The 53,615-nt window shown below is 64.8% G+C and carries 61 protein-coding genes (2 of these 61 cut by a window edge); 32 read left to right on the top strand and 29 right to left on the bottom strand.

The window, feature by feature from the left end:
• Nucleotides 1-469, top strand: the 3' portion of a protein-coding gene (locus J3454_RS09720) for a hypothetical protein (protein WP_349513563.1). Its footprint begins 191 nt before the window's first position; the window shows 469 of its 660 coding nt (coding positions 192-660); the start codon falls outside the window, past its left edge; the stop codon is at nucleotides 467-469.
• Between the two features lie 42 nt (nucleotides 470-511).
• On the opposite strand, the gene J3454_RS09715 is transcribed toward J3454_RS09720, so the two are convergent.
• The 6 genes from J3454_RS09715 to J3454_RS09690 are packed head-to-tail and all read right to left on the bottom strand — an operon-like array spanning nucleotide 512 to nucleotide 7,270.
• Nucleotides 512-1,087, bottom strand: a complete 576-nt coding sequence (locus tag J3454_RS09715) for a gamma carbonic anhydrase family protein (protein WP_349513562.1) — start codon at nucleotides 1,085-1,087, stop codon at nucleotides 512-514.
• A gap of 21 nt (nucleotides 1,088-1,108) precedes the next feature.
• A complete protein-coding gene (locus tag J3454_RS09710; protein ID WP_349513561.1) occupies nucleotides 1,109-3,322 on the bottom strand; it encodes a fused MFS/spermidine synthase in 2,214 nt (737 codons plus the stop codon).
• Nucleotides 3,323-3,334: 12 nt separating this feature from the next.
• Nucleotides 3,335-3,889, bottom strand: coding sequence for a GNAT family N-acetyltransferase (locus tag J3454_RS09705; protein ID WP_349513560.1), 555 nt, complete (start codon nucleotides 3,887-3,889; stop codon nucleotides 3,335-3,337).
• Entirely contained in the window at nucleotides 3,882-4,469 is a 588-nt protein-coding gene (locus tag J3454_RS09700; RefSeq protein WP_349513559.1) for a GNAT family N-acetyltransferase, read from the bottom strand. The genes J3454_RS09705 and J3454_RS09700 overlap by 8 nt, the downstream gene beginning before the upstream one ends.
• 4 nt (nucleotides 4,470-4,473) lie before the next feature.
• Nucleotides 4,474-5,469 carry a porphobilinogen synthase gene (gene hemB / locus J3454_RS09695; RefSeq protein WP_349513558.1) on the bottom strand — a complete coding sequence of 332 codons (996 nt, stop codon included), beginning with the start codon at nucleotides 5,467-5,469 and terminating at the stop codon, nucleotides 4,474-4,476.
• A 43-nt stretch (nucleotides 5,470-5,512) separates the two neighbouring features.
• Nucleotides 5,513-7,270, bottom strand: a complete 1,758-nt coding sequence (locus J3454_RS09690; RefSeq protein ID WP_349513557.1) for a peptidoglycan DD-metalloendopeptidase family protein — start codon at nucleotides 7,268-7,270, stop codon at nucleotides 5,513-5,515.
• Nucleotides 7,271-7,590: 320 nt separating this feature from the next.
• Between J3454_RS09690 and J3454_RS09685 the strand changes: the two genes are divergently transcribed.
• The 7 genes from J3454_RS09685 to J3454_RS09655 all read left to right on the top strand — a co-directional run bounded on the left by J3454_RS09685 (nucleotide 7,591) and on the right by J3454_RS09655 (nucleotide 13,951).
• Entirely contained in the window at nucleotides 7,591-10,293 is a 2,703-nt protein-coding gene (locus J3454_RS09685) for a helicase-related protein (RefSeq protein WP_349513930.1), read from the top strand.
• Nucleotides 10,290-10,700, top strand: coding sequence for a hypothetical protein (locus tag J3454_RS09680; RefSeq protein ID WP_349513556.1), 411 nt, complete (start codon nucleotides 10,290-10,292; stop codon nucleotides 10,698-10,700). Before J3454_RS09685 ends, J3454_RS09680 begins: the two co-directional genes overlap by 4 nt.
• On the top strand, nucleotides 10,697-11,035 hold the full coding sequence (gene fdxA, locus J3454_RS09675) for a ferredoxin FdxA (protein WP_296721751.1): 339 nt from the start codon (nucleotides 10,697-10,699) through the stop codon (nucleotides 11,033-11,035). Before J3454_RS09680 ends, fdxA begins: the two co-directional genes overlap by 4 nt.
• Before the next feature lie 58 nt (nucleotides 11,036-11,093).
• A complete protein-coding gene (locus J3454_RS09670) occupies nucleotides 11,094-11,891 on the top strand; it encodes a YihY/virulence factor BrkB family protein (RefSeq protein WP_349513555.1) in 798 nt (265 codons plus the stop codon).
• Nucleotides 11,892-12,125: 234 nt separating this feature from the next.
• Nucleotides 12,126-12,659, top strand: a complete 534-nt coding sequence (locus J3454_RS09665) for a CarD family transcriptional regulator (protein ID WP_296721758.1) — start codon at nucleotides 12,126-12,128, stop codon at nucleotides 12,657-12,659.
• Nucleotides 12,660-12,805: 146 nt separating this feature from the next.
• Nucleotides 12,806-13,579 (top strand): head GIN domain-containing protein, encoded by a 774-nt coding sequence (locus J3454_RS09660; RefSeq protein ID WP_349513554.1) that lies wholly within the window; start codon nucleotides 12,806-12,808, stop codon nucleotides 13,577-13,579.
• A gap of 39 nt (nucleotides 13,580-13,618) precedes the next feature.
• A complete protein-coding gene (locus J3454_RS09655; RefSeq protein WP_349513553.1) occupies nucleotides 13,619-13,951 on the top strand; it encodes a hypothetical protein in 333 nt (110 codons plus the stop codon).
• Here the strand turns inward: J3454_RS09655 and J3454_RS09650 are convergent.
• On the bottom strand, nucleotides 13,948-14,922 hold the full coding sequence (locus J3454_RS09650; protein WP_349513552.1) for an L-threonylcarbamoyladenylate synthase: 975 nt from the start codon (nucleotides 14,920-14,922) through the stop codon (nucleotides 13,948-13,950). The genes J3454_RS09655 and J3454_RS09650 overlap by 4 nt on opposite strands.
• A gap of 88 nt (nucleotides 14,923-15,010) precedes the next feature.
• Here J3454_RS09650 and J3454_RS09645 point away from each other — a divergent pair, with 88 nt between their 5' ends.
• Nucleotides 15,011-16,753, top strand: coding sequence for an acyl-CoA dehydrogenase family protein (locus J3454_RS09645; RefSeq protein WP_349513551.1), 1,743 nt, complete (start codon nucleotides 15,011-15,013; stop codon nucleotides 16,751-16,753).
• Nucleotides 16,713-17,576, top strand: a complete 864-nt coding sequence (locus J3454_RS09640) for a DUF815 domain-containing protein (RefSeq protein ID WP_502878576.1) — start codon at nucleotides 16,713-16,715, stop codon at nucleotides 17,574-17,576. Before J3454_RS09645 ends, J3454_RS09640 begins: the two co-directional genes overlap by 41 nt.
• On the opposite strand, the gene J3454_RS09635 is transcribed toward J3454_RS09640, so the two are convergent.
• The gene (locus J3454_RS09635; RefSeq protein WP_349513550.1) at nucleotides 17,573-19,051 is read right to left on the bottom strand and encodes a PQQ-dependent sugar dehydrogenase; all 1,479 of its coding nucleotides are present in this window, start codon (nucleotides 19,049-19,051) and stop codon (nucleotides 17,573-17,575) included. The two genes, J3454_RS09640 and J3454_RS09635, sit on opposite strands and share 4 nt — an antisense overlap.
• A 66-nt stretch (nucleotides 19,052-19,117) precedes the next feature.
• On the opposite strand from J3454_RS09635, the gene msrC reads away from it, so the two are divergent.
• Both msrC and J3454_RS09625 read left to right on the top strand, forming a co-directional pair.
• Nucleotides 19,118-19,618 carry a free L-methionine (R)-S-oxide reductase MsrC gene (msrC, locus tag J3454_RS09630; protein WP_349513549.1) on the top strand — a complete coding sequence of 167 codons (501 nt, stop codon included), beginning with the start codon at nucleotides 19,118-19,120 and terminating at the stop codon, nucleotides 19,616-19,618.
• 142 nt (nucleotides 19,619-19,760) lie between these two features.
• On the top strand, nucleotides 19,761-20,654 hold the full coding sequence (locus J3454_RS09625) for a hypothetical protein (protein ID WP_349513548.1): 894 nt from the start codon (nucleotides 19,761-19,763) through the stop codon (nucleotides 20,652-20,654).
• 99 nt (nucleotides 20,655-20,753) lie between these two features.
• Here the strand turns inward: J3454_RS09625 and J3454_RS09620 are convergent, their stop codons facing one another.
• From J3454_RS09620 to J3454_RS09595, 6 genes are all read right to left on the bottom strand, one after another.
• Nucleotides 20,754-21,719 carry a ParB/RepB/Spo0J family partition protein gene (locus J3454_RS09620; RefSeq protein ID WP_349513547.1) on the bottom strand — a complete coding sequence of 322 codons (966 nt, stop codon included), beginning with the start codon at nucleotides 21,717-21,719 and terminating at the stop codon, nucleotides 20,754-20,756.
• On the bottom strand, nucleotides 21,716-22,492 hold the full coding sequence (locus J3454_RS09615) for a ParA family protein (protein WP_349513546.1): 777 nt from the start codon (nucleotides 22,490-22,492) through the stop codon (nucleotides 21,716-21,718). Before J3454_RS09615 ends, J3454_RS09620 begins: the two co-directional genes overlap by 4 nt.
• Before the next feature lie 65 nt (nucleotides 22,493-22,557).
• Nucleotides 22,558-23,184, bottom strand: a complete 627-nt coding sequence (gene rsmG, locus J3454_RS09610; protein WP_502878575.1) for a 16S rRNA (guanine(527)-N(7))-methyltransferase RsmG — start codon at nucleotides 23,182-23,184, stop codon at nucleotides 22,558-22,560.
• Nucleotides 23,181-25,046, bottom strand: coding sequence for a tRNA uridine-5-carboxymethylaminomethyl(34) synthesis enzyme MnmG (mnmG, locus tag J3454_RS09605; protein ID WP_349513544.1), 1,866 nt, complete (start codon nucleotides 25,044-25,046; stop codon nucleotides 23,181-23,183). The genes rsmG and mnmG overlap by 4 nt, the downstream gene beginning before the upstream one ends.
• A gap of 126 nt (nucleotides 25,047-25,172) precedes the next feature.
• The gene (gene mnmE / locus J3454_RS09600; protein ID WP_349513543.1) at nucleotides 25,173-26,459 is read right to left on the bottom strand and encodes a tRNA uridine-5-carboxymethylaminomethyl(34) synthesis GTPase MnmE; all 1,287 of its coding nucleotides are present in this window, start codon (nucleotides 26,457-26,459) and stop codon (nucleotides 25,173-25,175) included.
• 10 nt (nucleotides 26,460-26,469) lie between these two features.
• Nucleotides 26,470-26,745 (bottom strand): DUF6489 family protein, encoded by a 276-nt coding sequence (locus J3454_RS09595; RefSeq protein WP_349513542.1) that lies wholly within the window; start codon nucleotides 26,743-26,745, stop codon nucleotides 26,470-26,472.
• A 102-nt stretch (nucleotides 26,746-26,847) separates the two neighbouring features.
• Here J3454_RS09595 and J3454_RS09590 point away from each other — a divergent pair, with 102 nt between their 5' ends.
• On the top strand, nucleotides 26,848-27,561 hold the full coding sequence (locus tag J3454_RS09590) for a dienelactone hydrolase family protein (protein WP_349513541.1): 714 nt from the start codon (nucleotides 26,848-26,850) through the stop codon (nucleotides 27,559-27,561).
• Entirely contained in the window at nucleotides 27,558-27,992 is a 435-nt protein-coding gene (locus tag J3454_RS09585) for a nuclear transport factor 2 family protein (RefSeq protein ID WP_349513540.1), read from the top strand. The genes J3454_RS09590 and J3454_RS09585 overlap by 4 nt, the downstream gene beginning before the upstream one ends.
• Here J3454_RS09585 and J3454_RS09580 read toward each other — a convergent pair.
• The 5 genes from J3454_RS09580 to hemE all read right to left on the bottom strand — a co-directional run bounded on the left by J3454_RS09580 (nucleotide 27,966) and on the right by hemE (nucleotide 31,878).
• The gene (locus J3454_RS09580; RefSeq protein ID WP_349513539.1) at nucleotides 27,966-28,490 is read right to left on the bottom strand and encodes an AAA family ATPase; all 525 of its coding nucleotides are present in this window, start codon (nucleotides 28,488-28,490) and stop codon (nucleotides 27,966-27,968) included. The two genes, J3454_RS09585 and J3454_RS09580, sit on opposite strands and share 27 nt — an antisense overlap.
• Before the next feature lie 6 nt (nucleotides 28,491-28,496).
• Entirely contained in the window at nucleotides 28,497-28,889 is a 393-nt protein-coding gene (locus J3454_RS09575) for a BLUF domain-containing protein (protein ID WP_349513538.1), read from the bottom strand.
• A 55-nt stretch (nucleotides 28,890-28,944) separates the two neighbouring features.
• The gene (gene rho / locus J3454_RS09570) at nucleotides 28,945-30,210 is read right to left on the bottom strand and encodes a transcription termination factor Rho (RefSeq protein ID WP_349513537.1); all 1,266 of its coding nucleotides are present in this window, start codon (nucleotides 30,208-30,210) and stop codon (nucleotides 28,945-28,947) included.
• Between the two features lie 201 nt (nucleotides 30,211-30,411).
• Nucleotides 30,412-30,855 (bottom strand): CopD family protein, encoded by a 444-nt coding sequence (locus tag J3454_RS09565; protein WP_349513536.1) that lies wholly within the window; start codon nucleotides 30,853-30,855, stop codon nucleotides 30,412-30,414.
• Between the two features lie 6 nt (nucleotides 30,856-30,861).
• Nucleotides 30,862-31,878, bottom strand: a complete 1,017-nt coding sequence (gene hemE / locus J3454_RS09560) for a uroporphyrinogen decarboxylase (protein WP_349513535.1) — start codon at nucleotides 31,876-31,878, stop codon at nucleotides 30,862-30,864.
• A gap of 346 nt (nucleotides 31,879-32,224) precedes the next feature.
• Here hemE and J3454_RS09555 point away from each other — a divergent pair, with 346 nt between their 5' ends.
• From J3454_RS09555 to J3454_RS09510, 10 genes are all read left to right on the top strand, one after another.
• The gene (locus J3454_RS09555; RefSeq protein WP_349513534.1) at nucleotides 32,225-33,070 is read left to right on the top strand and encodes a pyruvate, water dikinase regulatory protein; all 846 of its coding nucleotides are present in this window, start codon (nucleotides 32,225-32,227) and stop codon (nucleotides 33,068-33,070) included.
• A complete protein-coding gene (locus tag J3454_RS09550; RefSeq protein ID WP_349513533.1) occupies nucleotides 33,067-33,672 on the top strand; it encodes a Maf family protein in 606 nt (201 codons plus the stop codon). Before J3454_RS09555 ends, J3454_RS09550 begins: the two co-directional genes overlap by 4 nt.
• Entirely contained in the window at nucleotides 33,669-34,529 is an 861-nt protein-coding gene (gene aroE, locus J3454_RS09545) for a shikimate dehydrogenase (protein WP_349513532.1), read from the top strand. Before J3454_RS09550 ends, aroE begins: the two co-directional genes overlap by 4 nt.
• Nucleotides 34,526-35,110, top strand: coding sequence for a dephospho-CoA kinase (gene coaE, locus J3454_RS09540; RefSeq protein WP_349513531.1), 585 nt, complete (start codon nucleotides 34,526-34,528; stop codon nucleotides 35,108-35,110). The genes aroE and coaE overlap by 4 nt, the downstream gene beginning before the upstream one ends.
• A gap of 49 nt (nucleotides 35,111-35,159) precedes the next feature.
• On the top strand, nucleotides 35,160-35,855 hold the full coding sequence (dnaQ, locus tag J3454_RS09535) for a DNA polymerase III subunit epsilon (RefSeq protein WP_349513530.1): 696 nt from the start codon (nucleotides 35,160-35,162) through the stop codon (nucleotides 35,853-35,855).
• A gap of 57 nt (nucleotides 35,856-35,912) precedes the next feature.
• Nucleotides 35,913-36,485 (top strand): ribosome hibernation-promoting factor, HPF/YfiA family, encoded by a 573-nt coding sequence (gene hpf / locus J3454_RS09530; RefSeq protein WP_349513529.1) that lies wholly within the window; start codon nucleotides 35,913-35,915, stop codon nucleotides 36,483-36,485.
• Nucleotides 36,486-36,638: 153 nt separating this feature from the next.
• The gene (locus J3454_RS09525) at nucleotides 36,639-37,100 is read left to right on the top strand and encodes a PTS sugar transporter subunit IIA (RefSeq protein ID WP_349513528.1); all 462 of its coding nucleotides are present in this window, start codon (nucleotides 36,639-36,641) and stop codon (nucleotides 37,098-37,100) included.
• Between the two features lie 18 nt (nucleotides 37,101-37,118).
• Nucleotides 37,119-37,595 carry a PaaI family thioesterase gene (locus tag J3454_RS09520; protein ID WP_349513527.1) on the top strand — a complete coding sequence of 159 codons (477 nt, stop codon included), beginning with the start codon at nucleotides 37,119-37,121 and terminating at the stop codon, nucleotides 37,593-37,595.
• Complete coding sequence (locus J3454_RS09515) at nucleotides 37,592-37,933, top strand: DUF1491 family protein (protein ID WP_349513526.1); 342 nt, start codon at nucleotides 37,592-37,594, stop codon at nucleotides 37,931-37,933. The genes J3454_RS09520 and J3454_RS09515 overlap by 4 nt, the downstream gene beginning before the upstream one ends.
• Before the next feature lie 192 nt (nucleotides 37,934-38,125).
• Nucleotides 38,126-38,782 carry a cell wall hydrolase gene (locus J3454_RS09510; protein ID WP_349513525.1) on the top strand — a complete coding sequence of 219 codons (657 nt, stop codon included), beginning with the start codon at nucleotides 38,126-38,128 and terminating at the stop codon, nucleotides 38,780-38,782.
• A 152-nt stretch (nucleotides 38,783-38,934) separates the two neighbouring features.
• Here the strand turns inward: J3454_RS09510 and xth are convergent, their stop codons facing one another.
• The 3 genes from xth to J3454_RS09495 all read right to left on the bottom strand — a co-directional run bounded on the left by xth (nucleotide 38,935) and on the right by J3454_RS09495 (nucleotide 40,648).
• Nucleotides 38,935-39,729, bottom strand: a complete 795-nt coding sequence (gene xth, locus J3454_RS09505; protein WP_349513524.1) for an exodeoxyribonuclease III — start codon at nucleotides 39,727-39,729, stop codon at nucleotides 38,935-38,937.
• A 114-nt stretch (nucleotides 39,730-39,843) separates the two neighbouring features.
• Nucleotides 39,844-40,161, bottom strand: a complete 318-nt coding sequence (locus J3454_RS09500; RefSeq protein ID WP_502878574.1) for a HesB/IscA family protein — start codon at nucleotides 40,159-40,161, stop codon at nucleotides 39,844-39,846.
• Between the two features lie 55 nt (nucleotides 40,162-40,216).
• Complete coding sequence (locus tag J3454_RS09495; RefSeq protein WP_349513522.1) at nucleotides 40,217-40,648, bottom strand: CBS domain-containing protein; 432 nt, start codon at nucleotides 40,646-40,648, stop codon at nucleotides 40,217-40,219.
• Nucleotides 40,649-40,793: 145 nt separating this feature from the next.
• On the opposite strand from J3454_RS09495, the gene J3454_RS09490 reads away from it, so the two are divergent.
• A complete protein-coding gene (locus J3454_RS09490; RefSeq protein WP_349513521.1) occupies nucleotides 40,794-41,105 on the top strand; it encodes a hypothetical protein in 312 nt (103 codons plus the stop codon).
• Between the two features lie 119 nt (nucleotides 41,106-41,224).
• Here J3454_RS09490 and J3454_RS09485 read toward each other — a convergent pair whose 3' ends face one another.
• From J3454_RS09485 to J3454_RS09465, 5 genes are read right to left on the bottom strand one after another with little or no spacing between them, the layout of a single operon-like run.
• Nucleotides 41,225-41,638: a (2Fe-2S) ferredoxin domain-containing protein gene (locus J3454_RS09485; RefSeq protein ID WP_349513520.1), complete on the bottom strand. Its 414-nt coding sequence runs from the start codon at nucleotides 41,636-41,638 to the stop codon at nucleotides 41,225-41,227.
• On the bottom strand, nucleotides 41,635-43,824 hold the full coding sequence (locus J3454_RS09480; RefSeq protein WP_349513519.1) for a S9 family peptidase: 2,190 nt from the start codon (nucleotides 43,822-43,824) through the stop codon (nucleotides 41,635-41,637). Before J3454_RS09480 ends, J3454_RS09485 begins: the two co-directional genes overlap by 4 nt.
• 39 nt (nucleotides 43,825-43,863) lie before the next feature.
• A complete protein-coding gene (locus J3454_RS09475) occupies nucleotides 43,864-44,391 on the bottom strand; it encodes a DUF2497 domain-containing protein (RefSeq protein WP_349513518.1) in 528 nt (175 codons plus the stop codon).
• 45 nt (nucleotides 44,392-44,436) lie between these two features.
• Nucleotides 44,437-45,882: a TolC family outer membrane protein gene (locus tag J3454_RS09470; protein WP_349513928.1), complete on the bottom strand. Its 1,446-nt coding sequence runs from the start codon at nucleotides 45,880-45,882 to the stop codon at nucleotides 44,437-44,439.
• Nucleotides 45,883-45,896: 14 nt separating this feature from the next.
• Nucleotides 45,897-46,508 carry a protein-L-isoaspartate O-methyltransferase family protein gene (locus J3454_RS09465; protein ID WP_349513517.1) on the bottom strand — a complete coding sequence of 204 codons (612 nt, stop codon included), beginning with the start codon at nucleotides 46,506-46,508 and terminating at the stop codon, nucleotides 45,897-45,899.
• A gap of 215 nt (nucleotides 46,509-46,723) precedes the next feature.
• Here J3454_RS09465 and fumC point away from each other — a divergent pair, with 215 nt between their 5' ends.
• The 3 genes from fumC to J3454_RS09450 all read left to right on the top strand — a co-directional run bounded on the left by fumC (nucleotide 46,724) and on the right by J3454_RS09450 (nucleotide 50,280).
• Entirely contained in the window at nucleotides 46,724-48,130 is a 1,407-nt protein-coding gene (gene fumC / locus J3454_RS09460; RefSeq protein ID WP_349513927.1) for a class II fumarate hydratase, read from the top strand.
• Between the two features lie 124 nt (nucleotides 48,131-48,254).
• A complete protein-coding gene (locus J3454_RS09455) occupies nucleotides 48,255-49,532 on the top strand; it encodes a histidine kinase (protein WP_349513516.1) in 1,278 nt (425 codons plus the stop codon).
• Nucleotides 49,525-50,280 (top strand): LytR/AlgR family response regulator transcription factor, encoded by a 756-nt coding sequence (locus tag J3454_RS09450; protein WP_349513515.1) that lies wholly within the window; start codon nucleotides 49,525-49,527, stop codon nucleotides 50,278-50,280. Before J3454_RS09455 ends, J3454_RS09450 begins: the two co-directional genes overlap by 8 nt.
• A 130-nt stretch (nucleotides 50,281-50,410) precedes the next feature.
• On the opposite strand, the gene J3454_RS09445 is transcribed toward J3454_RS09450, so the two are convergent.
• Nucleotides 50,411-50,725 (bottom strand): UrcA family protein, encoded by a 315-nt coding sequence (locus J3454_RS09445; protein ID WP_349513514.1) that lies wholly within the window; start codon nucleotides 50,723-50,725, stop codon nucleotides 50,411-50,413.
• A 174-nt stretch (nucleotides 50,726-50,899) separates the two neighbouring features.
• Here J3454_RS09445 and J3454_RS09440 point away from each other — a divergent pair, with 174 nt between their 5' ends.
• The 4 genes from J3454_RS09440 to J3454_RS09425 all read left to right on the top strand — a co-directional run bounded on the left by J3454_RS09440 (nucleotide 50,900) and on the right by J3454_RS09425 (nucleotide 53,338).
• A complete protein-coding gene (locus J3454_RS09440) occupies nucleotides 50,900-51,226 on the top strand; it encodes a hypothetical protein (RefSeq protein ID WP_349513513.1) in 327 nt (108 codons plus the stop codon).
• A gap of 33 nt (nucleotides 51,227-51,259) precedes the next feature.
• Nucleotides 51,260-52,120, top strand: coding sequence for a diacylglycerol/lipid kinase family protein (locus tag J3454_RS09435; RefSeq protein ID WP_349513512.1), 861 nt, complete (start codon nucleotides 51,260-51,262; stop codon nucleotides 52,118-52,120).
• Nucleotides 52,110-52,970, top strand: coding sequence for a metallophosphoesterase family protein (locus J3454_RS09430; RefSeq protein WP_349513511.1), 861 nt, complete (start codon nucleotides 52,110-52,112; stop codon nucleotides 52,968-52,970). Before J3454_RS09435 ends, J3454_RS09430 begins: the two co-directional genes overlap by 11 nt.
• Before the next feature lie 170 nt (nucleotides 52,971-53,140).
• Nucleotides 53,141-53,338, top strand: coding sequence for a hypothetical protein (locus J3454_RS09425; protein WP_349513510.1), 198 nt, complete (start codon nucleotides 53,141-53,143; stop codon nucleotides 53,336-53,338).
• A 123-nt stretch (nucleotides 53,339-53,461) separates the two neighbouring features.
• Here the strand turns inward: J3454_RS09425 and rpsI are convergent, their stop codons facing one another.
• A protein-coding gene (gene rpsI, locus J3454_RS09420) for a 30S ribosomal protein S9 (RefSeq protein ID WP_349513509.1) crosses the window boundary here: on the bottom strand, nucleotides 53,462-53,615 show its final stretch. The gene runs 374 nt beyond the window's last position; the window shows 154 of its 528 coding nt (coding positions 375-528); the start codon falls outside the window, past its right edge; it ends in the stop codon at nucleotides 53,462-53,464.

Here is a 53,615-nt window from a genome sequence, read left to right as displayed (position 1 = left end):
GGTCGATGACCTGATCCTGTCGCCCGATGGTCGGCAGGTGCAATATGTGCTGTTCGACCAGCGCGGGCTCTACTTCCCGCTCAACAGCGGCAACGGCTTTGTCGAATGGTCGAATGTCGATGTGAGGCCGGGCTTCGGGTTCGATCCCGAACTGGTTGTCAGCGATGTGGAGAGCGGGAAGGAGCCGCAGGAAATCGCGTTGACGCGGTCGCAGGCCAACCGCCGCATGGTTTCGAACCTGCTGGATTCGAGCCTGACCTTTACCGACGGGCGCACCTTGCCGGTCAGCGACATCCTGTTCCACCCCGACACCGGCATGCTGAGCGACTACGTCGTGCAGATGAACGCGGATTCGCTGTTTGACGATGACCAGCGCCGCGTTCCGGCCAGCATGGTCACGGTCGATGCGAACGGCGGATTGCGCGTCAACCAGCCGACGAATTATCGCTACGAAGTCTGGGTTCTATAAGCAACGCGAGCCGCCCGAAGCGCCGGTCGGGATCGATCGGCGCTAAAGGCCGCTTGCTGCCACCGCTTTGGCGTGATCCTTGGCGTTTTCGGCATAGTGGATCACGCCCGCCCGCATTCCGGCAATCGCGGCGTCGCTCAGGTCCTTCATGCGGGTCGCCGGGCGGCCCGCCCACAATTCGCGCGGTCCCATCGCCTTGCGCTCGGTCAGCATCGCACCGGCCGCCAGCATCGCGTCGGAACCGACCACCGCCTTGTTCATGACAATCGCACCGAGGCCCACGAAGCCGCGATCGTGAATGGTGCAGCCGTGCACCATCGCCATGTGACCGATCAGCACATCGTCGCCGATCACCAGCGGGCAGCCATCGGGATCGCCGGGCCGCGGCGGATCGCAGTGGAGGATGCTGCCGTCCTGCACATTGGTACGTTCGCCGATGCGGATGCTGAACACATCGGCGCGCAGAACGCAATTGTACCAGATCGACGAGCCCGCTCCGATCACGACATCGCCGATTATCGTGCTGCCGGGCGCGATGAAGGCGGTTTCGTGGATCTGCGGAGTCTTCCCATGGATCGGAATGATGTTGACGCCGGGGCGTGTCGGATGTGAGGTCATGGTCTGGCCTTGTCTTGCGTATCAACTACCTAAAGCATTCCACCGGAAATGCGGCAAAGTCGATGCATATTGATCGCTCCACACGGTTTGCGCAGGGGTGACAGGCTTGCGCCATGTCGCTGCTGGGCTGGCAGCGGTGATCGCCTGCAGGGTCGCCTCGCGCGGGCTCATCACCACCCAGATCGAAGGCGTAAGGCCCTGAACCGAATTCGGAAAATCGGCCCGCACAGCCGCAAACATACCCGCGTCGCGCACCAGCGCCGCTAACACCGGTTCAAGATCGATGAAGCGGTTGGAAATGTGAATCGCAATTGCCCCGTCTTTCCTGATCGAACGGCGATAGGTCTGCAAGGCCTCGCGCGTCAGCAGGTGCAGCGGGATTGAATCTGACGAGAAGGCGTCCACCACCAGCACATCATACTGAGCCCCGGTTTCCTGCTCCAGCGCGATCCGGGCGTCGCCAATCACGGTTTCGCTGTCGGGCGCACAGTCGGACAGGAAGGTGAACTTGCCGACGGTGGAGAATTCGAGAATCGCCGGGTCGATCTCGTAGAAGCGATAGGTCTGGTCCGGCTCGCGGTAGCAGGCGAGCGTACCTGCCCCCAGCCCGACAATGCCAATGTCGGCGCCCTTGCCCATCAGCCCGGATGCGCCGCCCAGTAGCAGGCCGACGCCGGCATTCGGCCCGTAATAGGCGGTCGGCTGACGCCGCTTTTCCGGCTTCAGGAACTGACGGCCATGATCGGTGGTGCCATGCGCCAGCATCCGGAAGCCCGCCTCGTCATTGTCGCTCACAGTGTAGACACCGAAATAGCTACGCACGCGCTCGCCATGGGCGTAAGCGCTGCCGTGACCTTCCAGACTGGTGCCGATCATCATGCAGGCAAACACCGCCAGCAGCGCCGCGCGGTTGAAGGTCAGTACCAGGGCGATCACGGCCAGCGCAACATAGATCGCCATCGCCAACCCATCAGCATCGCGCAGAGTCGCATTGACCAGCACTAACGCCAGCCCGAAAGCCAGCAGCAGCCCGCCGCCCAGCACGACGATGCGCTGCATGTCGCCGGTGACGAACCGCAGCTGCCACGTTGCAAACCGGCCGAGCGGGATCAGCGCGGCGGCGGCCAGCACCAGCAGCGGATGCTCCCACACCCAGTCGAACAGCAGGGGCGCGAACAGTGCGGTGAACAGCCCGCCCAGCACGCCGCCTGCCGACATAACAAGATAAAACAGCGTAAGGCGCGAAGGATCGGGCCGCAATTCGTACATCCGGCTGTGCAGCGCGACCGAGATCACGAATAACAGCGCCACCGAAGCGAACAGCAGCCACACCCCGCCTTCCGACTGCGAGATCATCGCCATCCCGCCTGCCAGCAGTAACACCACCGGTGCCGCGCGGGTTATGATCTGCGCCAGCGCGCGGTTTTCGGCGAAGGCGACGCTGAAGCTCAGCAGATACAACCCAAGCGGGATCACCCATAGGAGCGGCATAGCGACAATATCGGTCGTCAGGTGCGTCGTGGTCGACAGCATCAGGCCCGAAGGCACCGCCGCCAGCACCAGCCACAAGCCCATGCGCCGCCAGCCGATCGGATCGCGGCCGGCTGCGGCTGCCTGCGTGCTCCTGCCGTTATCGTCCGGCGCGATGGTCTGCCACCGGGCGCGCACGACAAACAGCAGCAGCACAATCAACGCGCAATAGCCAAAGCTCCAGATCAGGCTTTGCCGGCCCAGAGGCAGCATCGGCTCGATTAGGATCGGATAGCTGATCAGCCCTGCAAAGCTGCCGAAGTTCGATGCGGCATAAAGCGGATAGGGATCGCCGGCGGCCGGATCGGCGGAGTACCAGCGCTGGATCAGCGGCGCTTGCGCCGAAATCAGAAAGAACACCGGCCCGACCGATGCGAACAGCAATGCCGGCACCCAGAAGACCTCCAGGCCGGGGCCGAAATCGGGCAAATCCGCCAGTGTCAGCGGCAAGGTCAGCGCCGCCACCGCCAGCAGCCCGGTGTGTAGCACCAGCTGGCGCCGGAGTGTGAACCTGCCGATCACGTGGGCATAGGCATAACCGCCCAGCAGCAGCGCCTGATAAACCAGCATGGCGCTGTTCCAGACATTGGGCGCGCCGCCCAAACGAGGGAGCGCCAGCCGCGCCATCAAGGGCTGCACCAGAAATAGCAGAAAACTGCCGACCAGAATTGCCGTGACAAATAGTGGGCGGCGGGAGGATGTCATGATCGACCTGGTCTATTGTTGACGGGTGATCGCGAATACAATGTTATGGTTAAGATCCGGTCTCTCGCCTCGTTTCTCCGGCGAATCCGGAAAATCGAGATCACGCCGACGCTCCAATCCGAGCCGTTCCATCAGCCGCCAACTGCCGACATTCGCCTCGCAGGTTATCGCGACGATCCGCTGCGCGCCGATGACGGCAAAGCCCCAGCCCATCACCGCGCGCATGGCTTCGAGGGCATAGCCCCGCCGCCAGCGATCCTCGCGCACCAGCCACCCGATTTCGTGATCGGAGGGAACGGGATAAAGCGGGTGGGCGGCCCGTCGCAGCCCGCAATGACCGACGATTTCGCCTGTGGCTCGCTCCTCCATCATCATGAAGCCGAACCCTTCGGCCGCGAAACTGGCACGCGACGCGGCGTGCTTGGCGGCCATCACTGCGCGCGGTTGCACCCCGCCCAGATATTGCATTACCGCCGGAGTGTTGAGCAGCGCCATATGCGGATCGAGATCGTCTTCGCCGATCTGCCGCAGCACCAGCCGCGGCGTGGCGAGCACCGGTTCACTCACGCGTTCGCGCCCACACTTCTGCGGCGATCGAATAGACGATCTGGTTGCGCATTTCTCCGGTGAAGCGCTGGTCGGCATAGTCGCATTCCGCACGCCGCTCCATGCCCAGCCGCAGCATCAGCCCCCAACTGGCCGTATTGCCCGGAACGGTGATGGCGAACACCTCGCGCGCACCGAAATGATCGAACGCGAGATCCAGCGCCGCAGTGGCGGCTTCCTTTGCATAGCCGTGTCCCCACGCCTCCTCGCGCAGGCGCCAGCCGATCTCGAACTCTCCGGCAATCGTGCCGCCCGGCGCATCGGCTTTCTTCAGCCCGCAGAAACCCAGCATTTCGCCCGATAGGTGCCCGCTGTCGGTGCGGCGCTCCACCACCCAGAAACAATGGCCGTTGCGCGCCTGGCAATCGGTGACGCGCTGACGCTGGAGCATGCGCCCCTGCTCGCCGAGCGGGCCGTTCAGCCAGCGCATCACTGCGGGCGTATCGGTAATTCTGAAGAATTCGGGCCAATCCTCCGCGCGCCAGTCGCGCAGGATCAGGCGCGCGGTTTCGTGCCGGAAATCAGCCCCGGATCGGGCCATGCTGTCACCCATTCAGCAGGCGGGCGACATGCGCGGCGTGATAGGTCAGGATGCCGCTGCACCCAGCGCGCTTGAAGGCGATCAGCTTTTCCAGCACCAGCGCATCGCGGTCCCCGATACCAGCCGCCTGCGCGGCTTCGATCATCGCGTATTCGCCGCTCACCTGATAAGCGAACACCGGCACGTCGAACCGCTGGCGGACCCGGTAGATGATGTCGAGATAGGCGAGGCCCGGCTTCACCATCACGCTGTCCGCGCCCTCGGCAATGTCGAGCGCGACTTCGCGCAGCGCCTCGTCGCCGTTGGCCGGGTCCATCTGATAGGTTTTCTTGTCACCCTTCAGCAGCCCACCGCTGCCGACTGCGTCACGGAACGGGCCGTAGAAGGCGCTGGCATATTTGGCGGCGTAGCTCATGATCTGGACATTGGGATGCCCGTTCATCTCCAGCGCCACGCGGATCGCATGGATACGCCCGTCCATCATGTCGGACGGCGCAATGATGTCCGCCCCGGCATTGGCCTGGTTGACCGCCTGATCGACCAGCACCGCCACGGTAGCGTCGTTCACGACATAGCCCGCATCATCGATCAATCCATCCTGCCCGTGGGAGGTATAGGGATCGAGCGCCACATCGGTCAGCACGCCGATGGAATCGCCGCACGCATCCTTGATCGCGCGGATCGCCTGACACATCAGGTTGTCGGGATTGTGCGCCTCGGCCCCGTCTTCGCTCCGCAATCCGTGCGGAGTGTTGGGGAACAGCGCGATGACCGGGATGCCCAGCGCGACCGCCTCTTTGGCGCGCGCCGCGATTCCGTCGGCCGACCAGCGCGATACACCTGGCAGGGTGGCGACCGGTTCCTCCACGCCCTTTCCGGCGGTGACGAACAGCGGCCAGATCAGGTCGGCCGGGGTGAGGATGGTTTCGCGGTGGAGCGTCCGGCTCCACGCGGTAGCGCGGGTGCGGCGCAGGCGGGTGTTGGGAAAATGTCCGGTCATGGCTGCGGATTTGGCGCAATCGTACGCCCGCGACAAGCTCTCGTTACAGCGCGCGGGTCTGGCCGCCGCTTCTGGCGATGTCGATCTTCTCGATCTCGCGCAGCGGCTCCTGCACCTCGGTCGGCAACGGTTCGAGGTCCTTGAGCGCGGCTCCGGTCTCTACTTCCTTCAGGCGGATCAGCTGACGGCGGAAATCGATCAGTTCAGTGCCCGACAGTTCGGCGCGGGTGACAAAGGCGACGCTGGACGGATTGATCGCCCGTCCGCCGCGAAACATTTCGTAATGGAGGTGCGCGCCGGTCGAAAGTCCGGTGGAACCGACATAGCCGATCACCTGCCCGCGCCGCACCTGCTGGCCGCGGCTCACCGCCATCCGGCTCATGTGACAGTAACGCGTGGACAGCCCGCTGCCATGCTCCAGCCGCACCGCGATGCCGCAGCCGCCCGCGCGCCCGGCGGAACTCACCCGGCCATCGCTGACCGCGACGATCGGCGTGCCGTGACGCGCCCTGAAATCTATCCCCGCATGCAACCGGCGATAACCGAGGATCGGGTGCCGCCGCATTCCAAAGCCCGAGGTGATCCCGCCCGGCACCGGCGCCAGCAAACCATTGCGCTGTTCGCCCACGCCCGAAGCTTCGTAGAACCGCCCGTCGCTGCCCCAGCGCATCAGCTGCGTCTTCGGCTGCCCACCGCGCTCGATCCCGGCATAGAGCAATTGTCCGGCCTGCCGTTCGCCGGTGGCAGCGCGGCGATAGGAAAGGATGATGTCGAATTCGTCGCTGGAACGCAGTTCGCGGTCCATGTCGATCTGCGCATTCAGCGCCTTGAGATAGTCCTGCACCGCGCTGGCCGGAACACCCGCTTGTCGCATCGAGCGGTAGAGGCTGGAGCCGACCGTGCCGCGCACCCGCAGCGGTGTATCATCGACGCGGATGATGTTGCGTTTGAGCGCCAGCGGCCCGCTGGGAACCATCGGCGTTCCATCTTCGGCGATCTCGCCCACCCCCGGCCGGGTCAGTTCGAGCTCGAGATCGAAGCGCGCGCGAAACGCGAGGCTATCGAGCGGGCGCGGCTGCCCCGGCGCAGTCCGGCGGCCAAGCAGCACGTCGATCTGCGTGCCCGGCGCAATATCGGTCAGCGGTACCGTCTGCCCGATCAGCGCGGCGGCGCGATCGATATCGCCCGCCGAAAGCCCGGCGCGGCGCAGCATCGTCACGAAGCTGTCCCCCGGCGTCAGCGTGACAAGCATTTGAATCTGCGGGCGTTCGGGCGCGCTCTTCAGCGGGATCACCTGCCCCGTCGGTCCCATGCGGCGGCCCGAATCCGCGCCCAGCGCCAGCGGCAGTATCATCTGGCTGCGCAGTTCGCTGGTGACTTCCTCGTCCTGCGGCATGGCAGGGCGGGCTTCCAGCGGGGTCAGATCGGGCCAGAACGCCAGCGCCAGCGCACCTAGCGCGACCATCGTGCCCAGACCCCGAAACCAGCGGCGGCTGCCGACATTCTCGGCCAGATCGGGCGCCAGATCGAGTCCCTGGAACCAGCGCGAGGCGGCCAGCTTCCATTCGTCATGACGCTCGCTGAAGCCGTTGACCCGCGCGATAACCTTGCGCTTCGCCTTCTGCGCCGTGGTCGGCGGGGCGAGTTTCTTCGAATTGCGCAGGTACGGAAGCAGCTCGCGCGCGGTCTCCTTGTCGAGCGAGACCGGTGCGGCAACCGCCAGAGCGCGTGCGTCCTCATCGGCGCATGGTTCACCCTCTGCCTCGGGCAGATCGCTCAGATTGCGAACATGGTTCAACATCAATGCCCCGATAGCCGCACCCCTTGCGGGCATGACCGGCTGCAGCCTTGTCGCATTTCTCTGCCCGATCAAAGTAAAGACGGCATTAACCAGCGGCCAACTGCATCATGGGTGCGATGAGTTGCTTCGCATAAGCCCGTGCGTGCGTGGTGCGCGGTCTTGCTCCGCCGGGTCAAGCCTGCGACAACCGCCGCGTCGTGACCTTCCCCCCCAGTGACCGTGCCGTCGCCCTGCGCGACAAATCCTCCGCCCCGGACGAGCGTGTGCGCGCCGTGCTCGGCCCGACCAACACCGGCAAGACCCACCTCGCGATCGAACGGATGTGCGGCCATTCCAGCGGCATGATGGGCTTTCCGCTGCGGCTGCTGGCGCGCGAAGTCTATGACCGGGTGCGCAGCCTCAAGGGCGACAAGCAGGTGGCCCTCATCACCGGAGAGGAGCGGATCGAGCCGCCCGACGCCCGCTATTTCCTCTGCACCGCCGAAGCGATGCCCCGCACCATGGGCGAACACGCCTTTGTCGCCATCGACGAAGCGCAACTGGGCGCTGACCCCGAACGCGGGCATATCTTCACCGACCGGCTGCTGCACGCACGCGGGCGGGAGGAGACAATGATCCTCGGAAGCGCCACGCTGGAACCGATGGTCAAGGCGCTGATCCCCAAGGCGGAGATCACCACCCGACCCCGGTTCTCCACGCTCAGCCACGCGGGCATCTGCAAGCTGTCGCGCCTGCCCAAGCGTTCTGCGGTGGTCGCGTTCTCGGTCGAGCAGGTGTACGCCATGGCCGAGGCCTTGCGGCGGTTCAGGGGCGGCGCGGCGGTAGTGATGGGCGCGCTTTCGCCCGAAACCCGCAACAAACAGGTCGAATTGTTTCAGTCGGGCGAGGTCGATTACATCGTGGCCACCGATGCCATCGGCATGGGGCTCAACCTCGATCTCGATCACGTGGCATTCGCGGCGCTCAGCAAGTTCGACGGGCGGCGCAAGCGGCGGCTGACCCCTTCGGAAATGGCGCAGATCGCCGGGCGCGCCGGGCGGCACCAGCGCGATGGCACCTTCGGCACGCTGTCGGGAATGGGCGCAGTGCAGCAGGGCGAACCGCTCGCCTTCACCGATGAAGAAGTTTACGCGATCGAGGAACATCGGTTCGCGCCGTTGACCCACCTGTTCTGGCGTGAGGCGGAACCCCGCTTCGATACGCTGGGCACACTGATCGCCGATCTCGAATCCCGCCCCGACCACGCCGTGCTGCGCGGCGCGCCCGAAGCGATCGATCTCGCCGTGCTGAAACGGCTTGCGGACGATCCCGTTGCCACACGCGTGCGCGGCGCGGGCAGCGTGCGGCGGTTTTGGGAGGCGTGCTCGCTGCCCGATTTCCGCAATCTTGGGGTGGAGCAGCACGCGCGGTTCGTGGCGCGGCTGTGGCAGGACTTGGGCGAAGGCTATCTCGGTGCGGATTTCGTCGCCGCGCGCATCGCCGAGCTTGACCGGATGCAGGGCGACATCGACACGCTGCAAGGGCGAATCGCAGCGATTCGCAGCTGGGCTTACATCTGCCAGCGGCCCGATTGGGTGCTGGCTCGCGACGAAATGGCCGCGCGGGCACGCGCGGTAGAGGCAAAGCTTTCGGATGCGCTGCACGCGCGACTGACCGAGCGCTTCGTGAACCGGAGGACGACACTCTTGATGAAATCGCTGGGGCAGGATGCAAGCGCACTGCCCGTCACCCTCGAACCCGATGGCCACCTGACCGTGGAGGGCGAAAGCATCGGACGGCTCGAGGGCTTCCGCTTCACTGTCGACCCGTCTGCAGGCGTGGCCGACCGGCGGATGCTGCTGGCGGCGGGAGAGAAGGCGCTGCCCGCGCTGCTCGCAGGGCGCGCGGAATGGCTGCTAACCCAAGGGCTGGGGGAGCTGGAAATTTCCGGCGGCGCGATCCGCTGGCAGGGCCAAGGACAGGGACGTGCGCTGGCGGACATCACCTTCCCGGGCCATCCGGGCGCGGGCAATTTCGGTTCGCCCCGTCTCGCGCTGACCCGCGATTTGGCACTGTTGCCCGAAGCTGCGCGGGCGAGCCTTGAAGCGGGGCTGACCGCTTGGCTGGAGGCGCAGCTCGAACCGCTCGCCCCCTTGCGCAAGCTGGCCGATGCCGCGCGCGATCCCGAGGCCGGGTCGCAGGCGCGGGCGCTGGTCATCACCCTGATCGAAGCGCGCGGCGTGATTTCGCGCGAGGAAGCGGGGCTGGAACACCTGCCCAAGGAAATGCGCCCCTATCTGCGCAAGCTGGGGATCACCTTCGGCGCGCTCGACATCTTCGCCGCGCCCTTGCTCAAGCCTGCACCGCGCCGGTTGCTGCACGCGCTTGGGCTCGACCCGCGCCCGCTCAACGAAGCGATGCTGCCGGTGCTGGCCGAGGGTGCGTGGACCAAGGGGCGGCTGCCGGCCGGTTACCGTTACGCGGGCATGCAGGCGATCCGGGTCGATCTGGCGGAAAAAATCCTGCGCGCCGCGTTCGAGATGCGCGCCGTCGCAACCGCTGCCCATCCGAAGGAACGCAACCGCGCGTTCAGGCTCGATTTGGCGCTCAGCGTGTCGATCGGGCTGGAGGCGGAGAACGCTCGCCGCCTGCTGGGCAGCGCAGGTTTCCGCTGTGATCGTGCGCGCGCCTTGCCCGAAGGCGCGCAGGGTGCGCCCGCCCCCGACCGTTGGCACTGGCGCCCACGCCGCCCCGGAGAACAGGGGCGCGAACGTGACGAAAAGCGCAGCGAGCGGCAACGCCATCCGCGCGCCAAGCCCGCACAGGCGCGCCCGCCAAGAGACAAGGATCAGGCTGAAGGCACCGTACCTGCCAAGGGCAAGGCCCATTCTGATAATCGCCCAGACAACCGACCCGGCAAACGCCCGGAAAGAGGCGACCGCCGTCCCGACCGGCCACCTCGCCCTGCGCCGCCCAAGCCCGATACCGGCCCCGCCCGCGCCGGCGGCGCCTTCGACAAGCTGTCGGACCTGCTCAAGGGATGAAGTCTGCGGGCGCGGAGGCGGGCACATCGGGGTCGATCCGTATCGACCGCCTGCTGGTCTATCTGCGCTTCGCCCGCACGCGCTCTGCCGCGCAGGCGCTGATCGACAATCACGCTTTGCGCCGCAACAGAAAACATGTGCTGCGCGGGGCCGATCAGGCGCGTATCGGCGACGTGTTGACGATTGCGCTGGGCGACCGGGTGCGGGTGATCGAACTGGTCGCCCTGCCCGACCGGCGCGGCCCGCCCAGCCACGCGCGGTCGCATTACCGCGAGGTCGAGCTTTTTGGAGAGGTTGACCCAGACAGTCTTGACCCTCAAGGGCAAATCGCCATAGCAACCTCGCCTCGCACGGCGGCCCGTCCGCCCGATGATTCCGAAGATCCGCATCTGAAAGAGCCGCAATGACTTACGTCGTCACCGAAGACTGCATCAAGTGCAAGTACACAGACTGCGTGGAAGTGTGCCCGGTCGATTGCTTCTATGAAGGCGAGAACATGCTGGTGATCAATCCCAGCGAATGCATCGATTGCGGCGTGTGCGAACCCGAATGCCCGGCCGAGGCGATCCTGCCCGATACCGAGGACGGACTGGAAAAGTGGCTTGAGCTGAACACCAAGTTTTCAGCGCAGTGGCCCAATATCACCAGCCAGAAATCCCCGCCTGACGATGCCGACGAATTCAAGGGCGAGAAGGACAAGTTCGAGAAATATTTCAGCACCGAACCGGGCGAAGGCGACTGATCGCCCCCTGAACGGGACAAATCATGGAACGCGCCGGACGCCGTCCGGTTGATGGTTCATGCATCCGATTCTTCCCTCGCTTCGCGCAGGCTGGTCGCAAGCCAATGATGGCCATGTCGGCATCATCGCCGCCGGGGTCGCCTATTACGGTTTCCTCGCGCTGGTCCCGCTGCTGGCCGCTGCGATCCTCACCTACGGGTTGGTGGTCGACCCCTCCACTATCGCCGAACACGGCGAAGCGCTGGCGCGCGACCTGCCGGGTTCCGCAGGCGATCTGGTGGCCGAACAATTGCGCGATGTCGCCGATAGCCGCGGCGGGGCGCAGGGGCTGGGGCTGGTGCTTGCGCTCGTCCTGTCGCTGATCAGCGCGCGGGCGGCGGCAGGTGCACTGATCACCGCGCTCAACATCGCGTTCGAGGTCGAGGAGGAACGCGGATTTGTCGCGGCCAACCTGCTGGCGCTGGCGATCACGTTGGGCGCGGTGCTGGCGCTGGGCCTGATGGTGGGCGTTACAACGCTGGTCTCGACCGTGTTCACAGGCTTTGCCGGCGCTTTGGCGAGTTACGTCGTAGTCGGCCTTGCCGGGCTCGGCGGGGCCATGGTGGCCTACCGGGTGGTTCCGCATGACGCTACGGTCGGACGTGCCCCTGCCCTGCGCGGCGGCGCGCTGTTCGCGGTCGGCTGGCTCGCGGCGAGTGCGGGGTTCGGCTTTTATGCAAGCAATTTCGGCAATTACGGCACGACCTACGGATCGCTCGGCGCGGTGGTGGTGTTCCTGACCTGGCTGTGGCTCAGCGCCTGGCTGTTGCTGCTCGGCGCGCATTTTGCCGCCGCGAGTTCGGACGGGCATGGCTGACAGGTTGGACTCGCAATTTTGTTGCCAACGTGCTATATAATACGCGAGCGCGTTGGCCCTGATCGGTAATCGGGGCCTGCCGCACGCGTCGAAACCAGGAAGGCCACACACCAGCAACCCCCCCTCCGGACAATCCGCTCCCGGTGCTTTCCCTCTAACGGGGTGGGTCGCGCCGCCGGGATGATTCTCCCCCCCCCCCCCCTGTTGCCGGTTGGCCCACAGAAAGGAACTTGCATGGCAAGCACCGCAAACGCATTCACCGTTGGCGATTATGTTGTCTACCCCAAGCACGGCGTTGGCCGCGTGATCGAGTTGCAGAGCGAGGAAATCGCCGGAATGCAGCTCGAACTCTACGTGCTGCGCTTCGAAAAGGAGCGGATGACGCTCCGCGTACCGGTGGGCAAGGTCGAATCGATCGGGATGCGCAAGCTATCGTCCGACAAGACGCTGAAGCAGGCGATGGAAACCCTCAAGGGCAAGCCCAAGGTCAAGCGCACCATGTGGTCGCGCCGTGCGCAGGAATACGAAGCGAAGATCAACTCGGGCGACCTGGTGTCGATCGCCGAAGTGACCCGCGACTTGTTCCGGCCCGAAGACCAGCCCGAACAGTCCTATTCCGAACGCCAAATCTTCGAAGCAGCCTCCAGCCGCCTCGCCCGCGAACTCGCGGCGATGGAAGAAACGGATGAACCGACCGCGCTGAACAAGATTCTCGACGTACTGCGCGAACACGCGCCGCAATATTACGACAGCGCCGAGGAAGCCTAGGCTTTCAGGGCCAGTTGCCAGCATCAAGGGCTGCCCTTCGGGGTGGCCCTTTTTGTTTGTGCGGATCGCACAGGCACGTGCGCTTGCTTCCGGCGGCATGGTGTATTATGTCAGCAACACGCTAATCACGTCCCGGAGGGAAAAACATGATCAACCAGTTCTTCAGGCGCATGGCCCCGGTCGCCGCGCTCGCGCTCGGCACCGCGCTTTCGGGCTGCAACGGCGCGGATATCAGCATCAACGGCGAAAAGGGAGTACCGCTGGCCGAATTGGACATGAGCGGCCCGGCGCCCACCGAACTGGTGCTGTCCTCGGGCGACACCGTGATCCTGACCGAGGGCGAGACCTTCGATCTCACCGTCGAAGGCGAAGGCACCGACGCCCTGCGCTTCGTCCGCGACGACGAGGTGATCGGGATCACCCGTGAAAACGGCTGGGACGGCAACGGCAAGGCGACCATCCGGATCACCATGCCCCCGCCTGCCGAAGTGGTGATCGCGGGCAGCGGCACCGTAAAGGCGCAGTCGCTCGCCAGCGCCAGTTCCGTGAATATCGGCGGGTCGGGGGATGTCGAATTCACCACCGTCGCCGCCGAAACCTTCGAAGTGAATATCGGCGGTAGCGGCCGGATCAAGGGCGCCGGCACGGCCAGGCGGCTCGAAATCAATATCGGCGGGTCGGGGGATGTCGATCTCGCCGCGCTCAAGGCCGACCGCGCCGACGTGAATATCGGCGGATCGGGCGACGTCGCCTTCACTTCGGACGGCACGGTCGAGGCCACGATCGCCGGCGCAGGCGATGTCAGGGTGACGGGCAGCGCCAAGTGCACGGTGAAGGCGTTCGGTTCGGGCACGCTGACCTGCAACCCGGCAGCCGCGGATACCCCAACTGCGCTACCTGCGACAGAACCCGCAGAATAGGTTTGCTTTTCAGGCAGGAGCGCGCAAGATAACCCCATCATGCGCGCGCTTCAGCTTGTGGCTCTCGGCCTCGCTTCGCTTGCCCTGCAGGGCTGCCTCGCCCGTGCGGCGGTGGATGTCGTCACCCTGCCGGTCAGGGCGGTGAGCAAGGGCGTCGATCTCGCCACCACCAGCCAGTCCGAAGCCGACGAGAATCGCGGTCGCGAAATCCGCAAGCGCGAGGAACAGCTCGGCAAGCTCGAACGGGAATATGATCAGGCGATGGAACGCTGCGGCGACGGGGACGATGCCGCGTGCGACCGTGCGCAGGCGATCCGCGCCGAACAGCGCGCACTGATGCAGGGCGTGCCGGTGGAGCCGGAGGAAGATTAACTCGCGGGAGTGGCCGCCCGCCGCAGCCGATCGTTGATCGCCCGGCCCACGCCTGCTTCCGGCACCGGGGCAACCGCGATCCGGGGATGAGCCGCGCGGGCGGCTTCGTGAAGGCAGGCATAGAGCCGCGCCGCCGCTTCATCGACGTCACCACTCGCCGACAGCGTGCAGTCACCCTCAATCGCGCCGAAGCCGATCAGGAATTCGTCCGGCTCGGCCTCGCTCGCATCCAGCCGCACCGGCTTGCCCGGCGCATAGTGGCTGGCGAGCTGGCCGGGAGCTTCGATACCCCGCTCCTCTTTCGCGCGACGAATCTCGACGGGCTTGTGGGGATCGAAGTGAATATCGTTCAGGGCGGGAAGCCAGATCGGCCCGGGCCTGAGCTCGTACCATACGCCCGCAGTATCGATCAGCAGGATCGTCGATTCCACGCCGTCCTCGCACGGGCCGCCATCCAGCACGAGGTCGATCCGCCCGTCGAGCGAGGCAAGGACGTGCTCGGCGCAAGTGGGGCTGATGAAGCCGCTGCGGTTGGCCGAAGGCGCGGCAAGCGGGAAGTTCACCGCCTGAAGCAGGGCGCGCATCACCGGATGCTGTGGCGCGCGTATGGCGATGGTCGGCAAGCCTGCCGTGACGGCGGGGGCGAGCCCGGAGTCGCCGCGGCGCGGCACCACCAGGGTAAGCGGTCCCGGCCACTCGCGCTCCGCCAGCCGGCGCGCGGCTCCGGAAAATTCCCCGAACCGCTCCGCCTGCGCCGCATCCCGCACATGCACGATCAGCGGATTGACATCCGGACGTCCCTTTGCGGCGTAGATCTTCGCTACAGCGTCGGCGCTATCCGCCCGCGCAGCAAGGCCATAGACCGTCTCGGTCGGCACCGCGACCAGCCCGCCCGATTCGAGGATTCGGGCCGCGCGCGCTATCCCTGCGGCGTCTGCCAGCACCATGTCCGTAACGTTCTTGCCGCTCATGCCCCTCGCGCTATAGACTGGCGGCCGCCCTGCCAAGTGCGGGGCACTCATCGCCTCCCTCACGCCAGCTTCACAGGACACCCCCGAAGTGACCCCCTATACCCCGCCGACCGCCGACCAGCTGCTCGCCATCCGCGTTAATGCCGGAATCGAGGAACTGGCGCAAAGCGAACGCTTCGCCCATGCCGAGCCCGATCTGGTCGAAGCCATCGTCGAAGGCGTGGGGCAATTCGCGGCAGGCGAATTCGCTCCGCTCAACCGCGTCGGCGATCTCGAAGGCGCGAAGCTCGAAAACGGCGTGGTGCGCCTGCCGGACGGGTTCCGGGAAGCCTATAACGCCTATGTCGAGCAGGGCTGGAACGCGATTGCCTCGCCCGAAGCATTCGGCGGACAGGGCTTGCCCTTCACGCTGTCGTGCAACGTGCTGGAGAACCTCGGCGCGGCCAATATGGCGTTCACGCTGCTCCCCATGCTCTCGGTCGGCGCAATCGAGGCGCTGGAGCATCACGGGTCGAAGGATCAGCAGGCAAAGTACCTTCCCGATCTCGTCAGCGGGCGCTGGTCGGGAACGATGAACCTGACCGAGCCGGGTGCAGGCAGCGATGTCGGCGCGCTGCGGACCACGGCCGAACCGATCACGGAGGGGCCTTACGCGGGCCAGTACAAGATCACCGGGCAGAAGATCTACATCACCTGGGGCGAGCATGATCTCGCGGACAATATTATCCATCTGGTGCTGGCGCGGCTGCCCGGCGCGCCCGAGGGGTCGCGCGGGATCAGCCTGTTCGTCGTGCCCAAGTATCATGTGAACCACGACGGATCGCTCGGGCCGCATAATGACCTGCGCTGCGTCAGCATCGAACACAAGCTGGGCATCAACGCCTCGCCCACCTGCGTCATGAGCTACGGCGACAACGGAGACTGCATCGGCGAGCTGGTCGGCCACGAAAACAAGGGGCTGGCGGCGATGTTCACGATGATGAACAACGCCCGCATCAATGTCGGCAACCAGGGCGTGCAGATTGGCGAGCGCGCCACGCAGCAGGCGCTCGCCTATGCCCGCGACCGGGTGCAATCGGCGCGCGCCGGCGCGCCCGACAAGACCGCTGTGGCAATCATCGAGCATCCCGACGTGCGCCGCATGATCCTGCGGATGAAGGCGCTGACCGAGGGCAGCCGCGCGCTACTGTACTACTGCGCTGGCCAGGTCGATCGCGGCACTCTGGGTGATGCGGCGGCGAAGAACCGCGCCGAGATCGTCGTGCCGCTGATCAAGGCGTGGGGCACCGATATCGGCGTGGAGGTGGCGGGCATCGGCATCCAGATCCACGGCGGGATGGGCTTCGTCGAGGAAACCGGCGCAGCGCAACACTGGCGCGATTCGCGCATTGCTCCGATCTATGAAGGCACCAACGGAATCCAGGCCGCCGATCTCGTGACCCGCAAGCTGGGCCTCGACGGGGGCGAGGCAATGGTGACGCTGTTCGAAACCATCGCCCGCGAAGCCGTCGGGGAAGCGGCGCTAGCGTCCATCGCCAAGGATTGCGCCGCCATCGCGCGCTGGATGCAGAGCGAAGCGAGCCTCGACGATCGGCTTGCAGGCAGCGTGCCGTTCTGCACCATGGCCGCGGTTACGGTCGCAGGCTGGCAGCTGATGAAGCAGGCCGCAGCGGTGGCGGCAGGCGCAGCCCCGGCTCTGGCCGCGAGCAAGCCGGTTACGGTGCGGTTCTTCCTCGACCGGATCGTGCCCGAAGCGGCGGGTCTGAAGGCAGGCGCAACCGCAGGAGCCGATGGCCTTTACGCGCTCCCGGCCGAAGCGCTGGTGGGCTAAGGTGGCCGAAGGGGCCGAGGTTTGGGAACGGATCGCCGCTGCGCTGGAGCGCATGGCGCCCCCGCCTTTGCCACCGACCGACTGGCTCGCGCATCCCGCCTATGTGTGGGAAGGCGAGCGGGCGCGGGCCGTGCCGTCGATGGACGCGCTACCGTTGGAGGGACTGCACGGGATCGACGCGCAGAAAGTCGCGCTGCGCAACAATTGCGCCCGGCTCGCGAGGGGCGCGGCGGCGCATGACGTGCTGCTATGGCGCGCGCGCGGTATGGGCAAATCGGCACTCGTGCGCGCCGCTGTGGCCGATGTGCAGGCGGAGAGCCCGCAGGCGCTGGCACTGGTGCAGCTTGCCCCGAGCACGCTGGCCAGCTTTCCGGCGCTGATCGCCGAACTGGCGCAGCAACCCCGCGCCTTTCTGCTGTTCATCGACGATCTGGGCTTCGGCGACAATGACCGGGCCGAGATGCTGGCTCTGCGCAGCCTGCTCGACGGCGGCGTCGCCCCGCGTCCGGCGCATATCCGGATTGCGATAACCGCGAACCGCCGAGCGATCACCATGCGTGAGGATACATCCGCCGCGCTACACGAACGCGACGAGCGTGACGATGCGCTGGCGCTGGCCGACCGGTTCGGGCTGACGCTGGGCTTCCACCCGGCGGACAAGGACACCTATCTTGCGATCCTCGCAGGCTACACCACCCCGCTTGGCCTCAGCTTCGACGCGGAGGAGGCGATGGCCTTTGCGATTCAGCGCGGCAATCGATCCGGCCGCACGGCGCTGCAATTCGCCACCGAACTCGCGGGGCGGGCGGGGAAACGCCTCTAGTTAGGCTGCCCGGCCTGCTCGCGCAGGTAATCCTCCTCGAACACCGCGCGCGGATCGCGCAGCTCGCTCTGCGGACGCAGCGGATCGCTCTGCAACCGGGCAATCGCGGGCGCGGGCGAGGCCGAGGGTGAACGCACCCGCCAGATGACCCCGGCGGTATCGTCCGACACCAGCAGCGCGCCGTCTTCTGCCCATTCGACCCAGGTCGGCCGCCCTCGGGTGGTGCCCTCGCCTGTGAGGAACCCGGTCAACACCGGCTGCGGCTTACCCACCGGGTTGCCGCGCGCATCGAATTCCACATAAACCACGTCATAACCCGAAGGCGGCTTACGGTTCCAGGAACCATGCCGCGCCACGAATGCGCCGCTGGCGAAGTTTTCGCCCATCACGTGGCCTTCGCTGCTGAACACGAAGCCCAACGCCGCGACATGCGGCCCCAGCGCGTATTCGGGATTGCGGACATATTCCTGCAGAAATTGCGGCATCGGCGCTTCAACCCGGCGGTCGAAGTTGTTCTTGTAATAGATCCACGGCCAGCCGTATTGCGCGCCGACCGGGACATTGGTGAGGTAATCGGGCACCAGATCGGAACCGAGCATGTCGCGCTCGTTCACCGTGACCCACAGCTCGCCGGTCCAGGGGCTGAAATCCATCCCGTTGGGATTGCGCAGGCCGACGGCGAACTGGCGCTGGCGACCGGCCTCCAGATCATATTCCCAGATCATCGCGCGGCCCGCTTCGATGTCCATCCCCTGCTCGCCGATATTGCTGACCGATCCGACCGCGACGAACAGGCTGCTGGCGTCGGGCGAAAGCGCAAGATTGCGCATCCAGTGGCCGCCGCCGCCGGGCAGGTCCATCAACTTGCGCGGGGTGCTGGTGACCCGGTCGGTGCCGAGCGTGTAGGGAAACGCCAGCACGGCGTTGTGATTGGCAACATACAGCGTGCCGTCGTGGTAGGCCATCCCCGACGGCGAATCGAGACCTTCTTCGAGCAGCACCTGCTGCGTTTCGGCAGCGCCATCGCCGTCGGTGTCGCGCAGCAGCAGGATCTGGTTGGCAGATTCGCCCGCCGATCCGGCTTTGGCGAACAAAATGCCTTCGATCCAGCCACGGATCGTCGCCATAATGCCGCTGGCCTCGTTCTCCCTCGCCGGAGCGCGGGTCAGCGTAATCAGCACATCGCCATTGGGCAGGGTGTAGATCACGCGCGGATGATCCAGCCCCTCGGCAAAGCGCATGACCTCCAGCCCGGCGGCGGCTTCCGGCTTTTCGTCCGCGGCCCAGCCCACCGGCTCGGCGATCTTGACGGTGGGGAAGCTTTCGGCGGCAGGTTCCTGCAAAACCGGATCCGTCCCGGCGACTTCCTCGACCGAAAGATCGGCGGTATCGCCGCGGGACAGCCAAAACAGAGCAGCGCCGACCAGCAGGACGACGACGACGACAGCGATTGCGATTTTGCGGGAGAGTGCCATGTGGAGGGAGATAGAGCCGCCGTGCCCCGGCGGCAACTGGCAAGCGATGGAAAAGGCCCGCTGACGATGTATGATTTCAAGCCCGATGCTGCACTTGACCCGGCAGAGGTCCACCGCGAACTGCTCCGCGCGGCCGATGCGCTGACCGCGGGCGAGCCGGACGGGATCGCCAACATGGCCAATGTCGCCGCGCTGTTGTGGGAGTTTCTGCCCGATCTCAACTGGGCCGGGTTCTACCGCACCGCGCCAACCAAAGTCGGATCAGGCAGTGAGTTGGTGCTCGGCCCGTTCGTAGGCCGCCCCGCCTGCATCCGCATCCCGTTTGGCGCAGGGGTATGCGGCGCGGCGGCGGAAAGTCGCGCAACGCAACTTGTCGCGGATGTCCACGCCTTCCCCGGCCACATTGCCTGCGACGCGGCGAGCCGATCGGAACTGGTGGTGCCGGTGCTGCGCGACGGGGCGGTGATCGCGGTGATCGATCTCGACAGCCCCTCGCCTGCCCGCTTCGGCGCGATTGATGCCGAAGGGATCGAGGGACTGGCTGCGTTGCTTTCCGACCGTATCTGACAGAATTCCCGTAATTAACGGCCCGAAACGGGACAGCGCCCTCAGCACTGCTTGGGGACGGGCGCGAGTCGATGGTAAGGTTTTGCTAACCATCGGTTTGCGCGCCATGTCCGCGCGCGGCCGCTTCAGGGGGAATCTGCCAATGCCCACGCGCCTGCCCATCCGTCCGCTCACAATGCTTGGATTCATGCTGCCTGCGCTTGCCCTTTCGGGAACAGCAAATGCGCAGAATTACAGCGATTTGCCGCCGCTGGCACCAATGGATCAGGCTGAGGTTCAGGCGCTGCCGGCAGAATACCGTACCGCTCCGGTGATGACCGCCACCACTGAGACCGAAACCATCGTCGGAATTGACGGGGTGGAGACCATCACCCGCACCCGCCGGATCGATGCGCCGCGCGCGGCTCCGGCGGCGGCGCAGGCAGCAATGGCGCAGGGTTACGCGCAAACAGCGCCGGTGCATTATGCGCCCGCTGCTGCCTATACGCCCGCAGTGTTCGAACGCGATCAGTGGGTCGAGGAATGCCGCCGCCGCACCGCAGGGCACAACCGCGACGATACCGGCCGCATCATCGGCGGCCTTCTCGGCGCGGTGGCAGGCGGATTTGCCGGTTACGAGATCGCCGGTGCAGGCGACCGCGTTCTCGGGACGGTGCTCGGCGTTGGCGGCGGGGGCCTGCTCGGCGGATTGATCGGCAGCCTGTTCGGCGGGGATCGCGACAAGAACCGCTACGATTGCGAAGCCGCGCTCGACAGCTACCTGTCGCAATACGGCGCGCCGGGCCCGCGCATCGCCGCACGCGAGATCCCCTATGCGCCGGCGCCGGGCTATGCTTACAATTATGGCTACCCGGCCAGCTACGGCTATTCCTATGCCCCGCCGCAGCAGGTCGTGATGGTGCCGGTGCGCAGCGAACAGCAGCAGCAGGTGGTGGTGCGCGAGACGGTGCGATACGAGAACTACACTGTTCCCGGCACTGTCCGCGAGATCCCGGCAGCGCGCCCCTCGCCCAAACTGATCAAGGCCGACCGCTAACCTCTTTCCTCTGCCACGACGGCAGGCACAGGAAGCCCCGAAAGTCGCACCGTGCGACTTTCGGGGCTTTTGGCCATGCGGAAGGCGGCGTGGGCGTGCTTAGAACTCGCCGCCGGTGAGGCGCTGGCACACCAGATCGAGCTGATCGAGCGTGGTGTAGCGGATCGTGATCGTGCCCTTGCGCGGATCGACTTCGGGTTTGATCCGCACGCCAAGTCCTAGAAATTCCTCAAGATGATGCTGCACGGCGAGGATGTCGGCGTTTTCCGCCGGGTCGGCGCGGGGGCCGGCAGCGCGGGCAGCGGTGGCCTTGCCGGCCTTGCGGGTCAGGCCTTCCATGTCGCGCACGGACAGCCCCTCGGCCACTGCGATTTCCGCCAGATGCGCGGCATCGGGCCGCCCGATAAGCGCGCGGACATGGCCCGTGCTGAGCTTGCCCTGCTCGACCAGATCGAGCACCGGATCGGGCAGCGTCATCAGCCGCATCATGTTGGCGACATGGCTGCGCGATTTTTCGACCATTTTGGCGATGTCGACCTGGATCATTCCCTCATCCTCGGACAGACGATGATAGGCGCGCGCTTCCTCAACCGGGTTGAGATCCTCGCGTTGGAGGTTCTCGATCAGCGCCAGCGCCATCACCTCGCGGTCCGTCAGGGTGCGGACCAGCGCCGGAATCTCGTGCAGACGCGCCTTCTGCGCCGCACGCCAGCGGCGCTCGCCCGCCACCAGCTGGTAGCCGGTGCCTTGGGGATGGGGCCGCACGATGATCGGCTGAATCACCCCACGTGTTGCGATCGAAGCTGCCAGTTCATCCAGCGCGGTCTCGTCGAAATGCTTGCGCGGGTTGCCCGGCAGCGGCTTGATCGTGGCAAGCGCCAGCATCCGCAAGGCCGTAGTCCCCGGTGCGGCCGCATCGGCCGGTTCCTCGCGCCGGACCAGCGGCTCCTCGCGCCGGGTCTCGCCCAGCAGTGCACCGAGCCCCTTGCCAAGTCGCCTCGGCTTGTCCGCCGGAGCGCGCGATGTTGGGGCAATATCAACGGTTTGGTTGGTATCTTCGCTCATGCGGCTTGCCTTTCTGCGGGGAAGCGCCCGATCAATTCGCGCGCCAATGCCATATAGGCGCGGCTGCCGGTGCAATGCTGGTCATAGATCAGTGCGGGCAGCCCGTGGCTCGGCGCTTCGGACAGACGCACATTGCGGGGGATGACGGTTTCGAACACCAGCTTGCCGAGACAATCGCGCACATCGTCGGACACCTGATCGGTCAGCCGGTTGCGGCGATCGAACATTGTCAGGGCAATGCCAATAATACCCAGCCGCGGATTAAAACGCTGCTGCACCTGATCGACTGTCTGGAGCAGCTGGCTCAATCCCTCCAGCGCGAAAAATTCGCACTGCAGCGGCACCAGCAGCGTATCGGCGGCGCACAGCGCGTTGAGCGTCAGCAGGCCCAGCGAAGGCGGGCAGTCAATGAACGCGATATCATGGCCGGAGTGGTTTTCCAGCGCATGGCGCAGACGCGAAGTGCGATCCTCGACCGATACCAATTCCACTTCGGCCCCGCTGAGGTCCACTGTTGCGGGTACGATGTCGAGCCGCGGAATGCTGGTCGGGACGATGGCATCACATAGCGCGACCTCATCGACCAGCAGGTCATAACTCGAAACTTCACGCGAAGCGGCCTGCACGCCCAGCCCGGTCGAGGCGTTGCCCTGCGGATCGAGATCGATCAGCAGCGTGCGCCAGCCCGTAGCCGCCATGGCCGTGGCGATGTTGATCGCGGTGGTGGTCTTGCCCACGCCGCCCTTCTGATTGGCAATCGCGATAGTGAGCATGGCTATTCCATCCTTCCCGCAGCCGAAATCGCCTTGAATCGGGCGCTTCGGGCATGTGCAGCGTGTCAGACCTTCACAATGATTCCCGCATCGGGATCGGTCAAGGAATGTTTCACGTGAAACATTGCTCGAATCGAAGGTTTCAGCGCCTCCAACTCCTGCGCCGCAGAGCGCCCCTTGGGCAAGACATAAGCAGTCGTCGCAGTGGAGAAGGGTGCGGACAAGCTGAGGAGCTTCGGCAAGGGGGCGAATGCACGGGCGGAAATGGCGCGGGCGGCGAAGGGTGTTACCCGCTCCAGCCGTTGGCCCTCGACCCGGCATTTCCGCAGTTCGAGCGCCGCGATGCATTTTTCGAGGAATTCCACGCGCCGCGCACGAGACTCAACCAGCACCACAGGCATATTCGGACACAGCGACGCGATCACCAGCCCTGGAAACCCCGGCCCGCTTCCCAGGTCGAGCCAAGGTCCGGCAGCGTTCGGGCCCAATGTTTCACGTGAAACATTTGCGATCAGCTGCGCCGAATCGGCAATATGGCGCCGCCAGATATGTGGCTCGGTGGGTTTGGCGATCAGGTTCTGACGCTGGTTCTCGTCAAGCACCAATGCGGCGAAGGCCTCGAGCCGGACCATGCCCGCATCATCGGTCAGTCCGGCGACATATGCGCTGGCCTCTGCTTCGGTGGCGATCACGCGGCACGCTGTCCGTTCGCAAGGTGGCGCCGAGCATGGACCAGCAGGGCCGAGAGCGCCGCCGGCGTCACCCCCGGCACCCTGCCCGCCGCAGCCAGTGTCCCTGGTGCAGCCTTGGTCAGGCGCTCGATCATCTCGTTGGAGAGGCCCGGCACCTCGGCATAGGGGAAGTCCAATGCCAAGGGCAGCGCCTCACTGGCGCGCAGATCGCGCAGTTCGGAATCCTGCCGGGCAAGGTAGGGCGCATAGGCCGCATCCTCGGCCATTTCCTCGGCCAGCAGCGGGTCGAGCGCCGTGACTTCGCCCAGCCAAGGGGCGAGTCCTGCGGGTGTCACCCCATCGTAGCGCAGCCATTCGGCGAGCGGCTTCTCACCATGATCGCGGCGCACCGGCAGGCCGGCATCGGCAAGTTCGCGCGCGTGGACCTTCTGCGAATGTTTCACGTGAAACATTGCGCGCATTTCTTCACGCCGTTCGAACCACGCGCGGCGTTCTTTACCCACGCAACCCGCCGCGATCCCCACTCCGGTCAGACGGGTCGCCGCGTTGTTAGCCCGCAGGCGGAGACGGTATTCGGCGCGGGCGGTGAGCATACGGTAGGGTTCCGACACGCCCTGCAAGGTCAGATCATCGACCATCACCGCGATATAGGCGTTGGCCCGGTCGAGCACAGGTGCCGCCTTGCCGAGCGCCGCAGCGGCCGCCTCGAAACCCGCAACGAGGCCCTGCGCGGCAGCCTCCTCGTAACCGGTGGTGCCGTTGATCTGCCCTGCGCAATAGAGGCCAGGAATCGCCCGCACCTGCAGATCGGGAGTCAGCGCACGAGGATCGATGTGATCATATTCCACCGCATAACCCGGTTGCACGATTTGGGCCTGCGCACAGCCCGGCATGGTGCGCACCACTTTCTCCTGCACATCAACCGGCAGCGAGGTGCTGATGCCGTTGGGGTAGACGATGTGCGTATCCAACCCCTCCGGCTCCAGAAACACCTGATGGCCCTCGCGGTCGCCGAAGCGGTGGATCTTGTCCTCGATCGAGGGGCAGTAGCGCGGCCCGGCAGCCCCGATCGCGCCGGAAAACAGCGGCGACCGATGGAGATTGGCGCGGATGGCAGCATGCCCCGCCTGCGTGGTGCGGGTGATTGCACAAAACACCTGCGGGTTAATCCGGCGCGGAGTGAGCGGAGACATTGTCCAGCTCTCGCTATCCGAAGGCTGTTCCTCCAGCACTGCCCAATCGATAGTGCGCCCGTCGAGCCGGGGCGGTGTACCGGTCTTGAGCCGCGCCATCGGCAAATCGGCAGCGCGAAGCTGCTGTGCAAGCCTCTTGGCCGCATTCTCGCCGATGCGTCCTCCCTCGAAACGCTCCTCGCCCCGGAACAGCACCCCGCCAAGGAAAGTGCCGGTGCACAGGATGACCCGCCCGGATTCCAAGATTGTGCCGTCGGCGAGTTCCAGTCCGGCGACCACCCCGCCCTTCAGCACCAGCGCGGCAGCCTCGCCCTCGATCAGCGTCAGGTTTGTCTGCGCGCGCACAATTCCCTGCACCGCCCCCTTGAAGCGCACCCGGTCGGCCTGCACGCGCGGACCCCATACAGCGCTGCCCTTGGACCGGTTGAGCATCCGGTAATGGATTGCGCCCGCATCCGCCGCACGCCCGATCACCCCGTCGAGCGCATCGACCTCGCGCACCAGATGGCCCTTGCCCAAGCCGCCGATCGCCGGGTTGCAGCTCATTGCGCCTATCGCGTGCAGATCGAAGCTGACCAGTGCCGTGCGCGCACCCATCCGCGCCGCTGCACAAGCGGCCTCGACCCCGGCGTGACCGCCGCCGATAACAAGAACATCAAAAGGGTGCATGACGGCGCGAATAGGGCCTGTTAGCGACATCGTCAAAGCCGTTTCACTGGTCAAAATGTTTCACGTGAAACATTGGCGGTTTGGGCTGGCGAAATGTTTCACGTGAAACATTGCGTGTCGTGCCGTTCACTTGCCGATGCAGAAGCGCCCGAACAGCGTGTCGAGCATATCCTCGGTGGTCGCGCGGCCAATCAGGCGATCAAGGGCGAGCCGCGCGCGGCGCAGTTCTTCCGCGATCAGCAGCGGGTCGGTGAGCCTCTCCGCCGCCGCCAACGCCTCGGCCGTTTCAGCCAACCGCACATGCTGGCGAGCATTGAGCGCGGCTTCGCCGGGCTTGGGCAGAGCTCCCCGCGCCACATCGACCAGGGCCGACTTTAGGGCTCCGAGCCCCCCACCGGTTGTCGCCGAAACCGTAAACCGCGCTGTCGCCTTGCCCTCGAAGTCTGAGCGGTCAGCCTGCGCGGCGATCTCCCAGCCACCATCGGGACCTTCGCCCTCTGGCCCCAACCAAAGCACCAGATCGGCACGCGCCAGTTCGGCACGCGCACGGTCAATACCGATAGCCTCAATGTTGTCCGACACGGCCCCATCCCGCAGGCCCGCCGTGTCGACGAAAGTCAACGGGACGCCCCCAATGCCCACCGACCGTTCGATCACATCGCGTGTCGTCCCGGCGATGGGCGACGTTATCGCCGCCTCACTCTCGATCAGAGCGTTAAATAAAGTCGATTTTCCCGCGTTGGGCGGTCCAGCCAAGACCACCCGGAACCCCTCCCCCAACCGTTCCGAGCGCGGGCGAGCCAGCCATTCGCCCAGCGCGGTTGCCAGTGCGGCAATATTCCACGTGAAACTTTCCGGGAGGTCGAGTGCGTCCTCCTCGTCCGAAAAGTCCAGCACCGCCTCGATTTCGGCGGACAGCGCCAGCACGTGAGCGCGCCAATCCTCCACCTGCCGCGACAAGGCCCCGCCCGCATTCGCCAGCGCGGCAGCGCGCTGCAGTTCGGTTTCGGCGGTGAGCAGATCGGCCAGCCCCTCGGCTTCAGCGAGATCAATCCGGCCGTTGGCGAAGGCACGGCGGGTGAATTCACCCGGTTCGGCACGGCGCAAGCCGGGGAGCGCCGCCAGCGCCGCCTCCACTGCAGCGATCACCGCCCGCCCGCCGTGGCAGTGCAATTCAGCCAGATCCTCGCCTGTCGCGGTGTTCGGGCCCGGAAACCACAGCGCCAGCGCCTCGTCGAGCAAGGCCCCGTCCGCATCGCGCAGTTTGACCAGCGAAGCACGGCGCGGCTCCGGCAACCTGCCCGCCAGCGCCGTCAATGCCGCCCTCGCCTGCGGCCCGGACATCCGGACCACGCCGATGGCCGAAGGCGGCGCACCGCTCGACAGCGCGAAAATCGTCGGGAATGCATTCATCGTCGCGGAACTAGTCGGCGCCCTTTGGCCCATCGCCGGAGCGCCCGCTGGAACCGGACGCGGCCTTCATCCCGCTTTCGACGAAGCTCTGGAACATCTTCAGGCCCACCTGCCCCATCGGCGCCAGTGCCTGCGCATATTGCTGCAACTGATCGGGGTTGGAGACACCCTGCATGGCTTTGGCGATATTCTCGACATAGACATTGTTGGCCGCGCTCACGTCGGGCAGCCCCATGAAACTGCGGGCTTCCTCGGGCGTGCAGTCGACTTCGATCGTGATCTTCATGGCGCATCCTCCTGTCTCCCTGTCCATTTGGGCTTGGCAGCCCAGCAAGGCAAGAGATAGGGTTCGGCCCACACCATTCCCCCCGTGACGGAGAGAGACATCATGAGCCTCAACGAGACCATCCCCACCCTTGAAGGCGCCAATGAAGATGGCGGGTCCAGTTTCGGTGCCTATGTCGCCCGGCCCGAAGGCACACCCAAGGCCGCCATCATCGTCATTCAGGAGATTTTCGGGGTGAACCCCGGCATCCGCAGAAAGTGCGACAAGCTGGCAGCGGACGGATACCTCGCAGTTGCGCCGGATCTGTTCTGGCGGCTTGAACCCGGCGTCGAATTCGATCCCGACGTCGAGGCCGAGTTCCAGACGGCGCTCGAGATGATGGGCAAATTCAACCAGGACGCCGGCATCCGCGATATCGAGGCGACCATCCACCACATCCGGCGTTCGTTGGGCGTGGTGAAGGTTGGCTGTGTCGGCTACTGCCTCGGAGGGCGGCTCGCTTACATGACCGCAGCGCGCACCGATATCGATGCGAGCGTCGGCTATTACGGCGTCGGGATCGACGGATTGCTGGGCGAGAAGCACGCCATCGCCAATCCGCTGATGCTGCACGTCCCGACCGAAGACGGCTTTGTTTCACGTGAAACACAGGCGGCGATGCATGCGGGATTGGACGATCACCCGCGCGTGACTCTGCACGATTACGAGGGGCTCGACCACGGCTTCGCCACCGAGACCGGCAAACGCCGGGACGAAGCCGCCGCCACCCTCGCCGACAGCCGGACTGCCGCCTTCTTTGCCGATCATCTGGGGTGAGCACGGACGACAAGCAGCACGAGGGGCTCACCCGCTGGCACGCCTATATGGAGGGTGGGAGCGATCCTGCCCTCCTGTCAGCGCTGCTCGCCGATGATGCGGTGTTCCATTCGCCGGTGGTCCACACCCCGCAGGTCGGCAAGCCGGTGGTGCTGGCCTACCTCGCCGCCGCCGCGCAGGTGCTGGGGAACGATGCTTTCCGCTATGTCCGCGAGCTGGTGGACGGGGACGAGGTGATGCTCGAATTTGTCACCGCGATCGATGGCATCGCGATCAACGGGGTCGATATCATCCGCTTCGACGAAAATGGGAAGATCAGCGATTTTAAGGTGATGGTACGACCGCTGAAGGCGATCAACAAGGTCTGGGACGTGATGGCAGCGCAGTTGGAGGCGCCGAAGGTATCAAATCCTGTCGAGCAGGAACGCTAGGCGCTCGGCCACCGGAGCAAGTGGCAAGTCCTCGATGGTGTAGCCGTAACGTCGCCACGCCGCTGTAACCGCCGCGTCACTCTCCACCGCCTCGGCGAAGTCCTGTATCCGTTCGCTATCCGACCGGTAGATTTCCTCCCATGCCGGAGCGCGCAGAATCAAACCATTGTATCGCACCTGGCGGCAAGCCTCATCGATGGAGCGCGGCACAGCCAAACCCGCAACGTCGAGAAAACCCGCCACATCCGGAAAACCGCGGTCGAAAACAACAGGCTCCCTATAGTCGGCAAACCGATCGAATTCACGGAGATGCGCGGTCAGCATCGCATCTGCAAATGCCAGCGGATCATCGGCCCGCAACGCCATCCCGCCCGGTACCTTCAGCAAATCGCGAGCAACTTCGGGCGAAGTCGCAAGGCCCGCATCCGCTGCGGCCTGTAACAAGGTGGTTTTGCCCGCTCCCGGTGCGCCCGTCAGAACAACGTGCCGCACCAGCATTAGCCGCTAGTTCAGCACCGCAAAATTCATGATCATCTTGCGCACTTCGGGATCGAGGCCCTCGGGCAGCTCGCCTTCGAGCATTTCGCGTCGGCTGGCGATGCTTTCGGCGATCATCACGCGCTTCATCGCCCAGTCCGGACAGGTGCGCTGCGCGATCCCGCGCCGGTCGAGCACCGAGACGCCGCTGTGCCGCGGATCGGCAAAGATCGTCTCCATCAGCGCATTGACCTCACCCTCCGGCCCTTCGAGCAACTGAAGAAAGTTGCGACCGTTGAACAGCAGCAGCCCGGTGATACCGCGCGCCGGATTGTTGCGCTCGCTGGTAGCGAGGATCGCGTCGACTTCTTCGCGCAGCAGAGTCGGCGCGGTGCTGATATAGAGATACTGGCTTAGCACTTTTCCCGACCCGTCCGTTGTCGTCCCGATGGCACGCCCCCCGGCGTGCACTTGCCTATTGATTCATCGTATCGAAGAAATCGTCGTTGGTCTTGGAATCCTTCATCTTGTCGAGCAAGAATTCCATCGCATCTACGGTGCCCATCTGCATCAGGATGCGACGCAGCACCCACATTTTGGACATCTTGTCCTTTTCGACCAGCAGTTCTTCCTTGCGGGTGCCGGATTTGCCGACATCCAATGCGGGGAAGATGCGCTTGTCCGAAACCTTCCGGTCGAGCACGATTTCCGAGTTGCCGGTACCCTTGAACTCTTCGAAGATGACCTCGTCCATCCGGCTGCCGGTGTCGATCAGCGCGGTGGCGATGATCGAGAGACTGCCGCCTTCCTCGATGTTACGCGCCGCGCCGAAGAACCGCTTGGGACGCTGGAGCGCGTTGGCATCCACACCGCCGGTCAGCACCTTGCCTGAAGAGGGAACCACGGTGTTGTAGGCCCGGCCCAGACGCGTGATCGAATCGAGCAGGATCACCACGTCCTGCTTGTGTTCGACCAGACGCTTGGCCTTTTCGATCACCATTTCAGCAACCTGCACGTGGCGGTTGGCGGGTTCGTCAAAGGTCGAGGAGATCACCTCGCCCTTCACGCTCCGCTGCATGTCGGTAACTTCCTCGGGCCGTTCGTCGACCAGCAGGACGATCAGGAACACCTCGGGGTGGTTGTCGGTGATCGCCTTGGCAATGTTCTGCAGCAGCACGGTCTTACCCGTCCGCGGCGGGGCGACGATCAGCGCGCGCTGGCCCTTGCCCTGCGGCGCGATGATGTCGATGACACGGGCGCTCTTGTCCTTCACCGTCGGGTCGAGGCTGTCGAGCGTCAGCTTCTCGTCCGGATAGAGCGGCGTGAGGTTATCGAAATTGGTGCGCAGGCGCACCGCATCGGGATCGTCGAAATTGACTTTGGCGAGGGTGGTGAGCGCAAAATAGCGTTCGCCTTCGCGCGGGGCGCGGATTTCGCCTTCGACCGTGTCACCGGTGCGCAGGCCCCAACGGCGGACCTGGTTGGGCGAGACATAGATATCGTCCGGCCCGGCGAGATAGTTCGCCTCGGGCGAGCGCAGGAAGCCGAAACCGTCCTGCAGCACCTCGATGGTGCCGATGCCCATGATCTTTTCTTCGTATTCCTCGTCCTCGGCCAGTTCGCGCAGGATGCTGAACAACAGATCCTGGCGGCGCATGGTCGAGGCGCCTTCGACGCCCAGTTCCTCGGCCATCTGGACCAGTTCGGCCGGGGTCTTTCGCTTGAGGTCTTTGAGATGCATAGGTATTTTCCGAAAGCAGGAGTGGCCGGATGGTCAGTACCTCTTTGGAGAAAAGAGGCGCCCCGTGTGGCGGGGCCGGGCTTGGAGAAAGCAGACCTTCGGAAGGCGGGATACCGCTCCGATCACCGGATGAACAAGCGCGGGATAGAACCGCCGTGCGGTCCGGTCAATCGCGGAAATGAGCGGACGGCACCGCCCGTCTCAGAACGGCTTCAGATAGACCAGTGCGACGATCAGCACGAGCAGCAGGCCGGGAACCTCGCCGATCATTCGCAGCCGCCCTTCAGTGAGCGGACGCTCGCCTCGCGCCATCTTCTTGGTTTGCGCCACCAGCCAGCCGTGATAGCCCGTCAGCACCAGCACCAACGTCAGCTTGGCGTGGAGCCAGCCGTCGCTGAACCAGCCGCCCGACCACGCCATCGCCAGCCCCAGCACCCAGACGATGATCAGGCTGGGAGTGAGGATGATCTTGCGCAATTTGCCCATCCGGGTCGCCCACTTGGCCTCGCCTTCCGAACCCGGCGCGTGATCGAGCATGTAGATGCACTGGCGCGGCAGCATGAACAGGCCCGCCAGCCAGAACACCATGAAGATGACATGGCCAATCTTGAGGAACGGATAGATGGTGAGGAAGACGGATTGCATCAGTGCTTAACCTCTCAGAGCCGCAAGCAGTTCCTCGACATGCGGGATCGGCGTGAACTGTCCGATCCCATGGCCGAGATTGAACACATGCGGACGATCCTCGAACGCGGCGACGATGGCGCGCACCCGCTCGGCCATGGCCGGACCGCCGGCTTCGAGCAGCAGCGGATCGAAGTTGCCCTGCACCGGCATGCCTGCAGGCAGGCTGGCATGCGCCCAAGCCGGATCGAGCGTTTCGTCCAGCCCCACCGCGTCCACACCGGTTTCGCGCGCATAGGACGGCAGTTTTGCGCCCGCGCCCTTGGGAAAGCCGATCACCGGGGTATCGGGATGCGAAGCCTTAAGCTGCGCAGTGATCGCCGCATTGGGCGCGACCACCCACTTTTCGAACTGGTCGGGGGCAAGGCTACCCGCCCAGCTATCGAACAATTGCACCGCTTCGGCCCCGGCATCGATCTGTCCGCGCAGATAGGTCACCGAAACTTCGACGATGGCGTCCACGATCGCCTGCATATGCGCCGGATCGCGGTACGCCAGCAGCCGCGCCGGGCCCTGATCCTTCGACCCCTGCCCTGCGATCATGTAGGTCGCGACGGTCCACGGACTGCCCGCAAAGCCGAGCATCGTCACCTCAGGTCCGATCAGCGCCCGCGTGCGGCGCACGGTCTCGTACACCGGATCGAAGCGCTCGAACGCAGGCGTGAAGCTATCGAGCCCGGTCTCCAGCAGTGTCGGCGAAAGGTGCGGCCCTTCGCCCGCCTGAAAGGTCAGCCCCTGCCCCATTGCGTGCGGCACGATCAGGATATCGGAAAACAGGATCGCGCCATCGAACCCGAACCGCCGGATCGGCTGCACAGTGATCTCGGCCGCGGCTTCGCTATCATAAACCAATTCGAGGAAGCCGCCCTTCTCGGCCCGAAGTTCCCGATATTCAGGCAGATAGCGTCCCGCTTGGCGCATCAGCCAGACAGGGGCAACGTCCTGACGGACACCTTTGAGCGTATCGAGAAGCGGACCGGGCATGGCGTTCCTTTAAACAAAACTAATCTAATTATAAAAGGATTGATGGAGTCTGTTGGCCCTGTGGATAGCGGGAATTACCGGCAATTGCCGGATTGTGCCCAAGCTGAACAGGACCGAATGCCCCCACCGAATCCGCAAGGGACCGACGTCAAGCAGGCTTTATCCCCACTCTTCCCAGCCTGTCGACAAGACTTGTCCCCTGTGCGCAAATACCCCCCACCAAATGCCTGTCAGCGGGGAGTATAATCGCTCCCCTGCTTGTTAGCCCTGCTCTCCCGTGGTTTATGCAGGGTTCTGTCCACAGCCCCACGTCTGGCCCGAGCACCGACCGCGAGCGCGAATCTGCATGAACCGACTCAATCTGCATCTGGTATCGGATTCGACCGGCGAGACGCTGGAAATGATCGCGAAAGCGGCGCTGGCCCAGTTCGACGATCCCGATGTCAGCCGCCATTTCTGGCCGATGGTCCGCTCGCTTCAGCATCTCGACCGGATCGTGCCGGATCTCGCCGCGCATCCGGGGCTGGTGCTCTACACGCTGGTCAATCCCGAGACCCGCAAGCGGCTGGAGGAGCATTGCCGCCATCTCGGCCTGCCAGCGGTCGCGGTGCTCGATCAGGTGACCGCCGCGTTGGAAGCGCAGCTGGGGCAGGAGGCGCATGGCCGTCCGGGCCGTCAGCACATGATGGACGAAAGCTATTTCAAGCGCGTCGACGCGATCCAGTACACCATCGCCCATGATGACGGGATCGGGTACGAGGATTGGGAAGAGGCCGATATCATGCTGGTCGGCGTGTCGCGGTCGTCCAAGACCCCGACCAGCATCTATCTCGCCAATCGCGGCTACAAGGTCGCCAATATTCCGCTGGTGGTGGAAAGCCCGCCGCCGCCTGCGCTGTTCGGGCTGCGGCATCCGCTGGTCGTCGGCCTCACCACCAGCCCCGAACGGCTGGTGCAGATCCGCCGCAACCGGCTTTTGTCGCTGAACGAGGCGACCGAGACCGCCTATGTCGATAATGACCGAGTCAAGGCTGAGCTGCAGTTCGCGCGGCGGATGTTCGCCGATCATGGCTGGCCGGTGATCGACGTCACCCGCCGCTCGATCGAGGAGACCGCGGCGGCAATCATCCGGCTGGCGCAGGAGCGCCACCGCCGCCCGCCGAGCGAAGGCGGCGTGGGGAAACCGATATGAGCGGAGAGACGGCGCCGCGCCTGATCCTCGCCAGCAAATCCGCCTCGCGCCGGGCGATGCTGGATGCCGCCGGTGTGGCTTACGAAGCGGTGCCTGCCGACATTGACGAACGCGCGGTTGAGGTGGGCCTTGCGGGCGCGGCTCCCGGTGAGGTGGCCGAGGCGCTGGCTGTCGCCAAGGCGGCGGCGGTGGCCGCGCTGCATTCCGGCGCACTGGTGCTGGGGTCGGATTCGCTGGTGGTCGCTGGTGGTCGGCGGTTCGACAAGCCGCGCTCGGCCGAGGAAGCGGGCGAGCATCTGCGGTTCTTCTCGGGCAAGGTGATGGAGCTCCACAGCGCCGCCGCTCTGGTGAAAGACGGCGGATGCGAGTGGAGCCATGCCAGCATTGCGCGCCTGCACGTGCGCGATCTGTCGGAGGATTTCATCGCGCACTACCTGAGCCTCGAGTGGCCCGAAATCGGCCACACAGTCGGCGCGTTCCGGATCGAGGGGCCGGGGGTGCAATTGTTCGACCGGATCGAGGGCGACCAGTTCACGGTACTCGGGATGCCGCTACTGCCGCTGCTGGGCGCACTGCGCGAGGCGGGAGTGTTGCTCGCATGACCCGCCCCTATGCCGAAGTCATCGGCGACCCCATCGCTCAGTCCAAATCGCCGACGATCCACAATTTCTGGCTCGGCAAGCTCGGGATCGACGCCGAATACAGAGCATTTCTGGTCGAGAAACAAATGGAGGCTCTTGAGGCATACTTCCCTTTAGCCTCGACCGATGGCGACTGGGTCGGTTGCAACGTCACCATGCCGCACAAGCAGGCCGTAATGCCGTTACTTGATCGGATCGACCCGCTTGCCCAGAGCATCGGGGCCGTCAACACTGTGGTGCGCGAGGGCTTGAAGCTAGTCGGCTACAACACCGATGCAGCAGGCTTCCTTGAACCACTGTCCGCAGACCTCGCGCAAACCCACTACTTCCGCATGGCCCGGATCCTCGGCACTGGCGGCGCGGCGCGAGCGATCATTACTGCGCTGGCGGGCCACGGCTTCACGCTCGTGGTGGCAGGCCGCGATCCTGCCAAGGCGCGCGCGCTGCTCGATGAACTGGCGCCCAAGGGCGAGCATCACGCGATTGACCTCGCCCATTTCGCGGACCCGACCGATTTCCCCTTCGACGACCGCGAAGCGTGCTGCGATCTCGTCATCAACGCTTCGTCGCTGGGGATGCAGGGGCAACCGCCGCTCGCCTTCGACTGGAGCCATGCCCCGCCGGGCAGCATCGCCTATGATATCGTCACCGCCCCGCTCGACACCGCGTTCCTGCAAGGCGCGCGGGCAATCGGCCACCGTACCATCGACGGGCTTTCGATGCTGATCGGACAGGCGGCGGTCGCCTTTGAACGCTTCTTCGGACAGCCCGCTCCGCGCGATCACGATGCCGAATTGCGCGAGATCCTGACCCGATGACTCGCCCTGCGATCATCGGCCTTACCGGTAGTATCGGCATGGGCAAGTCGACCGTCGCGCAGATGTTTGCCGATGCCGGAATCCCGGTATTCGACGCCGATGCCGAGGTGCGCGCGATGCAGGGAGCGGGCGGCGCGCTTGTCCCTGCGATCGAAGCTGCCTTTCCCGGATCGACGTGCGAGCAAGGGGTCGACCGCGACCGCCTCGGGCAACAGGTCTTCGCCGACAAGGATGCCCTCGCCCGATTGGAAGCCATCGTCCACCCGGCGGTGGCGGCCAGACGCGCGTCCTTTCTCGAACGGTACCACGACAAGCCCGCGGTTGTGTTCGATATCCCGCTCCTGTTCGAACGCGGCGGGCACGAAAGCGTCGACATGGTGGTGGTCGTCTCCGCGCCCGAGGACGTGCAGCGCGCCCGCGTGCTCGCCCGTCCCGGCATGACCCCGCAGAAGTTCGAACATATTCTCGGTCTGCAGCTCCCCGATGCGGACAAGCGCGCACGCGCCGATTACGTGATCGACACCGGCACGTCGCTCGATGAAACCCGTGCCGAAGTTGCTGCGCTGATTGCTTCAGTTTGATGGCAAGCGGCTCTTGCCAGCGGCGGAGCATGAGAGGATAGTGCCACCAATGCGCGAGATAATTTTCGACACCGAAACCACCGGGCTCGATCCCAAGAGCGGCGATCGCATGGTGGAAATCGGCTGCATCGAGATGGTCGGGCGGGTCGAGACGGGCCGCACCTTCCACGCCTATTTCAATCCCGAACGCGATATGCCGATGGAAGCCGAACGGGTTCACGGCCTCAGCGCCGCCTTCCTCGCCACCAAGCCGCGGTTTGCCGAAAGCGCAGATGAACTGCTCGCATTTCTCGGCGATTCGCCGCTGGTGGCGCATAATGCGGGCTTCGACTTCGGTTTTCTCAACAACGAGCTGGAACGCATCGGCCGCGCAGCCATCAGCCTCGATCGGATGGTCGACACCGTCGCGCTCGCCCGTAAGAAGCACCCCGGAGCGAAGAATTCGCTCGATGCGCTGTGCACCCGTTACGGCATCGACCGCAGCCACCGGGTCAAGCATGGCGCGCTGCTCGATGCCGAATTGCTGGCGCAGGTCTATGTCGAACTGACCGGCGGGCGGCAGATCGGGCTGGAACTGGCGGCGGTGCACAGCGTGACCGTGGCTGCTGCGGTGGTGAGCGTCAGTGAAACGTCCGCCCCCAGCCGCCCGGTGCGTCCACCGCGTCCGCACACCGCTTCGGCGGAAGAACTGGGGCGGCACAGCGAATTCATCGCCGGAATCGATAACGCAATCTGGGCGCGCTGACACCAGAGCACGCTCCAGGATCGCCAGGATCCTCAACCCCACACGGAGGACAATGCCATGGATATTCGGATTTCGGGCCACCAGATGGAAACCGGCAGCGCCCTGCAGGAACACGCAGCTGACCGGCTGGGCACGGTTGTCGACAAGTATTTCGACAAGGCGCTGTCCAGCCACGTCACCTTCGGCAAGGCGCCCGCCGGGGCGTTCACCTGCGACATCGTGACCCACGTGATGCAGGGCCTGATCCTCAAGGCGCAAGGCTCCGCCCCGGATGCGCATATCGCGCTCGACGATGCGGCGGCAAAGATCGACAAGCAGCTGCGCCGCTACAAACGCCGCCTGACCGATCGCCACGAACAGACCAGCCACTCGCGCGCTGAGGAAGAAGCCGCATACACTATCTTCGCCCCCATCGAGCAGGACGAGGAGGAGGAAGCGACATCCGATGACGCTCCGCTGGTGATTGCAGAGACGCGCGTTGATATCCCCACCGCCAGCGTGGCAGATGCGGTAATGATGATGGACCTGCGGCACACCACTGCCCTGTTTTTCAAAAACGCTGGCACCGGCAGACATAATATGGTTTATCGCCGTGCCGATGGTTCGATCGGTTGGGTCGAACCGCGATAGAGTCAAAGTCAGGCCGGTTGGAACGGCAAGATCACTGGCACGGCTCACGCGGCAGCAGCAGGAGGGGCATCCGCCCCGGTCGGCAGGAGCTATTCTCTCGTGTCGGACCGGACATCGACTGCGCACGCATTTCATTTCGGGATTCGCAACAGGATGGACGTTAACCTCGCACTTTCGCCGCAGGCCATTGCGTTTGATCATATCGACAGCAAAGCGAAGGTGCTCGGCGCGATCGCGCAATTGCTGGCCGACGCCTATGGGCTCGACCGCAGCGAAGTGCTGGAAAGCCTCGAAGCGCGCGAGGCGCTGGGCAGCACCGGGTTCGGACGCGGCGTGGCGATCCCGCATTGTCGCAGCAAGGATGTGCGCAAGCCCAGCCTCGCGCTGATCCGCCTCGAACAGCCGCTCGATTTCGCCGCTGCCGATGCGCAACCGGTCACGTTGATCTGCGGGCTGGTCTCGCCCGAGAATGCCGGGGCGACGCACCTGCACGCGCTCGCAGCGATTTCGCGCCTGGCGCGGGATGAAGCGAAGTTGCAGATGCTGGCCGACGCCCCCGATGCCGAGGCGGTCTATGCCCTGCTCACCAACCAGTTCGAGCGTAATGCCGCCTGACGCACACCGCCTGAGATCATGACCGCAGACGAGCACGATTCTCCCGCCACCGGTGCCGATGGACATTACCGCGCGCTGGAGCGGCTCTATGCCTCCGCGCCGGTCAACCGCAAATTCGCCTCATCGCTGCATATTCCGGGCGAAGGCCGATCACGGTTGAGTTTCACCGTGACCGAGGCGGATTACCACGCAGCGGGCGCGGCGCACGGAACGATCTATTTCAAGATGCTCGACGATGCGGCGTTTTATGCCGCGAACACGATGGCGACCGATCGTTTCCTGCTCACCACCAGTTTCAACCTGCACTTTACCAAGCCGGTGCGCGCCGGAACCGTGACTGCCGAAGGGCGCTGGGTTTCGGGCCGGCGCCGCGTGTTCGTCGCCGAAGCGCGGCTCGTGGACGAGGAGGGCGAGGAAATCGGCCGCGGAACGGGCACTTTCATGCGCTCGCACATCGCGCTGTCGGGCCTGCCGGGCTACACGGCCCAGTCATGAGCACGCGCCTGCCCGCGCATCTGGAGGCCGGGGCGATCATGCGGCTGGCCGAAACCCAGGGCGGGTTCGCCACGGTTCTGGCCAAGGGCGAGCGCGATGCCGGGACCGTGCTGATCGTAACGACCTATCGCGGCGAGCCGTCTGTGCTTTACGAAAGGATGCCTGCGATCGACGGTTCGCGCAGCTTTGTTGCTTCCAAACACGAAGATCATGAAAACAAGCAAGAATTTTCCGAGTATTTGGCGCGGCGACGGCGTCAGGACCCTGATATCTGGCTGATTGAGGTGGATATCGCCGATGCGGAACGTTTCATCGCGCAATTGTCGGGTTTTGCTTGACCCTGATCCGCGCGTAGCTATTTGCCCGCGCACTTCCTGGCGCAGGCTGACGGGGCGGCAATTCGGTCGTTCGATCAGCACGCAGACGGGGAGCGGCCGGCAGGCTTTTTGAACCCCCTCTTTTTTCAGCGAATAATCGCACAGGGTTTCCGCCTGCGTCGGAGCACGCTCACCGCTTGAATAGTAGATTAAATGGGTCGTAAGACTTTTTCTGTCGTCGCACTGGCCGCTGTGGCCGCCGCGACTGTGACTTTGCCCGGCCTCGACAGTGCTGCGGCGCTGGCTCAAGCAGCCGATGACAAGCTTTCGCTTTCCGGTGCGGCCGATCCGGCCCCGGCTGCGGAACTGGTTCCCGAACCCACCGTGTTCGTCTCGGAAGAAGTGGTGCAGCCGCTTCCCGAACAGCCCGAAGCGCCGGTTCTGACCGAAGCCGGTTCGCTGCGCGAACTCGTCGGCATGGTCGACACCTCCACCCCGATGAACGAAGATCTTCGCTGCCTTGCCGGCGCGGTCTATTTCGAAGCCCGCGGCGAGCCGCTGACGGGCCAGTTGGCAGTGGCGCAGGTGATCATCAACCGCAGCGAGGATAATCGCTTCCCGGGCACCTATTGCAGCGTCGTGGCGCAGAAGGGGCAGTTCTCCTTCATGCGCGGCAGCCGCATGCCGCAGCCCCGCACCGGCTCAGCCGCATGGGGCCGCGCCGTGGCGATCGCGCAGATTGCCCATCAGGGCATGTGGCAATCCGAAGCGGGCGACGCAGTGTTCTTCCACGCCAATTATGTCCGCCCCAACTGGAGCCAGCGCAAAACAAAGCTGGCGCAGATCGACACGCATATTTTCTACAGGTGATCCTCGCCGCGTTTCGCCCTTGCGGGCGAGCGGCTGCGGGCACCCGGTCGGGCTTGATGCGCTTCGCGCCGATTAGAGACAGCGGGAGTAGCGCCGCAAGGGCAATCGCCCTCAAGTAGCGCAGCGATAGGGCGACAAAGACTCGGCGAGGATCACGCCTTCAGGCGTACCCAAACAGGCGCATGATCGCTGGCCTTCTCGCGCCCGCGGTGATCCTTGTCGACACCGCAAGCTTCCAGCCGGTCGGTGCATTCGGGTGACAGCAGGATGTGGTCGATGCGGAAACCGTGGTCGCGCTGCCATGCCCCGGCCTGATAATCCCAATAGGTCCACACCCCGCCACGCGGGTTATGGGTGCGCAGCGCGTCCGTCCAGCCATCCGCCAGCATCCGGGCATAGGCAGCGCGGGATTCAGGCTGCATCAGCGCGTCGTCCTGCATTGCCTTTACCGACCACGTATCGTCATCTTCGGGGATCACGTTGAAATCGCCGAGCACCACGGCGGGCACTTCTGCGGCCCAGATGTCCGCCATGCGCGCGCGCAAGGCTTCCATCCATGCCAGCTTGTAGGTGAATTTCGGACCCGGATGCGGGTTGCCGTTGGGCAGGTACAGGCAGGCGATCCGCACGCCGCTGACATCTGCTTCCAGATAGCGCGCCTGTTCCGCATCACCTTCATTCGGACCGGGAATGCCCAAGCCGCGCTGAACCTCCGTGAGGGTGTATCCGGCCTGCGTGTCGACCAGAATGGCAACGCCATTGAAGCTTTTCTGCCCGTGCCAGATCGCGGCATAGCCCAGCGCCTCGATCTCAGTCGCCGGGAAGCCTTCGTCCTGCGATTTGATTTCCTGCAGACAGGCGACGCTGGGCCGCGTTTCGGCGAGCCATTCGAGCAGGCGCGGCAGGCGCGCCTTGATACCGTTGATGTTGAATGTGGCGATTTTCATGGGATTCGCCTTACCCGTTCGCCCTTAGCCTGTCGAAGGGCTGAACTTTCTTTTTCAGCGTTGAGTTCAAGAAGTGCAGGGCTTCGACGAGCTCAGCCCGAACGGTAGGTGTGCCTAAATCCCGAAGCTCGACCCGCAGCCGCAGCCGGCCGCCGCATTGGGGTTTTCGACCTTGAACGCCGCCCCGCCGAGCGATTCGACGAAATCTACCACGCTGCCGCCAACCAGTTCGAGGCTCATCGGATCGACCACTAGCCGCACGCCATCGGTTTCGCTGACCATGTCGTCGCCATCGGGCGCTTCGGCGAGGTCGAACTTGTACTGGAAGCCCGAACAGCCCCCACCTTCGACCGATAGCCGCAGGATCGGCGGGCGCGCCTGCTTTTCGGCGATCAACGCAATCCGCTTGGCAGCCGAAGGGGTCAAGGTCATGGTTGGGGCGGTCATGATGTTCAGATAGGGCGCGTGGCGGACAACCTCAAGCCTTTCAGACCGCCTGGATATAGTTGCGCAGCGCCGCGGCCTCGTGCTCCACTTCGTCGATCTTGCGCTTCACCAGATCGCCGATCGAGATAAAGGCGACCAGTGTGCCGTTCTCGACCACCGGAAAATGCCGGAACCGGCGGCGGGTCATCATGGCCAGCGCCTCGTCGATCGAGGTCGCAGGCTCGACCGTGACGGCGGGCGAGGTCATGATCTCTTCGACCGGCAGATCGAGACACGCTGCCCCCTTGTCGCCGAGGCAATAGATCACGTCGCGTTCCGAAATGATGCCGACCACTGCGCCATCGCGCAGCACCGGCAGCGCGCCGATGCGCCGGGCGGCGAGGATGCGGACTGCTTCGGCCACCGGGGTCGAAACGTCGCAGGCGATGATGTCGGACGCGCCGCGCTGGGCGATGATGCTGGCGATGTTCATGGCCGACTCCCTTCTCTCAGGGAGTGAAGGTGCCATGTCTGCGGCCCAAAAGCGAATCCACCCGTCGCACGACTTGCATCGCATGCGGGCAACCTTGCGGCTTTTGCGCGTTGCAATGCATGGAGGTGCGCGCCATTTGTGCGCAATGACTCGCAAATCCCCGCTCGACGATCCCGAAAACGCGGCCCACGCCTGGGCGCGTTATCGCCAGATCATGAAGCTGCTGCTGGCGGCGACTGCGCTGGTGGTGGCATTGGCGATGGGGCTGCTGTTCGTGTCCAATGGCACGGTTTCGGTGCATTTCTACATCGCGGTCGCGCTCGGCATCAGCTTTACCATGCTGCTGGGCGGCGGCTTGATGGGCCTCGCGTTCCTGTCCAACGGGACGGGGCATGACGAATCGGTCGATAACCGCTTGCCGGGCCGCGACGAGTTCTGGTCGCCTAAGGATGATTAGGTTTTTGGTTTTCGCTGACGCGAAACGCTAACCACCCGCCCCGCCTCCCCGCCCCCACCAATAGTACCACTATGTTGTGGTGGCCGGGCGGGGAGGCGGGGCGGGTGGTCTGAGCTTTATCAAGCAGGCGGTCTAAGCCTGAATTCCTCCACCGGAACGCCGCCGACCAGATGTTCCTCGATGATGCGGTCGAGCACTTGCGGGCTGCAGGAGTGATACCATACCCCGTCCGGCCACACGACCGCGATCGGCCCCGCCGCGCAGATCTGAAGGCAATCGGCCTTGCTGCGCTGGATCCCGCCGCCCGGCCCGCGCTTGCTGTCCTCGCCGCGCTGCGGGCCGACCAATCCGCGTTCCTTGAGCCGGGTCTTGAGGAATTTCCACGCGTCCTCGCCTTCCTCGCGTGAGCAGCATTTCTGTTTGTCCGAGACCGAACACAGCATGATGTGGCGCTGGATCGCGGTGCCCTTGTCCGGGTCGCCGAAATGCTTGCCGAGCGAGGTCTGGGCGGACAGCAGTTCCTTGCGGCTCATTGCGCGCGCTCCTCTGGCTTCAGCCAGCGGTCCAGCCACGCGAACACCGTGTCGTGCCATTGCAGCGAGTTCTTTGGGCTCAGCACCCAGTGATTCTCGTCCGGGAACACCAGCAATTGCGATGGAATGTCGCGTTCCTGCAGCGCGGTGAAGCTTTGCAGACCTTGGGTATAGGGGACCCGGAAATCCTTCTCGCCCGTCACGACCAGCATTGGCGTCTGCCAGTTGTCGACGTAATTGGCGGGGTTCCAGCGTTCGTAGGTGTCGCGCGCCTCGCTGTAGGAGCCGCCGAAATCCCAGCGCGGGAACCACAATTCTTCTGTAGAATAATAGAAGCTGCGCAGGTCGAACAGGCCGTCGTGCTGGACGAGGCAATCGAACCGTTCGGGCCAGCGCCCTGCGATCCAGTTGACCATGTAGCCGCCATAGCTCGCACCCATCGCGCAAGCGCGGTTGCCGTCGATCTGTGTGTCGAGCGTGAGCGCAGCGGCGAGGCCTTTCTGCAGGTCTTCCAGCGGCTTGCCGCCCCAGTCGCGGTTAATCGCATCAGTGAAGGCCTGCCCGTATCCGGTGCTGCCGTGGAAATCGACCGAGATCACCGCATAACCGTGTGATGCCACCACCCGCGGGTTCCAGCGGCTCGACCAGCTATCGTTGAAACTGCCTTGCGGCCCGCCGTGGATATACAGCACCGCCGGAATCGGCCCATCCTGATCGGCCAGCCGCGTGATCTGGCCCCACACCGTGTCTCCATCGGCGCCTGCAAAGCTGAATCGGCGCGTGATGATGGTGGCCATCTGACCCATGCGGGTGGTGGCGACATCGGTCAGCGGTCGGCCCTGTTGGCCCGCATCCGCCAGATACAACTCCGAAGGCCCGCCCAGCGAATCTCTGGTGAACAGCAGCCGGTCGCCCGGCAACGCGGCGAGGTTGGCAATATGCGCCTCGTTCCCCGCCATCAGATCGAGCCGGGAGACCTTGCCGGTAGCCGAATCGATGCGGAAAGCCGGGGTGTCGAGTACGTCCTGCGCGGTCGCAATCAGGCTTTTGCCGTCGGCGCTCCATGCCAGACTGCCGAAGCTGAGATCGGTATCGGCGGTCAGCGCGCGCGTGGTTCCGCTGGCCAGATCGCGCAATTGCACCACCAGCCGATCGGCCTCGTAGGTCGGACGCTCCATCGCCAACCATGCTACATAGCGGCCATCAGGCGACACGGCGGGCGCGGTATCCGTGGCGGCGTTGTCGGCGGTGATGTTGGTGGGCGCGCCGCCTGACAGGTCGGAGACGTAGATGTCGAGATTGGTCGAGGTCGGCTCGTCGCCATCGGCTTTGCGGGCGACGAAATAGACCTGCTGGCCATCGGGCGACCAGGCGATGTCCTCACCGCCGCCGAACGGCATGGTCGGGGTGTCGCCAGTGATGCCGGTGGCAGGATCGGTGCCATCGACCGGCACCCCCTCGCCCACCGCCTGCCCGCCGTCGATCGGGAACACGAACACGCGGTTATAGGTGCCGGGCGTCTCCCACTGATCCCAGTGGCGATAAAACCCGTCTGCACCGTCATAGAGCCGCCCGGTGCCTGGCCCCGGCAGGTGCGCCGGGGTTGCATCGGGGCATGCGAACTGCGGGCAGTCGCGCGGCACTTCGCCCCATAGCGCGATGGCCGTACCGGTCGGTGCCAGCTTGAACCCGGCGATCTCGGTGCCGGGGGTGTCGGCGACCAGTTCGGGTGTTCCGACCCGTCCATCCTTGCCCAGGCTTACCCGCCACACCCGGCTCCGCGCCTCGGCATCCGGGTCGGGATGGGCGCTGCTCAGGAAATAGAGCTGCCCGCCCGGCCCGAACGCGACCGAGGAGGCCTTCAGCCCGAAGTCGAGCGAAACTGGCACCGCGCCGGGCTGCATCAGGTCGAGCAGGTAATGCGCGGTGCTGCGCGCGAGCGTTTGCGGATCGGTGGTGGTTACGCCGTACACCGCCAGCGTGCCTGCGGCGTTGACCGCCGGTGTGCCGAGGCGCGGCATGGTGACAAGGTCACGCGCGCTCATCGGCGGGGCGGCAAGACCGGGGATGCTGGCGGTTTCAGGTGTCGCGTTTGCCGGCGGTTGCTGCGCGGCAAGCGGGGCGGCGAAAAGGGCGGCGGCGAGCGTGATCGGGATCAGGGCGCCGGAAGCAGTAAGATTACGCATGGCCGCAAGGTTAGCCTGCCGTGCGGATGTGCGCCAGTGTTACGGCCGCTTGCCGACAATCCGGGCGATTTCCGCCTGCACCAGCTTTTCCACCATCGCGGGCAGTTTCGCCTCCAGCCATTCGGCGAGCATCGGGCGCAGCAATTCGCGGGTCAGCCCTTCGAGCGAGGTTTCCCCCGAGCGTACGATCTGCGGTTTCACGCCCGGTTCTGCGAGCATCGCCAGCGCCGCGAGATTATCCTGCATCGCGCTGCGCACCGTATCGGCCAGCAGCGGGGTTTCGTCGGACGATGCCGTGCCATTGCCCAGTGGCAGCGCGCTGGTTTCGCCTTCGGGCGCGCATTCCATGTTCGCAAGATCGAGCACTTCGTTCCCGAACGTGTCCGCGTCGCGCACCTGATGCTGGGTCGAGACCTCAGGATCGGGCGCGGTCGCGTTTTCGGCCTCGTCTGAGGCGACTTCGCGGCGGCGGCGCTGCTCCAGCGCCACGGCGCGATTATCGCGCGCGATGACTTTCTTGATCGATTCGAGAATTTCCTCGACCGAAGCTTCACCTTCGTGGCCCATGTGCTGCCCTCTTCACGCTATCGGCTGTTCCCGAATCGGGACAATTCATTCAGCCGGAAGCAGTTGCGGCCCGATTGTTGCGTCAGCTGGCGGAATGTCAACGGTGCTGGTCGATTTGGCCTCAGCCGCGGGGTCGCGATCCCAGTCCCACATCTTGCTGCTGACCCGATCGGCATTGACCGTTGGGTCGTAAAGCGGGCCGCCGGTGTCGAGGTTGAGATCGCGGGCTTCGGCCTTGCCCATCAGTGCCAGCAGGTTGAATCCTGCGACATAGGCATTGCGCCGCGCGGTCACCAATTGCGCGCGGGCGTTGACCAGTTCCTGTTCGGCATTGAGCACATCGAGGATCTGGCGGTTGCCGATCGAAGCTTCGGCGCGCACGCCTTCGAGGCTGAGTTCGGCTGCCTCGACCGCCACCTGTGCGCTGCGGATGACGGCATTGGCCGCCTGCCAGTTGGAGTATGTCGACCGGGTTTCTGCAATGACCTGACGTTCGGCGGCGATCACATCTTCCAGTGCCGCGCTCTCCCGCGCGCCCGCCTGCCGCTGCCGTGCGGCAGGAAGGCCGCCCTGAAAGATCGGGATCGTGAGCTGCAACCCTGCATTACCTGTTACTTCCGCCTGAACCAGGTTCTGCCCGAACCCGCCAAGGGTGCCGAAGAAGTTGCTGTAAGTAGCGTTGGCAAAGGCAGAAAGGCGCGGAAGCCGCCCCGCGCCGGCCACCTTGGTATCATATCCCGCCGCCTCGGCACGCTGTATCGCGGCTTCGAGATTGGGATTATTATCGAGCGCGCTTACGATTGCATCTCCAACGGTATCCGGCAGGCCCGGCAGCGGGGGCGGCGCTACGAGTTCGCCCGGCGCGCTGCCGACCAGCCGAATATAGGTCTCGCGCGCGGCGATCAGGTTCGCTTCCGCCTGCTGAAGGTCACCCTCGGCCAACGCCAGACGCGAGCGCGACTGGGCAACGTCGGTGATGGTAAGATCACCGATCTGGAACCGGTCGCCGGTGGCTTCCAGATTGGTTTGCAGCACGGACACATTATTGGCGGCCAGCGCGGCGAGCGCTTCGGTGCGAAGCACGTCCATATAAGCCGCAACGACCTGACTGAAGAGAGCGCTCTCGGTATTGCGAAGGTCTGCCCGTCCAGCCTCGACCCGCTCTTTCGCCGCGGCAATCCCGTTACGCACCGCTCCGCCCGAATAGACCGGCACGAGAAACTGCGTGTCCACTCCGAGGTTCCGCTCCGGTGCAGTGAAGGCGTTTTGCGATTGCTGAACGAACTCGATGTACCTCGCGGTCGTGTTAAGACTGGGCACGCCAGGCGCCCGCTCGATCGGCACGCCCTCGTCAATCGCGCGCTGGTTGGCACGGGCGGCTTCAAGCGCAGGGTTGCTGACATAGGCGCGCGCCAGTGCCTCGCGCAGGTTGTCTGCGGCAAGAGGTGCGGCAATCAACAGCAGGCTCGCCGAACCGGCCAGCCGCAGCATGGCGGGGATGCGCGTCACCCGAAGGTCCAGCCCTTGGGTGCGATGAAAGCCTGGAGCACCGGAATGCCCATGTCCTCGAGCGGTTGCAGTGCGACCTTGCCCGCAACCTTGCGGCCGGAGGCCAGCCGCGTCACCTGCCGCAGCACGAGACCGGCAACGATCCGGCCGTTATTGGCCAGCCGTGCGACCAGCGCTTCGGGCAGCTGCTCGATCGCGCCGTCGATCACGATCAGCGTGTATTCCGCATCGCCGGTGCCATTTACCGCGTCGGCCGCGCTGGCGGTGGTCAGGTCGGCCACCAGCGGGCGGAGGAGTTCGGCGAGGTAGCCGGTGCCGCCTTCCACCACCAGCACACGGTCGGTGCGCGCGGGCGCGGCTTCCATCAGCAGCTTGCCGTAGAACAGCGGCGCGGCAAGATGGCCGTGTGCGCCGAGCGAAACCGCCCTGTCGATATAGGCGAGCGAGGCCTTTTCGGCCGGCAGGAAATCCTCGCGCGGGACGGAAATCATGCGCGCCAGCACATATTCCTCGTTCACGCCGCTGGTGCGCAGCTGGCTGTCGATCATTGCCCTTCGTGCGGACTTCGTGTCGTTGCGGGATTCACTGGTCATGGTCAGATCGGTCATGCTTGCTCCGGACGCTGTATTAGATATGTAATACAGTTGGTCAAACCTTCCTTAGACGTGCGTGAAGCGGGTTCCAAGGCCTTTGCGCCCTTTGCGATCGACTGTTGGCGGCGTTCGATTTCGGGCTTTGACCTCATGGCTCACCGGTGCTTAGGGGAGCGCGCAATCAAGCGGCATTGTATTCGACTTATGCAGGGATGGCTTCGATGAGTGACATGACGACGAGCGGACAAGATGTGCGGATCGAAACGGATTCGCTGGGCGAAGTGGCGGTGCCCGCCCACGTTCACTGGGGCGCACAGACCCAGCGCAGCATCGTCAACTTCCCTATCGGCGGCGAAAAAATGCCGCCTGCGCTGGTGCGTGCGCTGGGCATCCAGAAGCTTTCGGCGGCCAAGGCCAACATGAAACTGGGCGTGCTGGATAGCCGGCTCGGCGAAGCGATCGTGCAGGCAGCGCGCGAGGTGATCGATGGGTCGCTCGCCGATCAGTTCCCGCTGGTGGTGTGGCAAACAGGCTCCGGCACCCAGTCGAACATGAACGCCAATGAAGTGATCGCCAGCCGCGCCAACGAGATTCTCACCGGCACCAAGGGCGGCAAGGATCCGGTCCATCCCAATGATCACTGCAACATGGGACAATCATCGAACGACACCTTCCCCACCGCGATGCACATCGCCGCCGCGCACGAGGCGATCGCCAACCTGATCCCGGCGCTGAAGAAGCTGCACGGTGCGCTCGATGCCAAGACGCAGGAATTCGCCGATATCGTCAAGATCGGCCGCACTCACCTGCAGGATGCCACCCCGATGACGCTGGGGCAGGAATTCTCTGGCTATGCCAAGCAGATCGAATACGGCATCGCGCGGGTCGAAGCGACGCTGCCGCGCGTGCTTGAACTGGCACAGGGCGGCACGGCGGTCGGCACCGGAATCAATTCCAAGGTCGGTTTTGCCGAGGAATTCGCGGCGCAGGTCGCTGCCGAAACCGGCCACGCCTTCGTCACCGCGCCCAACAAGTTCGAAGCATTAGCCGCGCATGATGCGATGGTGGAGATTTCGGGCGCATTGAACGTGCTCGCGGTCAGCCTGATGAAGATCGCCAATGACATCCGCCTGCTTGGCTCCGGCCCGCGCTCAGGCCTCGGCGAACTCAGCCTTCCTGCCAACGAGCCGGGCTCCTCGATCATGCCGGGCAAGGTCAACCCGACCCAGTGCGAAGCGATGACGATGGTGTGCGCGCAGGTGATGGGCAACAACACGACCGTGACGGTGGCCGGATCGCACGGGCATCTGGAACTCAACGTCTTCAAGCCGGTGATGATCTACAACGTGCTGCAGTCGATCAAGCTGATCGGCGATGCCTCCCATGCCTTCACGGATAATTGCGTTGTCGGGATCGAAGCGAATAAAGACCGTATCAACCAGCTGCTCAATGAAAGCCTGATGCTGGTGACCGCGCTCAATCCGCATATCGGCTATGACAACGCGGCCAAGATCGCCAAGAAGGCGCACGCGGAAGGGACGACTCTGAAAGAGGCGGCACTGGAACTCGGCCTGCTGACCGAAGAACAGTTCGCCCAGTGGGTGGTGCCTGCCGACATGATCAAGCCGCGGGCGTAAGGCTGCGCTTGATTGACGCGCCTGAACGGCCGTTCATCTTTCGACCAAGGCCCGACCCTGCCCGACGACAAGCGCCCTGCCCGCTAGGATTCGTGCGGGCAGGGCGTTATCGCTGCCGGGCAACATGGCGAACAAGCAAACCACCGAAGCGGTCCCGATGGGGCAGGGCGTGACAGTCTCGTTCCGAACGGTGCTGATATCGATGCTGGTGCTGTGGGCGACCTATTTCGCTCTCACCACTTTGCGCAGCATAGTGATGGATTTCGGGCTGCAGTTCGAAATGGCCTGGCGCCGCCTGCTGGTGGTGGCGATCGGCGTGGCGCTCACCATGGTGCTGTGGCTATTGTTGCGACTCTTCGATGAGAAGCCGCTGTGGACCAAGATCGCGGCGGCGATCGCCTTTGCCTTGCCGGTGGCGCTGGCGATCGGGCAGGTCAACCAGTGGGTGTTTGAGGATATCCAGCTGGCGCAGGAAAAGGCCTATGCCAAGAAATACAATCTCAACCTAAGACGTGACGAGGCAGGGAACCTGCTTGTCGATGTGCCGGTGCGCCGGGTCAGCCCGGCCGTCTCCGGCGCGGGCCCCTCGGCCGGTCAGGAAGAAACCGAAGTGGTCGGGTCCGAAAGCGTGCTTCTTGCCCCGGCCGAGACCTATGCCGATTTCTGGCGCAAACTGCTCGACGTGGCACTGGGACGGTATTTCCTGCTGCTCGCCTGGGCCTCAACCTATTTTGCGCTGCTGGCCGGTGTGCAGGCGCGCAGTGCCGAGCGGCGCGAACAGCAGTTCCGCTCCGCCGCCAAGGCCGCCGAATTGCGAAGCCTGCGCTATCAGGTGAACCCGCATTTCCTGTTCAACACGCTGAATTCGCTTTCCGCACTGGTGATGACCGGCAAGGCCGACCGGGCCGAGAAGATGATCCAGACGATGAGCCGGTTCTACAGGCACAGCCTTGCCAATGAACCCACCGCCGATGTCGCGCTGAAGGAAGAATTCGACCTGCAGAGGCTGTATCTCGATATCGAGGCGGTGCGCTTTCCCAAACGGCTGGTATGCGTGTTCGATCTTCCGCAGGACCTTGAAGAAGCGCGGGTGCCGGGCATGATCCTGCAACCGCTGGTGGAAAACTCGGTGAAATACGCGATCTCTCCGGTCGCGCGCACCGTCACCGTGACGCTCGCCGCGCGCGAGGAATTCGATCGGCTGGTGCTGACGGTCAGCGACGATGGTCCCGGTGTGCCCCAGGGCGCAAGCCACGGTTTCGGCATTGGCCTTGCCAATGTGCGGGACCGGCTGGAAGCGCGTTTCGGCCCCGATATCGGCTTTACCTCCGCCCCCGTTCCGGGCGGCTATCGCACCGAAATCCGTATTCCCCTGACCAGATTTGCGACCCGCCATGACTAATCCCGATGCCGAACAGACCGCCTTGCGCACATTGATCGTCGATGACGAACCGCTTGCGGTCGAACGCGTGCAGGTGATCTGCGCCGAAATCCCGAACGTCCGGGTGATCGGCACCGCCAGCGACGGGGCGGCAGCGCTGCGGCTGGCGGAAAAGCTTGAACCCGATCTGGTGCTGCTGGACATGACCATGCCCGAATTGGACGGGCTGGGCGTCGCGCGCAAGCTGGCCGAGCAGGATCAGGCGCCGGTGGTGATCTTCGTCACCGCGCATGATCATTTCGCGGTCGAGGCGTTCGATTGCGATGCGGTGGACTATGTATTGAAGCCGGTCGCCGCCGACCGGCTCGAACGCGCGATCGAACGCGCGCTGGCGCGGCGCGGGCAACGGCGCCAGAAAGCCAGCCGCTTTCTCGATGAACTGTGGGTGCCGCACCGTTCCGAACTGCTGCGCATCGCGGTCAGCGAAGTCCACCAGATCGATGCCGAGCGTGACTACGTGCGACTGCATGTCGGCGGGGCCGATGCTGACAGGTCATACCTGCTGTTGCAGACCATCGCCGGGCTGGAGGCGCGGCTGGATCCCGAACAGTTCATTCGCATCCACCGTTCCACCATTCTGCGGCGCGACAATATTCGCGGGCTCCGGCACGACGGGCTCGGCGTGTGGTCGGTGGAATTGCAGAACGGGGAGGCCTTGCGGATCGGCCGCACCTATCTGGCGCGGGTCAAGTCGATGGCGGGCCGTTAGCTGTCGGCTGGGTTGACGCACCGCCCCCGGTTGCTTCCCCGAAAAAACGGCCCGAACCCCAGGGACTAAGAGGGTTCGAGCCGTATTGTCTGCACCGCGGGGTTAGGTGGTGCAGGATGGACTGCGCGATTCAGCCGCCGCGCTGCCGGTCTGCAACAAGCGCCGCGACCTGCTGGCGCGCCTGGGTCTTGGCCTCTTTCAGGCAGGCGCGTGCCTCGTAACTCCTTATCCGGGTGCCGGTCCGGACATCCTCCACGCCGCAAACGGCGCGTGCCGCCTGGTCGATTCGCCTTTCAAGGATCTTCTGGCCTTTGGCGGTTTCGAGATCGATGTCGTTGACCTTGATGTCCATCGCCATCGTCGTCGATTGTGTCGCGAAGGCAGGAGCGGTGGCAGCGGTGCAGGCAAGGCCGAACGCGGCGGCCGCAATTGCTAGGGTTTTCATAGTCATCCTCCATTGGCAGTCAGCCTGTGATCGGGCGGGGATGCCGATCCGGGGGTTGCCAGTCCGCCTGCCGAACTCAGGAATAGGCGGATTCGCCGCCGCCATCGCGTGAGACTCGATCAACCCGTTGCGTTCGCTCGACCGGCGCGGCGGTATCCGGATGGACGGTTCGCCATGCCCGACAAATGGCGGTTTCCATCCGACCGGCGCATCGGCATAGTGGCGGCGATGGGACTGGCGACAATCGTGATCTTCGTGTTGGGTGTTGCCAACTTCGCGCTCAACCGCGCGGTGTTCGACAGCGGCCACCCGCTGATGGCGCGCTTGCCGCGCTCGAGTCGCGTACTGGGCAGCCGTGCCGCGCTGGTGACGGAGTTCGCGGTGCTGTTCTTCGCGCTACTGCTGTCGGTCAGAGGCTGGCCGGGATTCGCCTGGGCTTATGCAGGTTATACCGCCTTCAGCGCGGTCGCGGCATGGCTGATCCTCACAAGGCGGGTATAGTGCCCCGGAACGGCAGAGGGATTGGCGCCTGGCATGAATGGACACCCCGATCCGGCCTGTTGGCTGATCGTCAATCCGGCGAGCGGGAGCAACGAGGCGGCTTCGGCAGAAACCGTCGCTGCCGCGCTGGGCGAACGTGGCTGGTCGGTCGGCCGCACGATCATCTTTCCCGATCAGCCCTTGCCGGACCCTGCGGCGCTGGATTCGGCCGGGATCGCAATGGCGGTCGTCTATGCGGGAGACGGCACGGTCAACACCCTGATCAACGGGCTTGCCGGATGGGGCGGCGCGGTGCTGGTCTTGCCGGGCGGGACAATGAACCTGCTGGCGCAGCGGCTGCACCGGTCGCTCGACATGGACGATATCCTCGACATTGTTACAGGTGGCGGCGCGCGCAGATGTCGCCCCGTCTGCGTCCGCTGCGACGGCCTTCTGGCGCTGGCGGGATTGCTGGTCGGGCCGGGCACGCGCTGGAACCGGGTGCGCGAATCGATGCGCGACTTCGCGCTCGCCGACATGGCGACAGAAACGATCGAGGCGATCCGGCAGAGTGCCTCCGGGCCCTATGTCGTGGCGCGGGAAAACGGGCTTGCGCGCAAGAGCGGCTATCCCCTGATCGAACTGACGCCGGGCGAACACGGCATCCAGATCGACGGTTATTATGCCGAAGACCCGCTCGATTATGCTGGGCAGGCCTGGGCGATTGTGCGGCGCCGGTTCCGCGAAGGGCCGCACGACAGGCTGGGAGTGGCCGAGGCGATCGTGCTGTCCAGCATCGAGGGCAGTCCGCTCGCCTGCCTGATCGATGGGGAACCCGCCGAATGCCCCTCGCCGTTCCGTTTCACCGTCGAGCCGTGCGCGGTGGACCTGCTGGCGAGCGCACATGACTTCTGACCGGCTCACCTTGTTTCATCTGTCCGATATTCATTTCGGGCTGGAAGACCGCGAAGCGCTCGACTGGGTCGGGCGCGAGATCGCTGAAAAGCGGCCCGATGCGGTGGTGATTACCGGCGATCACACAATGCGCGCGCGCCGCCATGAATTCGCCGCCGCAACCCGCTGGATCACGGCGCTCGATGTGCCGGTGACGATCAGCATCGGCAATCATGACATGCCCTATTTCAACCTGATCGAACGCTTCTTTGCACCCTATCGCCGGTTCGAGGGGATGCAGGCGCTGATCGAGCGCAAGATCGCCTTGCCGGGGCTGGCGATCGTGCCATTGAAGACCGTGCGGCGCTGGCAGCCGCGCTTCAACTGGTCGAAGGGGTGGGTGACACAGCCCGCGCTCGACCGCTGCCTTGCCGCGCTCGACCGGCTGCCCGAAGGCACGCGCGCGCTGGTGGCGGTGCACCATCCGCTGCGCGAGGTCGGCACGCAGGGCACCGCGCTGACCCGTCACGGCGAACGCGCCTTGCGCGAACTGGCGCAGCGGCGGGTGCTGGGGGTGCTGTCCGGCCACGTCCACGATGCCTTCGATATTGCCGAGCCGACAGCCGAAGGGGCAGTGCGGATGATCGGTGCGGGCACCTTGTCGCAGCGCATCCGCTCGACCCCGCCGAGCTTCAACGAATTGCGCTGGGACGGCGCTCGGTTGGAGGTCAAGGCGCGCAATCTCGAACATCTGCCGACCCGCGACATGATGATCGCCGACGTGCCGGAAAACGCGCTCCCGCCGCGCGGCCCGGAAGACCCGGTCGCCCCGGCCGGGCGCGTTCCGCCGGTCGATCCGCCGGTGCACTGAGACGCGCACATCGTAACTTGCGCCCCCTGCGCCTTAACCTTTTCCAGAGGGCCGGCGTTAAGACTTCATAAGTGAAACTGCGCGGGCAGACTGCGAAGCCGAATGCAGGCGATCCGCGGTGCTGCCCTGGTCATACCCTTGCCGTTTGTCATTGTGCCGGAGGTACGAAGATGGGGATGTTGAAAGCGTTCGTATTCGGCGCGCTTCTTTCTGCGGTGATCGGATTGGTGATCGGATCGCAGGGCACCAGCGCCGGACCACTGGCAATCCACATGGTCGCGATTGCCGATGCGAAGGTCTACTGGTCCTGGCCGGTATTCCTGTCGGGAAGCGGCCTTGCCTGGGCGCTGATGCTGCTGCAACGCTGAGGCGGGCCGGTGCTGCACGGCGCATGGCTCGTACCAAAAAGGGCGGCTCCCTTGCGGGGCCGCCCTTGATGTGTCCCGAAAGGGAGACGCCTGGCGCTTCGAAAACTGCCAGTCGAGGCGCGTTTAACGCTTCGAGAACTGGAAGCTGCGACGGGCCTTGGCCTTGCCGTACTTCTTGCGCTCCACCACGCGGCTGTCGCGCGTCAGGAACCCGGCGGCCTTGACGGTGCTGCGCAGTTCCGGCTCGTACTTGGTCAGGGCCTGAGCGATACCGTGC

This window comes from Erythrobacter sp. NFXS35 (assembly GCF_040148725.1).
Taxonomy (GTDB): domain Bacteria; phylum Pseudomonadota; class Alphaproteobacteria; order Sphingomonadales; family Sphingomonadaceae; genus Erythrobacter.
Note: the sequence above shows the minus strand (reverse complement) of the source record. Positions and strands in the feature narration are given on the sequence as shown.

Excerpts from the sequence above, each read along its gene's own strand:
- J3454_RS09565 (WP_349513536.1), bottom strand. The coding sequence starts at position 30,855 with ATGCAATCCGTCTTCCTCACCATCTATCCGTTCCTCAAGATTGGCCAT.
- J3454_RS09440 (WP_349513513.1), top strand. The coding sequence starts at position 50,900 with ATGCCCGACAAATGGCGGTTTCCATCCGACCGGCGCATCGGCATAGTG.
- J3454_RS09665 (WP_296721758.1), top strand. The coding sequence starts at position 12,126 with ATGGCAAGCACCGCAAACGCATTCACCGTTGGCGATTATGTTGTCTAC.
- J3454_RS09650 (WP_349513552.1), bottom strand. The coding sequence starts at position 14,922 with ATGAGCGGCAAGAACGTTACGGACATGGTGCTGGCAGACGCCGCAGGG.
- hemB (WP_349513558.1), bottom strand. The coding sequence starts at position 5,469 with ATGACCGGACATTTTCCCAACACCCGCCTGCGCCGCACCCGCGCTACC.
- J3454_RS09590 (WP_349513541.1), top strand. The coding sequence starts at position 26,848 with ATGAGCCTCAACGAGACCATCCCCACCCTTGAAGGCGCCAATGAAGAT.
- J3454_RS09580 (WP_349513539.1), bottom strand. The coding sequence starts at position 28,490 with ATGCTGGTGCGGCACGTTGTTCTGACGGGCGCACCGGGAGCGGGCAAA.
- J3454_RS09425 (WP_349513510.1), top strand. The coding sequence starts at position 53,141 with ATGGGGATGTTGAAAGCGTTCGTATTCGGCGCGCTTCTTTCTGCGGTG.
- J3454_RS09595 (WP_349513542.1), bottom strand. The coding sequence starts at position 26,745 with ATGAAGATCACGATCGAAGTCGACTGCACGCCCGAGGAAGCCCGCAGT.
- J3454_RS09700 (WP_349513559.1), bottom strand. The coding sequence starts at position 4,469 with ATGGCCCGATCCGGGGCTGATTTCCGGCACGAAACCGCGCGCCTGATC.
- aroE (WP_349513532.1), top strand. The coding sequence starts at position 33,669 with ATGACCCGCCCCTATGCCGAAGTCATCGGCGACCCCATCGCTCAGTCC.
- J3454_RS09715 (WP_349513562.1), bottom strand. The coding sequence starts at position 1,087 with ATGACCTCACATCCGACACGCCCCGGCGTCAACATCATTCCGATCCAT.
- J3454_RS09490 (WP_349513521.1), top strand. The coding sequence starts at position 40,794 with ATGACTCGCAAATCCCCGCTCGACGATCCCGAAAACGCGGCCCACGCC.
- J3454_RS09640 (WP_502878576.1), top strand. The coding sequence starts at position 16,713 with ATGGCCTTTACGCGCTCCCGGCCGAAGCGCTGGTGGGCTAAGGTGGCC.
- J3454_RS09445 (WP_349513514.1), bottom strand. The coding sequence starts at position 50,725 with ATGAAAACCCTAGCAATTGCGGCCGCCGCGTTCGGCCTTGCCTGCACC.
- J3454_RS09485 (WP_349513520.1), bottom strand. The coding sequence starts at position 41,638 with ATGAGCCGCAAGGAACTGCTGTCCGCCCAGACCTCGCTCGGCAAGCAT.
- J3454_RS09475 (WP_349513518.1), bottom strand. The coding sequence starts at position 44,391 with ATGGGCCACGAAGGTGAAGCTTCGGTCGAGGAAATTCTCGAATCGATC.
- J3454_RS09495 (WP_349513522.1), bottom strand. The coding sequence starts at position 40,648 with ATGAACATCGCCAGCATCATCGCCCAGCGCGGCGCGTCCGACATCATC.
- J3454_RS09625 (WP_349513548.1), top strand. The coding sequence starts at position 19,761 with ATGCCCACGCGCCTGCCCATCCGTCCGCTCACAATGCTTGGATTCATG.
- J3454_RS09510 (WP_349513525.1), top strand. The coding sequence starts at position 38,126 with ATGGGTCGTAAGACTTTTTCTGTCGTCGCACTGGCCGCTGTGGCCGCC.
- xth (WP_349513524.1), bottom strand. The coding sequence starts at position 39,729 with ATGAAAATCGCCACATTCAACATCAACGGTATCAAGGCGCGCCTGCCG.
- J3454_RS09550 (WP_349513533.1), top strand. The coding sequence starts at position 33,067 with ATGAGCGGAGAGACGGCGCCGCGCCTGATCCTCGCCAGCAAATCCGCC.
- J3454_RS09525 (WP_349513528.1), top strand. The coding sequence starts at position 36,639 with ATGGACGTTAACCTCGCACTTTCGCCGCAGGCCATTGCGTTTGATCAT.
- hemE (WP_349513535.1), bottom strand. The coding sequence starts at position 31,878 with ATGCCCGGTCCGCTTCTCGATACGCTCAAAGGTGTCCGTCAGGACGTT.
- J3454_RS09655 (WP_349513553.1), top strand. The coding sequence starts at position 13,619 with ATGCGCGCGCTTCAGCTTGTGGCTCTCGGCCTCGCTTCGCTTGCCCTG.
- J3454_RS09615 (WP_349513546.1), bottom strand. The coding sequence starts at position 22,492 with ATGCTCACTATCGCGATTGCCAATCAGAAGGGCGGCGTGGGCAAGACC.
- J3454_RS09450 (WP_349513515.1), top strand. The coding sequence starts at position 49,525 with ATGACTAATCCCGATGCCGAACAGACCGCCTTGCGCACATTGATCGTC.
- J3454_RS09635 (WP_349513550.1), bottom strand. The coding sequence starts at position 19,051 with ATGGCACTCTCCCGCAAAATCGCAATCGCTGTCGTCGTCGTCGTCCTG.
- J3454_RS09710 (WP_349513561.1), bottom strand. The coding sequence starts at position 3,322 with ATGACATCCTCCCGCCGCCCACTATTTGTCACGGCAATTCTGGTCGGC.
- J3454_RS09430 (WP_349513511.1), top strand. The coding sequence starts at position 52,110 with ATGACTTCTGACCGGCTCACCTTGTTTCATCTGTCCGATATTCATTTC.
- J3454_RS09470 (WP_349513928.1), bottom strand. The coding sequence starts at position 45,882 with ATGCTGCGGCTGGCCGGTTCGGCGAGCCTGCTGTTGATTGCCGCACCT.
- J3454_RS09685 (WP_349513930.1), top strand. The coding sequence starts at position 7,591 with ATGTGCGGCCATTCCAGCGGCATGATGGGCTTTCCGCTGCGGCTGCTG.
- J3454_RS09500 (WP_502878574.1), bottom strand. The coding sequence starts at position 40,161 with ATGACCTTGACCCCTTCGGCTGCCAAGCGGATTGCGTTGATCGCCGAA.
- J3454_RS09480 (WP_349513519.1), bottom strand. The coding sequence starts at position 43,824 with ATGCGTAATCTTACTGCTTCCGGCGCCCTGATCCCGATCACGCTCGCC.
- dnaQ (WP_349513530.1), top strand. The coding sequence starts at position 35,160 with ATGCGCGAGATAATTTTCGACACCGAAACCACCGGGCTCGATCCCAAG.
- rho (WP_349513537.1), bottom strand. The coding sequence starts at position 30,210 with ATGCATCTCAAAGACCTCAAGCGAAAGACCCCGGCCGAACTGGTCCAG.
- J3454_RS09515 (WP_349513526.1), top strand. The coding sequence starts at position 37,592 with ATGAGCACGCGCCTGCCCGCGCATCTGGAGGCCGGGGCGATCATGCGG.
- J3454_RS09680 (WP_349513556.1), top strand. The coding sequence starts at position 10,290 with ATGAAGTCTGCGGGCGCGGAGGCGGGCACATCGGGGTCGATCCGTATC.
- J3454_RS09620 (WP_349513547.1), bottom strand. The coding sequence starts at position 21,719 with ATGAGCGAAGATACCAACCAAACCGTTGATATTGCCCCAACATCGCGC.
- mnmE (WP_349513543.1), bottom strand. The coding sequence starts at position 26,459 with ATGAATGCATTCCCGACGATTTTCGCGCTGTCGAGCGGTGCGCCGCCT.
- hpf (WP_349513529.1), top strand. The coding sequence starts at position 35,913 with ATGGATATTCGGATTTCGGGCCACCAGATGGAAACCGGCAGCGCCCTG.
- J3454_RS09520 (WP_349513527.1), top strand. The coding sequence starts at position 37,119 with ATGACCGCAGACGAGCACGATTCTCCCGCCACCGGTGCCGATGGACAT.
- J3454_RS09435 (WP_349513512.1), top strand. The coding sequence starts at position 51,260 with ATGAATGGACACCCCGATCCGGCCTGTTGGCTGATCGTCAATCCGGCG.
- msrC (WP_349513549.1), top strand. The coding sequence starts at position 19,118 with ATGTATGATTTCAAGCCCGATGCTGCACTTGACCCGGCAGAGGTCCAC.
- J3454_RS09465 (WP_349513517.1), bottom strand. The coding sequence starts at position 46,508 with ATGACCGATCTGACCATGACCAGTGAATCCCGCAACGACACGAAGTCC.
- J3454_RS09660 (WP_349513554.1), top strand. The coding sequence starts at position 12,806 with ATGATCAACCAGTTCTTCAGGCGCATGGCCCCGGTCGCCGCGCTCGCG.
- J3454_RS09455 (WP_349513516.1), top strand. The coding sequence starts at position 48,255 with ATGGCGAACAAGCAAACCACCGAAGCGGTCCCGATGGGGCAGGGCGTG.
- J3454_RS09690 (WP_349513557.1), bottom strand. The coding sequence starts at position 7,270 with ATGTTGAACCATGTTCGCAATCTGAGCGATCTGCCCGAGGCAGAGGGT.
- fdxA (WP_296721751.1), top strand. The coding sequence starts at position 10,697 with ATGACTTACGTCGTCACCGAAGACTGCATCAAGTGCAAGTACACAGAC.
- coaE (WP_349513531.1), top strand. The coding sequence starts at position 34,526 with ATGACTCGCCCTGCGATCATCGGCCTTACCGGTAGTATCGGCATGGGC.
- J3454_RS09670 (WP_349513555.1), top strand. The coding sequence starts at position 11,094 with ATGCATCCGATTCTTCCCTCGCTTCGCGCAGGCTGGTCGCAAGCCAAT.
- J3454_RS09555 (WP_349513534.1), top strand. The coding sequence starts at position 32,225 with ATGAACCGACTCAATCTGCATCTGGTATCGGATTCGACCGGCGAGACG.
- mnmG (WP_349513544.1), bottom strand. The coding sequence starts at position 25,046 with ATGCACCCTTTTGATGTTCTTGTTATCGGCGGCGGTCACGCCGGGGTC.
- fumC (WP_349513927.1), top strand. The coding sequence starts at position 46,724 with ATGACGACGAGCGGACAAGATGTGCGGATCGAAACGGATTCGCTGGGC.